Raw genomic sequence first — 57,671 nt, 5'->3', positions numbered from 1 at the left:
GTAATCTGAGCAAAACCTTTCGCTACCGGACAGGTTTATTTCGCCGCCAGACCGTGGAGGCCGTCAAGCCCCTGAGTTTCACCCTGCGCGAACGTCAGACGCTCGCCGTCATTGGTGAAAACGGTTCAGGGAAATCTACGCTGGCAAAAATGTTGGCGGGTATGATTGAACCTACCAGCGGTGAGCTGCTGATTGACGATCATCCGTTAAAATATGGTGATTATTCATTTCGTAGTCAGCGGATCCGTATGATTTTCCAGGATCCGTCAACATCGCTTAATCCTCGGCAACGTATCTCACAGATCCTCGATTTTCCACTACGTCTGAATACCGACCTCGAGCCTGAGCAGCGTCGTAAACAGATCGTGGAGACCATGCGCATGGTCGGACTGCTGCCGGATCACGTAAGCTATTACCCGCATATGTTAGCGCCGGGGCAAAAACAGCGTCTGGGCCTTGCCCGTGCGCTCATTTTACGACCCAAAGTCATTATCGCCGACGAAGCCCTGGCTTCTCTGGACATGTCGATGCGTTCGCAGCTCATCAATCTGATGCTGGAATTACAGGAAAAACAGGGGATTTCATATATCTATGTGACTCAGCATATTGGCATGATGAAGCACATCAGCGACCAGGTATTAGTCATGCATCAGGGCGAAGTTGTTGAGCGCGGCAGTACAGCGGACGTTCTGGCCTCCCCGTTGCATGAACTTACCCGTCGCCTGATTGCAGGTCATTTCGGCGAAGCGCTTACCGCCGACGCCTGGCGGAAAGATCGCTAACAAACGACTGCCCCCTCAACCGGGGGGCATTCTGCCATCAGTGACACAACGTAGGTAAGAGCAGCGTATCAACTTCGGTAAACGTGACTGACGGGTAAAGGGCACCCTGCATTGCCCAGACACCTGCAGCACTGGCCTCGTCGACAAGTTGTACTGTTTCGACTCCCTTCACTACAACACGGTCGCAATATTCCCTGATATTTTTGATCAGCACCGGGAACATCGGTTTTTCTACCTGTTCCAGGAAGAAACCGCGATCCAGTTTAACAACGTCAAAATGACCGCAAACCAGCGGGCTGGCCCCTACGCTGCCGGTGCCAAGATCGCCTAACCACAATGCGTTTGGGCCGTCGCGAAGTGAATTAATCAACAGACTATTCAGGCACACGGTATTCGTCAGAAAACGTTCTGAAAGTTCCAGCGCAATAAATGGTAGTGCCTGTAAGGCCGACTTGATGGCTGGATCACCAATCGCCAACAGCGCCATTTCGTCAATGAGTTTCAGGGTACAAATAAGGCTGTTGCGCTCAAACCAGTCACGCTTTTCGGCAATTAATCGAATTTGCTCGAGCATGAAATTACGCTTTTGTTCGCTATCCCACGCTGAAATGATGAAATCTGGATGCAACGGTTGAACCGTATCTGAAGTAAACCGGGCGTTGATCTCTACGCCCAGTAATTTATCTGTTGTGTCTCTCATCGTTTCCGCGATGAAATGATAGTGCATAAGACCACTCCAATTGATCATAACGTCATGATAATGCACTTCTAATCACAATCAATCAATAATATCGATCAATGTGTCGATATTGATCGATAAAAACAATATATCATAACAAGCTGAATATTGTCATATTTTTTGTTTTAAGAAAGTTCCTACCTTGCTATGTTTATTAACATCAGCTAGCAATGAAATAATACCATTTCAATGCCTTTGAAACCTTGCATTTTCTCTGATTCACCGACGTTAAATGCCTGAACGAAGCATAACCGGAGGGGAATGATATACTCCCCACATGCAATGAAGTGACAGGTCACGTGAGGTTGATAACCATTCCTCAGGGAAAAGGCGTGGGATATAATTTCAGACCAATTTCGAGTGAGCTTAACGCGTCAATCATAATTCATTGATTGGTAAAAGATAAGTGTTAACAAAAAGGATTAAAGCCATGGGTTTTTTATCAGGTAAGCGTATTCTGGTGACAGGCCTTGCCAGTAAATTGTCTATCGCATGGGGAATCGCTCAGGCGATGCATCGCGAAGGTGCTGAACTGGCGTTCACCTACCAGAACGACAAGCTGAAAGGTCGTGTGGAAGAATTTGCAGCGCAATTAGGCTCCAACATTGTTTTGCAGTGTGATGTGGCTGAAGATGCCAGCATTGACGCCATGTTTGCTGAACTGAGCAAAACCTGGCCGAAATTCGACGGTTTCGTACACTCAATCGGCTTCGCACCTGCTGACCAGCTGGATGGCGATTATGTGAACGCAGTTACCCGCGAAGGATTTAAAATTGCGCATGACATTAGCGCTTACAGCTTTGTTGCGATGGCAAAAGCATGTCGTTCCATGCTAAACCCTGGCTCTGCGCTACTGACGTTGTCCTATCTGGGCGCAGAGCGTGCAATCCCTAACTATAACGTCATGGGCCTGGCGAAAGCCTCCCTGGAAGCGAACGTCCGTTATATGGCTAATGCGATGGGACCTGAAGGCGTGCGTGTGAATGCCATTTCCGCAGGTCCAATCCGTACACTCGCCGCTTCTGGCATTAAAGATTTCCGTAAAATGTTGGCGCACTGTGAAGCGGTTACACCGATTCGCCGCACCGTTACCATTGAAGATGTGGGTAACTCCGCAGCATTTCTGTGCTCCGATCTCTCTGCCGGTATCTCTGGTGAAGTCGTACACGTTGACGGTGGCTTCAGCATCGCCGCAATGAACGAGCTGGAACTTAAATAATCCTAAGACCTCGATGGGCGGTCTTGCGCCGCCCATGACACTCCTCTCAGCTACCACATATGCCTTTCTGATATTTATTATCACGTAACAATCTTTCATCCCCTCATCTGCTTACGTCAGGATATTGCAGCGCAAACGATCCGGCGTAGTAGTATGACGACGAGTCCGGGTCGCCACTTTTAGACCAAGGAACGCCCATGGAACAACGCCGAATTGAAGGCAAAAGCCACTGGTATCATGAGACGCAATCCAGTACGTATCCACAAGATGTTCTGCCGCTGGTCCCGGAAGCCGCTCATGTCGACGACAGTTTTTTACTGGATCTGGCATTACCTGATGACGCTCTTTCGCCCTTTCAATCCTGGTTAACCCCTGCCCGTAAACTTGCCCAGATGCTCTTCCCGGCTCATGTAAACCTGAATCAGATGCATACGTTCAGTGCCTATGAACGGATGAGTACAGCCCTGACCGTCGCTCAGGTGTATGGTGTGCAGCGATTATGTAATCACTATGCCGCGCGTTTAACACCGCTTCCCGGTCCGGACTCCTCGCGGGAAAGTAACCATCGACTGGCACAAATCACCCAATATGCTCGCCAACTTGCCAGCTCTCCTGCCGTGATAGGCGAACGCGACCGTCAGCATCTGGAAGCGGTCGGACTGACCACCAGCGATAATATTCTGATGAATCAAATCATCGGCTTCATCGGTTTTCAGGCCCGAACCGTGGCCCTGTTTCAGGCCTGGTCTGGTCATCCGGTACGCCGAATACCGGGGCTGGATATTCAGCAATTTGCTCACGCTTCGTTATTTAACGCCACAAAGACAACCTGGCATGCTGCACCATTCCCGATCGAAAAATATCCCCCCCATGCTGAGAATTCTGCCAGAGGATATCCCGATGAACTGCAAGCGTTGGTGCCATTATTGATACATTCACCGGTCATTTTAGATTTACTCACGACGCTGATTTCCGCTGTCCGGCGCAGCACTGTATCAGTACAGGAATTTTCACTGGCAGCGCTGGTGACGTCACGAATTAACGGCAGCGTGGCCTGCTTTAACGAGCAGGCGCATACAGCAAATGAATTAGTCGACGTTATCGCCCTGCTTCGCCTGGATGAACGTGAATTACAACGTTGGGAACAACGACATCCGGTTGAGCACGTCACCCTACAGGCGGTACAATGGCTGACCCGGGCGCCCGACCGCTTTAGCACCGCACTGTTAACGTCTTTGTTCGATCAGGGAATCTCTTCAGAGCAGGCCATCAACCTGCTAGCCTGGAGTGGATTGTGCGGATGGTTGAATCGCTTGAAAATCGCGCTGGGCGACACTGATTAACCGATCCACTTACTGAAAGAGCGCTTGCTGCCACTGGCAGAATCGCGTAAAACTGTCAGCCGCTCTTTTAGCCACGAAAATAGACAATTATGCTTCAGGACAACCCGCTGCTAGCGCAGCTTAAACAGCAACTACATTCCCAGACGCCACGTGCTGAAGGGGTGGTAAAAGCCACGGAAAAAGGCTTTGGCTTCCTGGAAGTCGATGCACAAAAAAGCTATTTCATTCCACCGCCGCAGATGAAAAAAGTGATGCATGGCGACCGCATTGTTGCGGTTATCCATACAGAAAAAGATCGTGAGTCTGCAGAGCCGGAAGAACTGATCGAACCCTTCCTGACGCGCTTCGTGGGTAAAGTTCAGGGCAAAAATGATCGTCTGTCCATCGTACCGGATCATCCGTTACTGAAAGATGCTATTCCTTGTCGTGCCACCCGTGGCGTTGAACATGAATTTAAAGAAGGCGACTGGGCGGTTGCAGAAATGCGCCGTCACCCGCTGAAAGGCGATCGCACCTTCTACGCCGAGTTAACCCAATTTATCACTTTTGCTGATGACCACTTTGTCCCGTGGTGGGTCACACTGGCACGCCATAATCTGGAAAAAGAAGCACCGGACGGCGTAGCAACCGAAATGCTGGACGAAGGCCTGGTTCGTGAAGATTTAACCGCCCTTAATTTCGTCACCATCGACAGCGCCAGCACCGAAGATATGGACGATGCGCTGTATGCTGAAGAACAAGCTGACGGCACGCTACAATTAACCGTCGCCATTGCCGACCCAACAGCCTGGATTGCAGAAGGCAGTAAGCTGGATAAAACGGCAAAAATTCGCGCGTTCACCAATTATTTACCGGGGTTCAATATCCCGATGTTGCCACGTGAATTGTCTGACGATCTCTGCTCTCTGCGCGCGAACGAAGTGCGCCCGGTTTTAGCTTGTCGTATGAGCATTACCGCCGATGGCGCGATTGAAGACAACATCACCTTTTTCGCTGCGACAATTGAGTCAAAAGCGAAGCTGGCCTATGACAATGTTTCCGACTGGCTGGAAGGTACAGGCGAGTGGCAACCAGAAAACGACGCGATTGCGGAACAGATCCGTCTGCTGCATCGTATTTGTCTGAGCCGAGGAGAGTGGCGCCATAACCACGCGCTGGTCTTTAAAGATCGCCCGGACTACCGTTTCGTTCTCGGTGAAAAAGGTGAAGTACTGGACATCGTCGCTGAACCACGTCGCATCGCAAACCGTATCGTGGAAGAATCCATGATTGCGGCAAATATTTGCGCCGCCCGTGTGCTTCGCGACAAGCTGGGCTTCGGTATTTATAACGTCCATATGGGATTCGACCCGGCCAACGCCGACGCTCTGGCCGCGCTGCTGAAAACCCACGGTATGCACGTCGATGCCGAAGAAGTCCTGACTCTGGAAGGTTTCTGCAAACTGCGCCGAGAACTGGATGCTCAGCCATCAGGCTTCCTCGACAGCCGAATTCGCCGCTTCCAGTCTTACGCTGAAATAAGTATTGAGCCAGGTCCACACTTTGGGCTGGGTCTGGAGGCATATGCCACCTGGACTTCCCCAATCCGTAAGTATGGCGATATGATCAACCACCGTCTGCTTAAGGCTGTCATCAAAGGCGAAACCATCGCCCGACCTCAGGATGATACCACCGTGCAAATGGCAGAACGTCGTCGCCTGAACCGGATGGCTGAGCGTGACGTGGGTGACTGGCTTTACGCCCGTTTCCTGAGTGATAAAGCCGGTACCGACACCCGCTTTGCGGCCGAGATCATTGACGTCAGCCGCGGTGGCATGCGCGTGCGCTTAGTTGATAATGGCGCTGTTGCATTTATTCCAGCACCGTTCCTGCACGCCGTTCGTGATGAACTGGTATGCAGCCAGGAAAGCGGCACCGTGCAAATTAAAGGTGAAGTTGTTTACAAAGTCACGGATGTGATTGACGTAACTATCGCTGAAGTACGGATGGAAACCCGCAGCGTTATCGCGCGTCCAGCCGCGTAACACGCATAAATCACGCGACCTTTCTCATTTTTGAAAGGTCGTTTTCTTTTTACCTCCCAAATTTCAACCGCGCACTACACTTCTTTCATCCAGTCAAAAAATTTATTTACTATTTTTCAGCTCCGTTGGCTTTGCTTTTTACGGATTCTGGATTACACATAAATATATAAAAAAAACAATACGTTCAGCCATAATCACCCTGAATGAATCATGGCTACCCATACTTTTGAGGCTCTATGCGCTTTAAACGGGATAGTACACATCATGAAAGACGTCCGGGAGCTGATTACGTTGTATAGCTATGTTGGCACTAATAACCCTTACTGGCGTTTGTCAGAGGATTGCAACATCCTGCATTTCTCTGTCGAAGAAACGTCAGAGGCCGATCAGACCATCGAATTATCCCCGGAACAAGCCGAACGCATTCGCGAGATGACGGTAATTACGTCAAGTTTATTAATGACGTTACCGATTGAAGATGACAACATTCCCGTGCATCTGGTCGGCCGAAAAATCAATAAGCGTGAATGGGCTGGTAGCGCATCCGCCTGGGATGACACCCCTTCCGTCGCCCGTGACCTGGCTCATGGCCTCTCTTTTGCCGAACAGGTGGTTTCTGAAGCCAATTCAGTCATTGTCATTCTTGATCGCATGGGCAACATTCAGCGGTTTAATCGACTGTGCGAAGAGTATACCGGACTCAAAGAACGTGAAGTCATTGGCCAAAGTGTATTCACATTATTTATGAGTCGACGTGAAGCTGCCGCGTCACGACGCAATATCGAGGTCTTTTTTCGCGAAGGTAACTCATATGAAGTTGAACGCTGGGTGAAGACCTGCAAAGGACAGCGTCTGTTTTTATTTCGTAATAAATTTGTGCATAACGGTAGCGGCAAGAACGAAATATTTCTGATCTGTTCCGGGACCGATATCACTGAAGAACGCCGCGCCCAGGAGCGTTTGCGGGTGTTGGCGAATACTGACTCGATCACTGGATTACCCAATCGCAACGCTATTCATAATCTGATCAGCAATGCGATTGAGAACGCGGGCGATACGCAGGTCGGGATTGTGTACCTCGATCTGGATAACTTCAAAAAGGTAAACGATGCCTACGGGCATATGTTTGGCGATCAGCTATTGCAAAGCGTATCGCTGGCAATACTCAGTTGCCTTAGCGAAAACCAGTTACTGGCACGGTTTGGCGGCGATGAGTTTATTGTCCTTGCCACCGAAACATCCCAGGGTTCACTGGAAGCCACCGCGTCGCGTATTCTGACACGCCTGCGTCAACCTTTTCGCATCGGCCTGATTGAAATCTATACCGGATGCTCTATTGGTATTTCCCTCGCTCCACAACATGGTCAGGACTGCGAGAGCGTCATTCGTAACGCCGATACGGCCATGTACACCGCAAAAGAAGGTGGCCGTGGACAGTTTTGTGTTTTCTCTCCGGAAATGAATCAGCGGGTATTTGAATATCTGTGGCTGGATACTAATCTGCGCAAGGCGCTGGAAAACGATCAACTGGTTATCCATTATCAGCCAAAGATAACCTGGCGAGGCGAAGTGCGCAGCCTGGAGGCGCTGGTTCGCTGGCAGTCTCCGGAACGTGGCCTCATTCCACCACTGGAATTTATCTCCTACGCCGAAGAATCAGGGCTTATCGTTCCTCTGGGTCGCTGGGTTATTCTGGACGTTGTGCGTCAGATAGCAAAATGGCGCGCAAAGGGAATCAATCTGCGCGTGGCGGTAAACGTTTCTGCCCGGCAGCTCGCCGATCAGACGCTATTTACCGATCTCAAGCAGGTGCTTCATGAACTCGACTTTGAATATTGCCCCATCGATGTCGAGTTAACGGAAAGCAGTTTAATTGAAAATGAGCAGTTGGCACTGTCCGTCATTCAGCAGTTTAGCCAGATGGGGGCGCAAATCCATTTGGATGATTTTGGTACCGGTTATTCGTCACTGTCTCAACTGGCTCGGTTCCCGCTTGATGCAATTAAACTGGATCAAACCTTTGTCAGGGATGTACACAAACAACCTGTTTCGCAGTCGCTGGTACGTGCCATTGTTGCGGTCGCACAGGCACTCAACCTGCAGGTCATCGCCGAAGGTGTTGAAAGCGCGAAAGAGGATGCGTTTTTAACCAAAAATGGCGTCAACGAGCGTCAGGGTTTTTTGTTTGCCAAACCAATGCCAGCCGCCGCGTTTGAGCGTTGGTATCGACGGCACCTCAATAAAAAAACACGCTAATGCAGTGGGATCAAACGTTGAAAATAGCCATAAATGGACATTACGTAACGATCCTATCTTCATGTAATCACAGAATATATAATATTCTTCTATCGTTGATAGTTAATACTATTTTTCCCTTCTCTTTTGCCATGAAATTCTGCATCATGAAATTCAAACTCTATTGCCATTAGGATGATAACCATGTCTGATATCGACGCTCAGCGTCTGGCCGAACGCATTGATACCGTGCTGGATATCCTCGTTGCAGGTGATTACCACTCAGCTATCCATAATCTCGAAATTCTGAAGGCTGAGCTGCTAAACATGACCAAAGAAGATGCCGAATCCTTGCCCAAAAAGCACAAGGCTCCCTGGGAGATCTGATGACATTAACCCTTTAATGTCGCTGCTATAAGCAAACTGCACGTGAGGCAGTTTCCGTTTAATTTCCGATACGATATCGCAATAAAATTAATATTATGAATTCCCGACAACAATCTATTTTGCAGATGGTGACTGATAAAGGTCAGATGAGCGTTGCCGAACTGGCAAAAATCACCGGTGTCTCAGAAGTGACGATTCGACAGGATCTGAACACACTGGAAAAACAGAGTTATTTACGCCGTGCGCACGGTTTTGCTGTTTCATTGAACAGCGATGATGTGGAAACGCGCATGATGACTAATTTTACGCTGAAGCGTGAGCTGGCTGAATTCGCCGCATCGCTGGTAAGCCCAGGTGAGTCCGTATTCATTGAAAACGGCAGCAGCAATGCGCTCTTAGCCAGAACGCTCGCGGAGCAAAAAGATGTCACCATCATTACCGTCAGCAGCTATATAGCCCATCTGCTGAAAGAAACCCCCTGCGAAGTGATTCTCCTTGGCGGCATCTATCAGAAAAAAAGCGAAAGTATGGTTGGGCCCTTAACTCGCCAGTTTATCCAGCAGGTACACTTCAGCAAGGCCTTTATCGGCATTGATGGCTGGCAGGCTGACACCGGCTTCACCGGACGCGACATGATGCGTTCTGATGTGGTTAACGCGGTGCTGGAAAAAGGTGCAGAAGTTATTGTGCTTACTGACAGCTCAAAATTCGAAGCCATTCACCCGTACACGCTGGGTCCATTAGAGCGATTCAGCCGCGTAGTCACGGACTCCAGGCTTAGCGCCAGCGTACAAATGCAGCTTGAGCATTCCGGATTAACCGTCAATATCATTGATACCCGCGCGTAACATCTTCAGCAGATGATTTGTCAGTTGGCAAATCATCTCCTCTCTGAGAGTTATCTGACAGTCCAATTAAGACTTTTTACCTGTCGTTAACAGGATTAAGTCGTAAAATTAATGTTAGCGATATAACAGGAACGAACCTCCAACTTCAGGATAGTGTTTGTAATGCCTTCGCTAAACGGTTTCACGGAAATATCTTCGTTAGCCTAAATTTAGCGCTATTCTTAAAGAACACTGGATTCCGTGAATCAATAATTCAGGAGAAAGTATTATGTTAGTAACGAGCAAAAAAATGACCGCTGCCATTCTGGCGATTACTCTGGCAATGTCGCTGAGCGCCTGCTCTAACTGGTCCAAACGCGATCGTAACACTGCAATCGGTGCTGGTGCAGGTGCAATAGGTGGTGCAGTCCTGACTGACGGCAGCACGCTGGGTACGCTGGGTGGTGCTGCAGTAGGTGGTATCATTGGCCACCAGGTGGGTAAATAATCTACGGTTGAACGGCTCGATATAATAATACGTTTACTTTTTCAGGTCTGTATTATTAAAAAGCCACGGAAATATTCCGTGGCTTTTTTTATTAACCGCCAGCCAGTTTAACTTTCATTCCTTTGGCTTCCAGCAGCGATTTAATCAAGTCGCGTTTATCACCCTGTATCTCAATCACGCCATCCTTCACTGCCCCGCCACAACCACATTTTTTCTTCAGTTCCGCAGCTAATTTGGTCAGTTCGGCATCGTCTTGATCAATACCGGTAATCAAACACACGCCCTTACCTTTGCGGCCACTGGTCTGGCGCTGGATACGAACAATGCCATCGCCTTGTGGGCGCACAGGAGCAGCTTTTGGTTCATCAATGCGCCCGGAGTCGGTTGAGTAGACCAGGCGAGAGTTTGAGTCGTTCATTTACGCACCTCGTTTCAGTGAGGCATTAATCATCTTCAGCGTCTGAGCCGGATCTGCCGACTGCGTGACCGGACGACCAATAACCATATAATCCACACCAGCTGACTGTGCTTGTTCCGGCGTCATAATGCGACGCTGGTCGCCCGCCTCGCTGCCTTCAGGACGAATACCCGGCGTAACCAATTTAAATGCCTGGCCAAACGCCTGCTTGAATCGCACCGCTTCCTGCGCGGAGCATACAACGCCATCCAAACCACAATGTTGGGTTAAGCGCGCCAGCCTTTCAGCATGCTCTGCAGGTGACAACGTCACGCCGAGATCGGCGAGGTCGCTGGCTTCCATACTGGTCAGAACCGTTACCGCAATCAGCAGCGGTGCGTCCTTGCCAAAAGGTAATAAGGCTTCACGTGCGGCGGTCATCATACGCGCCCCACCAGAAGCATGAACGTTAACCATCCACACGCCAAGCTCAGCCGCTGCCGCAACGGCATGCGCGGTAGTGTTGGGAATATCATGAAATTTCAAATCAAGAAAAACGTCAAAACCACGCTGTTGTAAATCGCGAACCAACTGAGGTCCAAAAAGCGTGAACATCTCTTTGCCCACTTTCAAACGGCAATCACGAGGATCAATTCTGTCGACAAAAGCTAATGCTTTATCACGATTGGAATAATCGAGAGCGACAACGACAGGAGAATCAGTAACAGCACGAGAAGAAGATGAAGCAGTAAACGTCATGACCAGACCTTCTTGAGGATGGGCGCCGACAGTAGCGCGAAATGGGTAAACGGCGTGCATTCTACCTGCGGTAATAGAAAATTAACAGGCGCGATTCCATTTCTGCCAGGCGAATTTGGCAACGGTGGCTGAGGATGGCTTTGTTACTCATCATTAGTATGTTGTAACTAAAGTAAGATTTTTTTAAAAATTACAACCCATCAAGCCCGCGAATAGGCTTAATGGTTGACCATGAGCGACAAGATGGGCAGTGCCAGTACAGTGTATATGCGGTAAATCCGCACTTCTGGCAACGATAGCGCGGCTTGCTGCGCACCTGCTCCCCGACCATATCGCGCAGAACCATCAGGCTCTCTTTCGCGCGCCCTTCTTCTGCTTCGTTAAGATGGTAATCCATTAATTTGTGGAAAACGCGCATCGTAGGATGGCGTTGTAGTTGGCGGGTAATATAAACCTGAGCGGTATCAGTCCCCTCACGCGCTTCAAGAATATCGGCCAGCATCAGCTCGGCGGCGGCGCCAGTATTCTCTTCAACGGCCCGACGTAAAAACTCTGCCCACTCATCGGTTTTACCCAGATGCTGGTAGCAGCTTTGCAGCATTTCCAGCGTTTCGCTGACCAGTTCTTTATCCTGAGAAATCACGCGTTGCAGACTTTCAACGGCCTTCGCGTACTCGCCTTTCACCATGTACACACGGCCCATCATGATGGAAACCCGGGCACTGTTTTTGTCTGCCGCAGCCCCTTTTTTCAACAGCGCCATGGCGCGATCCATATCGTCGCTGCCCATCTGCTGTAAGGCCAGTTCGCAGTAGAAGTGGGCTATCTCAATACGCTGTTTATCTTTGCCTAGTTTCACCAGACGTTCTGCGACATCAATGGCTTTCTGCCAATCGCTGGTCGCCTGATAAATTTGCAGCAGTTGCTGTAATGCACCGACGCGAAAATCTGTTTCATCGGTAAGCTGATTGAACATGTCTTCCGCGCGGTCGTACAGACCTGCGGCCATGTAATCGCGCCCCAACTGTTGTACGGCCAACAAACGCTGCTCGTAGGTCAGCGAAGCACTTTCCATTAACGTTTGATGGATGCGGATTGCGCGATCGACTTCACCGCGCGAGCGAAACAGGTTTCCGAGAGTGAGATGAGCCTCAACGGTGCCCGTATCCTCTTTTAGCATATCAAGGAACAGATCCACCGCTTTGTCTTGTTGGTTGCTCAGGAGGAAGTTAACCCCGGCGACATAGTCACGGGAAAGACGGTTAGCTTCATCCTGCTTGGTTTGTTGCGCACTTCTGCGACCCATATACCACCCATAGGCAGCGGCTACAGGTAAAAGCAGAAACAACAACTCCAACATAAATAATTATTCCTTCACAACCGACGAATCGGCAGAAACCGCAACGTCGGTCGCAGGCGTAAGCTGGTTTTCCAGTCGTTTGATTTTACGTTCGGCGCGCGCAAGAGACACTCGAACCTTCAGCCAGAAAAGGCCGCAAATTAACCAACCAATCGCAAAACCTGCGGCAAACAATACAGCAAGCAGCGTAGAGATACGATACTCACCCTGAGCCAGCAGGTAATTAAACGTAACCTGTTGATCGTTTTGCGCACCTAATGTCACCGAAATAACAAAAATCGCCAACACCAGTAAGAAAATGAGTAAATATTTCACATTACTTCCCGTTATGTGGTTTAAGCGAATAAATCGTGTACAACTTACCGCGTTGAGCCCTTTAAATTACCATTTTCACAACGAGTGCGAAATGGAAAAGCGCTTTCCGCTTTCTGATTTAAGGGCAAAATTTGAAAAATCAATCATAGCTAGCTTTCTTGCTCGCGTTGCGCGATTTCTTTTGCCTCCTGCACAGGCGGCGTAAGTGGCCCGCACACTCGCTGCGCGAGCCAGGTCGCCAGCGTTACCAGCAGCCATGAAATCAGCGTTGCAACGACCAAATCACGAGGCCAGTGCATGCCCAACAGCAAGCGGCTACCCATAACACCTGTCGCCCAGATAAGCAAAAACATAATCGTCAGCGTACGTCGGCGTGGCCATAACAGCCCTACTGCCAGTAAAGCCCAACTGGCAGCAAACATTGTATGTCCTGACGGAAAGGCAAAACCCGTTTCTTTTTGCCAGTGCTTACGTAGAAACGTCGGAATATCCTGTTGTTCGGCCAATTGATCTTTAACTAAGTTGCCACGATCTTTACGTTTTAAAGTGTAGAACTCATCAACCGGGATATGGTGCGTTTTTTCCAACCATACGACAAAGGGCCGAGGTTCCTGCACCCTGTCTTTAACCCAGGACTTCACACCCTGACCGACTAAAATTGCCACGGCCAGGATCGCAAACAGCATTACCGCAGCTTTCAGACGAAAACGCAGACACCACAGAAACCATGCGCAGAGCACAACGTGAGTGATAATCCCCCACGGCTGCGTCACCGTTTCCGTTACCCAGTACAGAGATTTTAGCCACCAAACGTTGTGTCCCGGCTGCCAGCTCCAGCCCGATACCCATACAGCAACCGGCATAATAAGTAGCAGCCCGGCCCCGACCGCAGTGCGCTTTGCAATTGACAGCATTGCCTCTCCTTTCGTCGATAAGTCTCACAATCATAACTGAAAAAAGTGCATGCCGGGAAAATTGACATTTTTGTGCCATTCCAAAGGCGAATCCGTTGTCGCGATTAGGTGAACATCGTTGCCTTATGGCAAAATAGTGCAATACAGAACAAGAAGCCAACAGGCGACGGCACGACAGTGCCAGCATAATCTGGAGAATTACATGCAGCTTAAACGTGTGGCAGAAGCCAAACTGCCAACCCCCTGGGGTGATTTCCTGATGGTGGGATTTGAAGAACTGGCAACCGGACACGATCACGTCGCACTGGTTTTTGGCGATATCACAGGTCAAACGCCTGTTCTGGCGCGTGTCCACTCCGAATGTCTGACTGGCGATGCATTGTTTAGCCTGCGTTGCGATTGCGGCTTCCAGCTCGAAGCGGCTCTCACCCACATTGCTGAAGAAGGGCGCGGTATCCTGCTTTATCATCGTCAGGAAGGACGCAATATCGGCCTGCTCAATAAAATCCGCGCCTACGCGTTGCAGGACCAGGGTTATGATACCGTTGAGGCTAACCATCAGTTGGGCTTTGCGGCAGATGAGCGTGATTTCACGCTGTGTGCGGATATGTTCAAGCTGCTGGGCGTGGACGAAGTTCGTTTGCTGACCAATAACCCGAAAAAAGTGGAAATTCTGACTGAAGCGGGAATCAATATTGTTGAACGCGTGCCGCTGATTGTGGGTCGTAACCCGAACAATGAACATTACCTGGACACCAAAGCCGCCAAGATGGGGCATTTGCTGGGCAAGTAATGGTTGTTACCGCCGATAATAAAGCCTGCTCTCGCAGGCTTTATGCATTTTAATTCAACATATTACGAATCACGTAGTGCAGAATACCATCGTTTTGGTAGTAAGTTAGCTCCGTCGCAGTATCGATACGGCAGCGGCATAAAATCACCTCTTTACGTCCATCTGAGCGAACCATATTCACCGACACTGTTGCGCCCGGCTTGATGTTTTGCAGGTCCGTAATATCGATCGCTTCCTCACCGGTTAGTCCCAGCGTTTTGCGCGTGACTCCCTGTGGAAATTCCAGCGGCAAAATCCCCATACCAATCAGGTTAGAACGGTGAATTCGCTCAAAGGACTCAGCGATAACCACGCGAATCCCCAGCAAGCGCGGGCCTTTTGCCGCCCAGTCGCGACTGGAGCCAGAGCCATACTCTTTCCCGGCAATAACCGCCAGGGGGATATTCTCCTGTTGATATTGCATAGCCGCATCATAGATAGCCACTACCTCAGTTCCCGGCAAATGACGCGTCATCCCACCTTCCACTCCGGGTACCATCTCATTACGAATACGAATATTGGCAAAGGTACCGCGCATCATCACTTCATGATTCCCGCGGCGTGAACCATAGGAGTTGAAATCTTTACGCTCAACGCCGTGGCTTTGCAGATAACGACCTGCTGGGCTATCCGGCTTAATACTGCCGGCAGGAGAAATATGGTCGGTGGTGACGGAATCCCCAAGCATTGCGAGGATACGCGCACCATGAATGTCCTGGACCGGATCCGGCGTAGCCTGCATACCATCGAAGAACGGCGACAAGCGGATATAAGTTGAGTCAGACTGCCAACCATAGGTATCAGCCCGATCAACCTGGATAGCTTTCCATTCTGGCGTACCTTCAAAGACTTCAGCGTACTCTTTATGGAACATGGCGGTAGAAACCTGCTCCACGGCACGGACAATTTCCTGAGCCGTCGGCCAGATATCTTTCAGATAAACGGGATCGCCCTTTCTGTCATGGCCTAACGGATCTTTCGTCAGATTGATATTCATATTCCCTGCTAGCGCATAGGCCACCACCAGCGGCGGAGACGCCAACCAGTTGGTCTTCACGAGCGGATGGATACGCCCCTCAAAGTTTCGGTTGCCGGAAAGCACGGCGCCAACGGTGAGATCGCCTTTTTTGATGGCTGTCTCGATAGGATCGGGTAACGGACCCGAGTTACCAATACAGGTGGTACAGCCATAACCTACAAGGTTAAATCCCAGCTCATCAAGGTACGGCGTGAACCCAGCCTGCGCCAGATAATCAGACACCACCTTCGATCCTGGCGCCAGCGAGGCTTTCACCCACGGCTGACGTTTCAGACCAAGTGTCACTGCTTTTTTCGCCAGCAGTCCCGCCGCCATTAATACGCTTGGGTTGGAAGTGTTGGTACAGGAAGTGATAGCTGCTATCACCACCGCACCGTCCGGCAGCTTATACTGCTGGCCGCTCATGGTGTAGTCCACGGGCTGACGGTCTTTCAGCGAGCTATTTACTTCGAGTTCATTACTTGCCGAAAACGCTTTCGGAACGTCAGCCAGTGCCACCCGATCCTGCGGGCGTTTCGGTCCGGCAAGGCTAGCTTCCACACTGCCCATATCCAGCTCCAGTGAACTGGTAAATACGGGTTCATCCCCTGGATTACGCCACATTCCCTGCGCTTTGGCATAGGCGCTGACCAACTCAACCTGCTCCTCACTGCGTCCACTCAGACGCATATATTCAAGAGTGATGCCATCGATCGGGAAGAAACCGCAGGTTGCGCCGTATTCCGGTGACATGTTCGCAATGGTTGCCCGATCGGCCAGCGGTAAGGTGTCGAGGCCATCACCATAGAATTCAACAAATTTACCGACCACGCCGTGCTTACGCAGCATCTGGGTAACGGTTAAAACCAGGTCGGTAGCGGTGATACCTTCCCGCAGTTTGCCCACTAGTTTAAAGCCCACAACATCCGGGATAAGCATAGAGACCGGTTGACCCAGCATTGCTGCTTCAGCCTCAATGCCTCCAACGCCCCATCCCAGCACACCGAGACCATTAATCATTGTCGTATGGGAATCGGTACCGACCAGCGTATCGGGATAAGCCACCCACTCACCGTCCTGTAACTCGCTCCAGACGGCTTTGCCAAGGTATTCAAGGTTTACCTGGTGGCAAATCCCCGTTCCCGGCGGTACAACGCTGAAGCGACTAAATGCCTGCTGTCCCCATTTCAGGAACACATAACGTTCATGGTTACGTTCCATTTCCAGGCGAACGTTTTCTTCAAAAGCATCATCATCACCAAAACGGTCCACCGTTACCGAGTGGTCAATGACAAGGTCCACTGGCGAAAGCGGATTCACTTTTGCCGTATCTCCCCCCAGACGTTTCACCGCTTCGCGCATGGCGGCAAGATCGACCACCGCCGGCACGCCGGTAAAATCCTGCATCAGAACACGAGCGGGTCGATAGGCAATTTCACGATCGGCATGGGCGGTCTTCAGCCAATGCGCGAGAGCATGAATATCATCTTCGGTAACGGAATTACCATCCTGCCAACGAAGCAGGTTTTCCAGCAACACTTTTAGCGATTTGGGTAGTCGGGTGATATCACCCAGTGATTTAGCAGCCAGAGGTAAACTGTAGTAGCGGTAGGTTTTATCTTTAACCTGCAATGTGTCCTTACTGGCTTCTCGTAGGGTCGACGACATAGCTCCTCCTTAAATGACAGGGTTGGATCCCCTGACTTTCCTCAGGGTTAGTATTAAAGATAACACAAACAAAATGTAACGCTTTGATAACAACTCAAAATGATAAAAGTAGCGGGCGATATAAAAGCGCGAACTGAGGTCGATGGTAAGGAGGAAGGTCTAGCCGTGTAGATTAATAGGATGGATATTCAGCAGGCAATAGAGCAATGGATAATACGTTGATTAGGTTGTTGATGACGATTACATGGATAAATGATTCGATATTCAAGGGCACAAGGTAATCGTTATTATTATAAAATACGTACGAATTATTGTTTCTGTTCATCATCATCAGTTAACAGATCAATAAACGCCCGTTGTTCAGGAGAAAGGTTCCAGGATTCGGGTACCTTCTGCCCCTTCTCTGCGACGGTTTTGCTCTCTTGTTCATGGTCATGAGGCGATAGCCTTTCGGTAGAGTGCTGCTCTGGTGCGGACATACTTACCCCCACACATTCCAGGCCACGAGTGCGACAATAATCCAGAATATCGCAGAACCAAGAAATACGGCGAACCAGGCTTTACGTTTCATCACCGGATCCCTGCGTGCTGGCTGGTTTCCTGAAGGCATCGCTAACCTCATACTATCGAAATCACTTATCATTTAGGCACCAAACAATCGGTACAATTAATCATCAGATAGGAGGAATCCTAATAAAAAAGGCGAAAAAAAGCCAGTTAATTTTCAGACTCGTCCTGATAAATAAATCGATTGTTTGATCGGTTATAAATATTTGAAAGGAATTTTTGGCAAGCTGACTAATTTGAAACTACTTTAGAGAATTTTTTCCACAAGCTATATATGGTTAATTTATCCACGGTAAATTATCAATTAATTCAGTGTTTCCCGTCGGTATCGCTTTATGCTTATGGATACCGACGAGGTTACAGTCGTTATTATTTCTCAGGCAATTTAATATCTTTAAACATGGCTTCAATATCATCGTTGGAACGCAGCGCCACCGCCGTGTCCACCACATCACGCGTCAGATGCGGCGCGAAACGTTGAATGAAATCATACATGTAACTACGTAAGAAGGTGCTGCGACGAAAACCAATTTTGGTGGTGCTATGGCTGAAGATATCGTGAGCATCCACGCGTACCAGGTCAGGATCGGATACAGGATCAACCGCCATACTGGCAATCACACCCACGCCAAGGCCCAGACGGACATAGGTTTTAATGACATCAGCATCGGTTGCGGTAAAGACAATACGTGGCTCCAGACCCGCGCGGTTAAACGCGGTGTCCAGCTCCGAGCGTCCGGTAAAACCAAACGTGTAGGTCACCAGCGGATACTGTGCCAGTTCCTCAATAGAAACCGAAGGTTTTCCCGCCAACGGATGATCCGGCGTGACGACGATCGAGCGGTTCCAGTGGTAGCAAGGTAACATCACCAGGTCGTCATACAGGTGCAAAGCTTCCGTCGCGATAGCAAAATCTGCATTTCCTTTCGAAACGGCTTCGGCGATTTGTGTCGGCGATCCCTGGTGCATATGCAATGAGACGCGAGGATAGCGCTCAATAAAACCTTTAATCACGTTCGGTAAAGCGTAACGCGCCTGAGTGTGCGTAGTGGCGATATATAACGAGCCTTTGTCCGGCCAGGTATGTTCGCCAGCAACGGACTTAATGGCATCCACCTTCGACAGAACTTCTCGCGCAATACGAATAACTTCCTGCCCCGCTGGCGTAACTTGCGTCAGGTGCTTACCGCTACGGGCAAAAATCTGGATGCCAAGTTCATCTTCCAGCATACGAACTTGCTTACTGATACCGGGCTGCGAGGTATAAAGCCCTTCCGCTGTTGAGGAGACATTAAGGTTGTGGTTCACCACCTCAACAATGTAGCGAAGCTGCTGTAATTTCATGTTATGCCATCCCGATTCGCGCCATCAAATCATCGTTTCAGTGCAGGCTCGCGGGCGCTGCTAATACGATTTAATAATAAAAACTCTGTTAACTATAACCACTATATCATTTATATGTACGCTGTATAGGTATGACAAAAAATAATATGCGAGAAACAAAAAGGGCCGCTTACGCGACCCTTTGAGGAGAAATTCAGCCGAAACGCTGTTATTTCTTCCCTTCTACCCATTTGCCGTCAACAAAGAACGCGGACCAGCCAGTCGCCTTACCGTCTTTCTCAGCGGCAACGTATTGCTGCTTGGTTTTACGGCTGAAACGAACCATGGACTTGTTACCATCCGGATCAGTTTGCGGCGCATCTGCCAGATAACGCAGTTTTTCCGGCAGGCGATCGCGGAAGCGGTACAACTCTTCCACCAACGGCGCACGAGTCTCACGTGATTTCGGGAACGTATTGGCCGCCAGGAAGATACCTGCAGCACCATCACGTAACACGAAATACGCGTCAGATTTTTCACACGGCAGTTCCGGCAACGGAACTGGGTCTTCTTTCGGCGGAGCGACTTCACCGTTACGCAGGATCTTACGGGTGTTTTTGCACTCGTCGTTAGTACACGCCATGTACTTGCCGAAACGTCCCATTTTCAGGTGCATTTCAGAACCACATTTTTCGCACTCGACGATAGGACCGTCATAACCCTTGATACGGAACTCGCCCTCTTCGATCTCGTAGCCGTCGCAGGTTGGGTTATTACCACACACATGCAATTTACGCTTAGGATCGATAAGATAACTGTCCATTGCCGTACCGCACTTCTGGCAGCGGCGTTTGGCGCGCAATGCGTTCGTTTCCGCGTCGTCGCCTTCCAACACGTTCAATACTTCGTTTTCCGGCACCAGGTTAATGGTGGTTTTGCAACGCTCTTTCGGGGAAAGTGCATAGCCGGAGCAACCAAGGAAAACGCCGGTACTGGCGGTACGAATACCCATCTTGCGTCCGCAGGTCGGGCAATCAATGCTGGTCAGCACCATCTGGTTCGGACGCATACCGCCTTCTTCAGGATCTTTCTCGGCTTTATCCAGTTGCTGAGTAAAATCAGTGAAGAAGTTGTCGAGTACGCCCTTCCATTCGGCTTCTTTATTCGCCACCTGGTCGAGGCTATCTTCCATCTGCGCGGTAAAATCGTAGTTCATCAGTTCGCGGAAGTTTTCTTCCAGACGATCGGTGACGATTTCACCCATTTTTTCAGCGTAAAAGCGACGGTTTTCAACGCGAACATAACCACGATCCTGAATCGTAGAAATGATCGACGCATAGGTAGATGGACGACCAATGCCACGCTTTTCAAGCTCTTTAACCAGCGAAGCTTCACTGAAGCGCGCAGGCGGTTTAGTAAAGTGCTGTGCTGGCGTCAGTTCGATAAGCGTCAGCGTATCGCCTTTGTTCACCGCCGGTAAGATGCGATCTTCATCGCCTTTACGCAACGCTGGCATCACTTTCGTCCAGCCATCGAAGCGCAGAATACGACCGCGCGCCTTCAGGCGGAAATCACCCGCACCCACGGTGAGCGTCGTGGAATCATATTTAGCTGGGGTCATCTGACAGGCAACAAACTGGCGCCAGATCAGCTGATACAGTTTTTGCGCATCAGCTTCCATATCTTTCAGCGATTCCGCCTGTACGGCGACATCGGAAGGACGGATAGCTTCGTGCGCTTCCTGCGAGTTCTCTTTGCTGGCGTACTGATTCGCGTTTTCCGGCAAATATTTTTTACCAAAATTATCGCTGATGTAATCGCGAACCATGGTCACTGCATCCTGGCTCAGGTTGGTTGAGTCAGTACGCATGTAAGTGATGTAACCCGCTTCATACAAGCGCTGCGCCATCATCATGGTTTTCTTCACACCGAAGCCGAGACGCGTGCTCGCAGCCTGCTGTAGCGTGGAGGTAATGAACGGTGCGCCCGGCTTGCTGCTGGTCGGTTTATCTTCACGTTCCAATACGCTATAGCGCGCTTTTTCCAACAGGCTAACAGCGGCAAGCGTTTGTTCCCGATTTACGGGACGGAACGGCTTATCATTTTGATGCGTCACCTCAAGCGGCAACGCGTCGCCGCCCGGCGTGGTCGTGTTAGCATCAATTTCCCAGAACTCTTCTGGAACAAATGCTTTGATTTCGCGTTCACGCTCAACCACCAGACGCACAGCCACAGACTGTACGCGACCGGCAGACAGACCGCGTGCAATTTTTTTCCACAGCAGTGGCGACACCATATAGCCCACAACACGGTCCATAAAGCGGCGCGCCTGTTGCGCATTAACACGATCGATGTTCAACTCGCCCGGTTTTTCAAACGCCTGGCGAATAGCATTTTTGGTAATTTCATTAAACACCACGCGGCTGTAGCGGGTGTCGTCGCCACCGATGACTTCCCGCAGGTGCCATGCAATGGCTTCCCCTTCGCGGTCAAGGTCAGTTGCGAGATAGATGTGGTCGGCTTTTTCAGCCAGTTGCTTCAGTTCAGAAACAACTTTCTCTTTACCAGGCAGCACTTCATAGCGCGCATCCCAGTTGTGCCACGGGTCAACACCCATACGGTTGACGAGAGCGCCACGTTCATCCTTTTTGGGCTTTTTAGCCGTTTTGGTGGAGGTTGAGTCGGCGCTCTTTTTAGTTGCTGAGCCACTGGTCGGCAAATCACGGATATGACCGACGCTGGATTTCACCACGTAGTCATTACCCAGATACTTGTTGATCGTTTTGGCTTTTGCCGGGGACTCAACGATGACAAGAGCTTTACCCATATTCACCTTTACCTAATTTGATTCTTCCAGAATGCGTCGCACGTTGATTCACCTTCCACTGGCGACGAGACATTGATATGGTCTCTGCGTCGGCGGATATCAACCCTTTAAACTGATTCGCGCTTGTAATGTAACTCTCATGTAACTGAGTTAACAGGCTTTTTTTCTCACAAACGCTCTAGCACGACGAAGTATTGGTCGAATGTCAAGCAAATCTGTTGCCAGATTGACGAAAGCGTCACACTGTACCTGATAAAATGCGTTACGCAACTTTATTAGCATGCAAAAACAAATCTCGCCAGTTGTAACACTGTCGTAAAACCTTCATTTATGTCAGGGAATATTTGCCCATAAGGCGGGCTCAGCGTAGACTAATGTCCTTGTTTAAGGAGTAAATCATGCATAAAGACACTCAACCCATCGATCGCGAAACACTGCTGATTGAAGCCAACAAAACCATTCGTGAGCATGAGGACACGCTGGCGGGGATTGTCGCCACCGGCGTTACGCAGCGAAACGGCGTGCTGGTTTTCAGCGGAGATTACTTTTTAGACGAGCAAGGGCTACCAACGCCCAAAAGTACGGCGGTGTTTAATATGTTTAAACACCTGGCGCACGTACTTTCCGAAAAGTATCACTTGATCGATTAACACGAGTAATAATTTGCCGGATGGCGGCATCGCCTTATCCAGCCTATATTGATGCATATTTGTAGGCCGGATAGGAGATATATGAGCATCGCTATCCGGCAATGACAATTTTACATCAGTGGCTTCTGCCCCCGCTGCCACCAGCGCATCAGCAAACGATCGGCGCTCTCCGCCGCACTACCGGTAAAACGATCCATCAGCTTTTTACGCTGCAGATAGCGAACGTTCAATACTTCACGACCTTCCATCAGCCCGAGGATCACCTCATCGCTGGTATTGATCTCATCCACCAGCCCATTTGCCAGCGCCTGTTGACCAAACCAGTGTTCACCGGTGGCAACCTGCTCAATGTCCAGAGTCGGACGCATGCGCTGCACAAAATCTTTAAACAGATGATGCGTTTCGTTCAGATCTTCGCGGAATTTCTGCCGCCCTTCTTCCGTGTTTTCACCGAGTAAGGTCAACGTACGCTTATACTGTCCGGCGGTGTGCAGTTCGATATCAATATCTTTCCCTTTCAGGAAGCGGTTAAAGTTCGGGATCTGCGCCACCACGCCAATTGAGCCGACGATAGCAAACGGCGCCGAGACAATTTTATCCGCCACGCAGGCCATCATATATCCGCCGCTCGCAGCGACTTTATCTACCGTAACGGTCAGCGGGATCTGCTTATCGCGCAGACGTTGTAACTGGGACGCAGCCAGGCCATAACCATGTACCACACCACCCGGACTTTCCAGACGAACCACCACTTGATCCTGAGGTTTAACAACCGCCAGCACAGCCGTCACCTCTTCGCGTAATGCGCTGACCTCATGGGCATCCATACTGCCTTTAAAATCAAGCACCCATACACGAGGTTTATCTGATGACGTACTGTCACCCAGTTTCGCTTTTGCCTTAGCCGCTTTCGCCTCCAGCTTTTGTTTCTTTTTCTGCGCCTTATGCCAGAATTTTTGCTGATGCCCATCCAATAAGGCTAGCGACAGGTCTTCCTTCATCTCTTTATATTGATCGCTGAGGTTAATAACCCGCAATTCCCCACGCTGACGTTTGCGTTGTGTCGCGTTTACGATCAGCATCACCACCACTGCAATAGCCACCACGACAGTGACAATTTTTGCCAAAAACAACCCATATTCAGACAACAATTCCACGAGACCCACCTTGGTTAAACAACGCGACTTCCGCTCAGTGTACAACAGGCGTGTCACCTCGTCTTGCTTCATACATCCAGTGCTGAATCAGTAAAAAGCATGACAAAGCGTTCATTTTGCGGTGTTATTGCCTTTGGCTGATTGAAAAAGTACAGGGTTTAAGGCATAAAGCCCAAAAGTTATCGCGAACGAGATATCCAGGACGTCGCCGAGGAGTAGCCGTGCATTACCAACCTAAACAAGACCTTCTACAGGGCCGCATTATTCTTATCACCGGTGCCAGCGATGGTATCGGACGCGAAGCCGCGCAGACCTATGCACGCTATGGCGCGACCGTTATCCTGCTTGGGCGTAACGAAGAAAAACTGCGTCAGGTTGCCCGCACTATCGCCGATGAAAACGGAACACAACCACAGTGGTTTACACTGGATCTACTGACCTGTACCTCTGAAGAATGTCACCAGCTTGCGCAGCGCATTGCAGCACATTTCCCGCGTCTGGATGGCGTACTGCATAACGCCGGATTACTCGGCGATATTTGTCCAATGAGTGAACAAAACCCGCAGGTCTGGCAGGATGTGATGCAGGTAAATGTAAATGCCACTTTTATGCTGACTCAGGCATTGCTGCCGTTGTTACTCAAATCCGATGCCGGATCGCTGGTCTTTACCTCTTCCAGTGTCGGTCGCCAGGGACGCGCCAATTGGGGAGCATATGCCACCTCAAAATTTGCGACCGAAGGGATGATGCAGGTTCTGGCTGATGAGTATCAAAACCGTCATCTGCGCGTAAACTGTATCAATCCTGGTGGGACGCGAACTGGCATGCGAGCCAGCGCATTCCCAACGGAAGATCCGCAAAAATTGAAAACTCCCGCCGATATTATGCCGCTCTACCTGTGGCTGATGGGCGATGACAGCCGCCGTAAAACCGGTATGACTTTTGATGCCCAGCCGGGCCGTAAACCAGGAATTGCCCAATGAGTGAAGAACGCTATCAGCAACGTCAACAGCGCGTAAAAGATCGGGTTGACGCACGCGTTGCCGCAGCGAAAGATGAGCGCGGAATTATCATCGTGTTCACCGGAAATGGTAAGGGTAAAACCACCGCCGCATTCGGTACCGCCACGCGCGCTGTGGGCCATGGTAAAAAAGTCGGCGTCGTACAATTTATTAAAGGTACGTGGCCAAACGGAGAACGTAACTTACTTGAACCCCACGGCGTAGAGTTTCAGGTTATGGCGACAGGATTTACCTGGGAAACGCAGAACCGCGAGTCTGACACCGCAGCCTGTATGGCCGTGTGGGAACACGGCAAGCGGATGCTGGCCGACGATGAACTGGATATGGTGATACTGGATGAGCTAACCTACATGGTGGCATACGACTATCTGCCGCTTGAAGAGGTCATCAATGCCCTGAAAGCGCGCCCAACCCATCAAACGGTCATTATCACCGGCCGTGGATGTCATCGCGATATTCTGGAGTTAGCTGACACGGTTAGCGAGCTGCGCCCGGTCAAGCATGCGTTTGAAGCGGGCGTGAAAGCCCAAGCAGGGATCGATTATTGAGTGTAGGCCGGATAAGGCGTTTGCGCCGCATCCGGCTCCACGCTAACGCCTGATGGCGCTTTGCTTATCAGGCCTGGTCATGATTAACCGTTGTTGCTGCGACCACCCGGACGACGGCTGCCGCCGACCTGAGAGTGGCGCTTCACCGCACGACGGATCTGATTCGCCTTCATGCGACGACGATCTTTCTCGACGGCCACTTTAGAGGTCGTTTCCGGCTTCAGGTCCACCAGTTCACGCAGATAGTTGGTCTGAGCAAGATCAAGCTCTGTCCAGCCACCACGCGGCAAGCCTTTCGGCAGCGGGATATCACCATAACGGACACGAATCAGACGGCTTACCTGTACACCTACAGCTTCCCACAGGCGGCGGACTTCACGGTTACGTCCTTCGGTCAGCGTGACGTTATACCACTGGTTGATCCCTTCACCACCGCTGAACTTGATCGTTTTAAATGCCGCCGGACCATCTTCCAGCTGCACGCCACGACTCAGATCGCGCAGTTTTGCATCATCAACCTGACCAAACACACGTACCGCATATTCACGCTCAACTTCGCGGCTTGGGTGCATCAGACGGTTAGCCAGTTCACCATCGGTTGTAAACAGCAGTAAACCACAGGTATTCACGTCCAGACGCCCTACGGCAATCCAGCGCGCATCACGCAGTTTTGGTAAACGATCAAACACGGTCGGACGACCTTCCGGGTCGTTACGGGTACACAGTTCGCCTTCTGGCTTGTAATAGGCCAGAACACGGCAGATTTGCTCCGCAGACTCTTTAACCGAAATCAGATGACCGTCGATACGGATTTTCAGACCCGGAGTGACTTCAACGCGATCGCCGAGCGTGGCAATTTTGCCATCAACGCTCACGCGACCCGCGGCAATAATAGATTCGATTTCACGGCGAGAACCGTGGCCAGCGCGCGCCAGCACTTTTTGTAACTTTTCGCTCATAGAGCTTCCTTTAGGTGTCGCCTTCACAGGCGTCGAACAGGAGAATCAACGGCGCCAGTCAGCGCCATTTTAAGGCCGCGTAGTATAGCGGTTCGCGCCCTTATAAGAAAGGTTTAACGTCACCGACGCCTTCACGCAACACCACCGGAGAATCATCGGTTAAATCAATGACCGTGGTCGGCTGCTGGCCGAGATATCCGCCGTGGATAATTAAATCCACCTGTTTCTCCAGGCGGTCTTTAATTTCTTCCGGATCTGACTCGGTAAATTCGCTACCCGGCAGCATCAGTGACGTGGAGAGCATCGGCTCGCCCAGCGCTTCAAGCAGCGCCAGTGCTATCGGGTTTGAGGGTACACGCAGGCCGATGGTCTTACGTTTTTCTTGCAACAAGCGGCGCGGAACCTCTTTCGTCCCCTTCAGGATGAAGGTGTAGTTGCCCGGCGTGTTGTTTTTAATTAAACGGAAGGCCACGTTGTCGACAAACGAATAGGTCGACAGTTCAGACAGGTCACGGCACATCAGCGTAAAGTTGTGCCCGTCCGGCAGGTGACGGATGCGGCAAATGCGCTCCATTGCGCCTTTATCTTCAATTTTGCAGCCCAACGCATAGCCGGAATCGGTTGGATAGACGATCACCCCACCTTTACGCACGATTTCAACGGCCTGATTGATCAGGCGCTGCTGCGGGTTTTCGGGATGAATATAAAAAAACTGGCTCATACTTTCCTCTCTGTGATCTCGGGCTGCTCCCAAAGTTGCCAGACGCCTTCCACGCCTGCGGGCAACCAAAGTTTACGACCCAACTCAATCCATGGGCAGGGTAGATGAAAATCAGACCCTTGCGATGCCCATAATTGATGCTGACGCGCAAGCGTCGCCAGATGGGTGCGTTCATTGGGAGACTGCTGACACTGCGCTACTTCCATCGCGTCGCCGCGATGTTCAGCAAAATGTGCAACCAGTCTTTTCAGCCACTTAGCGCTAAGATCGTACCGCCCAGGATGAGCCAGAACAGCCTTACCGCCAGAATGATGAATGACATCAATAGCTTGTTCTATTGTACACCACTGTGGCGGAACGTAACCGGTTTTCCCACGGGCAAGATATTTTTTAAAGACATCCGCCATGGTTGTGGCTTTGCCACATTCCACCAGGAAACGCGCAAAATGGCCTCGCGTAACCGCCCCGCCATCAGCCAGGCGCAACGCCCCTTCCCACGCGCCGGGGATATGCGCTTTGTCGAGTCGTTCGGCAATCAGGCGCGCACGCTGCTGACGACGTTCCGTTTGTTGCGCCAGAAACTCGCACATCATGGGATGGGCGATATCAATGTTCAGACCCACTATATGGATCTCATGGTTTTCCCAGACAGTTGATATCTCGACACCAGGGATCAAATTTAACGCTAAACCCGAACGTGAAATTTCTTCTCTTGCCGCCGCAATGCCCGCCGTGGTGTCATGATCGGTGATCGCCAGTGTACCGACTCGCATCTCTACCGCACGGTGTACTAAGGCTTCTGGGGTTAATCGCCCATCGGAGGCTGTAGTATGACTATGCAGGTCATAAATCACTGCGTAATTCGTGTCGCTCAAGGCGGCTCCCGTTTTAATAAATGTCGTAACACGCCCATCATAGCGGTTTCGGCAAATATACTGAAATCAGGTGTTGACTTTACCCCACCGAACTAGTTAACTAGTACGCAAGTTCACATGAAGAAGGTATCTGCAATGAAAGCAACATTTTTTCTGCACGGTTGGTGGCGCACTTCCTGATTTCGGGCAGTGTCTTACGTCTGCAATTTGCAACCAGATACCCGGCCCGCCTAATGAGCGGGCTTTTTTTTGAACAAAATTAATGAGAATAACGATGCAAACACAAAAACCGATACTCGAACTGCTTGCCTGCGATGCCGCCTACCGTGAGAATCCGACATCGCTGTTTCATCAGGTGTGTGGCGCACGTCCGGCAACGCTGCTGCTGGAATCTGCAGATATCGACAGCAAAGACGATCTGAAGAGCTTGCTGCTAGTCGACAGCGCATTGCGCATTACCGCTCTCGGTGACACTGTCACTATTCAGGCGTTATCCGCAAACGGCGCATCGCTGCTGCCCTTGCTGGATGCTGCCCTGCCCGCTGGCGTTGAGAATGAAAAACAGACGAATGGTCGTCATCTGCGATTCCCTGCCGTCAGCCCGCTGTTGGATGAAGACGCCCGTTTATGTTCTCTTTCCGTATTTGATGCTTTTCGCTTACTGCAGGGGCTGGTGAATGTTCCTGTGCAAGAACGTGAAGCGATGTTCTTCGGCGGTCTGTTTTCCTACGACCTGGTTGCCGGTTTTGAAGATTTACCTCAGCTTGAAGCGGGCAACCGTTGTCCTGACTACTGCTTCTATCTGGCAGAAACGCTGATGGTTATCGACCACCAGAAAAAAAGCACCCGAATTCAGGCCAGTGTTTTTACCCCCAATGATGCGGAGAAACAGCGTCTTAACGCCCGTCTGGCGCAGCTGAGCCAACAGCTTACCGAGCCTGCGCCGCCGCTGCCCGTTACTGAAGTCCCGCAGATGCGCTGCGAATGCAATCAGAGCGATGAAGAGTTTGGCGCCGTGGTGCGTAGGATGCAAAAAGCGATTCGCGCGGGCGAAATTTTCCAGGTGGTTCCGTCCCGCCGTTTCTCGCTGCCCTGCCCGTCACCTCTGGCAGCCTACTATGTGCTGAAGAAAAGTAACCCCAGCCCATACATGTTTTTCATGCAGGACAACGATTTTACGCTGTTTGGCGCCTCCCCGGAAAGCTCGCTGAAATACGATGCCACCAGCCGCCAGATTGAGATCTACCCGATTGCCGGCACTCGTCCGCGCGGTCGTCGTGCGGACGGTTCGCTTGACCGCGACCTTGACAGCCGTATCGAGCTGGAAATGCGTACCGACCATAAAGAGCTTTCTGAGCACCTGATGCTGGTTGACCTTGCGCGTAACGACCTGGCGCGCATCTGTACGCCTGGCAGCCGCTATGTTGCTGACCTCACCAAAGTCGATCGTTACTCCTTCGTTATGCACCTGGTTTCGCGCGTGGTCGGCGAGCTGCGTAGCGATCTGGATGTGCTGCACGCTTACCGCGCCTGTATGAATATGGGCACGTTAAGCGGAGCGCCAAAAGTTCGCGCTATGCAGCTTATCGCCGAGGCAGAAGGTCGTCGCCGTGGCAGCTACGGCGGCGCGGTAGGTTACTTCACGGCTCATGGCGATCTGGATACCTGTATTGTCATTCGTTCCGCCCTCGTGGAAGACGGTATTGCCACCGTACAAGCCGGTGCCGGAATTGTTCTGGATTCTGTACCGCAGTCTGAAGCCGATGAAACCCGTAATAAAGCGCGCGCGGTTCTGCGTGCTATCGCCACCGCGCACCACGCACAGGAGACCTTCTAATGGCTGACATTCTGCTGCTCGATAATATCGACTCTTTTACCTATAACCTGGCGGATCAGCTGCGTACTAATGGTCACAACGTGGTGATTTACCGCAACCATATTCCGGCCCAGACGTTGATTGACCGCTTAGCAACGATGAAAAATCCTGTGCTGATGCTCTCTCCAGGCCCAGGTGCGCCAAGCGAAGCAGGTTGCATGCCGGAGCTGTTAACCCGTCTGCGCGGCAAGCTGCCAATCATCGGCATTTGTCTGGGACATCAGGCCATTGTTGAGGCCTATGGTGGATATGTGGGCCAGGCTGGAGAAATCCTGCACGGCAAAGCGTCCAGCATTGAACACGACGGTCAGGCAATGTTTGCTGGTCTGGCTAATCCGCTGCCGGTGGCACGCTATCATTCGCTGGTTGGCAGCAACGTTCCGGCAGGATTAACCATTAACGCCCACTTTAACGGCATGGTGATGGCGGTGCGTCACGATACCGATCGCGTCTGCGGCTTCCAGTTCCATCCGGAATCCATTCTGACCACCCAGGGCGCGCGTCTGCTGGAACAAACGCTGGCCTGGGCGCAACAGAAGCTTGAACAAACCAATACGCTGCAACCAATTCTGGAGAAACTGTATCAGGCCCAGACGCTGTCCCAGCAGGAAAGCCACCAGTTGTTCTCTGCCGTGGTCCGCGGTGAACTGAAGCCGGAACAACTGGCTGCGGCGCTGGTGAGCATGAAAATTCGTGGCGAACACCCGAATGAAATTGCCGGTGCGGCAACCGCGCTGCTGGAAAACGCAGCCCCATTCCCGCGCCCTGATTATCTGTTCGCCGATATTGTCGGTACCGGCGGCGACGGCAGCAACAGCATCAATATTTCTACCGCCAGCGCCTTTGTTGCTGCGGCTTGCGGACTGAAAGTTGCCAAACACGGCAACCGCAGCGTCTCCAGCAAGTCAGGTTCTTCGGATCTGTTAGCGGCATTTGGCATCAATCTGGATATGAACGCCGACAAATCCCGTCAGGCGCTTGACGATCTCGGCGTGTGTTTTCTGTTTGCGCCGAAATACCACACCGGTTTTCGCCATGCCATGCCGGTACGCCAGCAGTTGAAAACCCGCACGCTGTTTAACGTGCTCGGCCCGTTGATTAACCCGGCACATCCGCCGCTGGCGCTGATAGGCGTTTACAGCCCGGAGCTGGTGCTGCCGATTGCCGAAACGCTGCGCGTGCTCGGATATCAGCGGGCAGCCGTAGTGCACAGCGGTGGCATGGACGAAGTTTCGCTGCATGCACCGACCATTGTGGCAGAGCTGCACGATGGGGAAATCAAGAGTTATCAACTGACGGCAGAAGACTTTGGCCTGACGCCTTACCACCAGGAACAGCTGGCTGGCGGCACACCGGAAGAAAACCGTGACATTCTTAGTCGCTTGTTACAAGGTAAAGGTGAAGCCGCTCATGAAGCCGCTGTTGCCGCGAATGTCGCCATGTTAATGCGCTTGCACGGTGAAGAAGATTTAAAAGCCAATGCGCAAACCGTGATTAATGTACTGCGCAGCGGTGCGGCCTATGACCGTGTCACTGCACTGGCAGCAAGAGGGTAAATGATGCAAACCGTTTTAGCGAAAATTGTCGCAGACAAGGCGATTTGGGTAGAAGCCCGCAAACAGCAACAACCGCTGGCCAGCTTTCAAAATGATGTTCAACCCAGCTCTCGTGATTTCTACGATGCGCTGCAAGGTGCGCGCACCGCCTTTATTCTGGAATGTAAAAAAGCATCGCCGTCAAAAGGCGTGATCCGTGATGACTTCGACCCGGCACAGATTGCGGGCGTTTATAAACATTATGCTTCCGCGATTTCCGTACTGACCGATGAGAAATATTTCCAGGGCAGTTTTGATTTCCTGCCTATCGTCAGCCGCATCGCGCCGCAACCTGTTCTGTGTAAGGACTTTATTATCGATCCTTACCAGATTTACCTGGCGCGTTTCTACCAGGCGGACGCCTGTTTGTTGATGCTGTCGGTCCTCGATGATGAACAATATCGTCAACTCGCCGCCGTCGCCCACAGCCTGAAAATGGGCGTACTGACCGAAGTCAGCAACGAAGAAGAGCTGGAGCGTGCTATCGCACTGGGCGCCAAAGTCGTTGGTATCAACAACCGCGATTTACGCGACTTGTCGATTGATTTGAATCGCACCCGCCAGCTTGCGCCGCGCCTGGGCCACGGTGTGACCGTCATCAGCGAGTCCGGGATCAACACCTATGGTCAGGTGCGCGAGCTCAGCCACTTCGCCAACGGTTTTCTGATTGGTTCCGCGCTGATGTCGCATGGTGATCTGCACGCCGCCGTTCGTCGCGTACTGCTCGGCGAGAATAAAGTCTGCGGTTTAACCCGGGCTCAGGATGCCAACGCGGCGTATAAATCCGGCGCGATTTATGGCGGACTGATATTTGTACCCACATCGCCACGCGCGGTTAGCGTTGAGCAAGCGCGAGAGGTCATGACCGGCGCGCCGCTGCAATACGTCGGGGTGTTTCGCAACACAGATATTATCGACGTACGTGAAACAGCGGCTGCTCTGGGACTCACTGCCGTGCAACTGCATGGTAGCGAAGATCAGGCCTACGTAGACGCGCTACGCAATGCGCTACCCGCACAGGTACAAATCTGGAAGGCGCTCAGCGTCAGCGATAAGTTGCCAGCCCGTGATTATCAGCATGTCGATAAATACGTCTTCGACAACGGTCAGGGCGGCAGCGGGCAACGCTTCGACTGGTCACTTTTAGGCGGACAATCGCTGGATAACGTATTACTGGCTGGCGGACTTGGCGCAGATAACTGCGTTGACGCGGCAAAAACCGGCTGTGCCGGTCTCGATTTCAATTCTGGCGTAGAGTCACAGCCGGGCATCAAAGATGCACGTCTTCTGGCTTCGGTCTTTCAGACGCTGCGCGCATATTAAGGAAAAGGACATGACAACATTACTCAATCCGTATTTTGGTGAATTTGGCGGTATGTATGTGCCACAGATTCTGATGCCTGCCCTGCGCCAGCTGGAAGAAGCTTTTGTCAGCGCGCAAAAAGATCCTGAATTTCAGGCGCAGTTTACAGACCTGCTGAAAAACTATGCGGGTCGCCCAACCGCACTGACCAAGTGCCAGAACATTACTCAAGGCACCAACACGACGCTGTATCTCAAGCGTGAAGATTTACTGCACGGCGGCGCGCACAAAACCAACCAAGTGCTGGGCCAGGCGTTGCTGGCGAAGCGCATGGGTAAAACGGAAATTATCGCCGAAACAGGCGCGGGGCAGCACGGTGTTGCATCTGCTCTCGCCAGCGCACTGCTGGGGTTGAAATGCCGTATTTACATGGGCGCGAAAGATGTTGAACGTCAGTCGCCGAACGTTTTCCGTATGCGTTTGATGGGTGCAGAAGTTATCCCCGTTCACAGCGGTTCCGCAACGCTGAAAGATGCCTGTAACGAAGCGCTGCGCGACTGGTCTGGCAGTTACGATACTGCGCACTATATGCTCGGTACAGCGGCAGGTCCGCACCCCTTCCCGACTATTGTGCGTGAGTTCCAGCGGATGATCGGTGAAGAAACCAAGGCGCAGATTCTGGAAAAAGAAGGTCGTCTACCGGACGCCGTTATCGCCTGCGTGGGTGGCGGTTCTAACGCCATCGGTATGTTCGCCGATTTTATTAATGAAACCAGCGTCGGTCTGATTGGCGTAGAGCCAGGCGGTCACGGGATTGAGTCTGGAGAACACGGCGCGCCGTTGAAACATGGTCGTGTCGGGATTTACTTCGGCATGAAGTCCCCGATGATGCAGACCGAAGAAGGACAGATTGAAGAGTCTTACTCTGTTTCCGCCGGGCTCGACTTTCCATCGGTCGGGCCACAGCATGCGTACCTGAACAGCATTGGTCGCGCCGATTATGTTTCAATAACCGATGATGAAGCATTGGAAGCCTTCAAAACGCTGTGTCTGCACGAGGGGATTATTCCGGCACTGGAGTCCTCCCATGCCCTGGCGCACGCGTTGAAAATGATGCGTGAAAATCCGGAAAAAGAGCAGTTACTGGTGGTTAATCTCTCCGGTCGCGGCGACAAAGACATTTTCACCGTACACGATATTCTGAAAGCGCGAGGGGAAATCTGATGGAACGTTACGAAAACCTGTTTGCCCAGCTGAAGGACCGCAAAGAAGGTGCTTTTGTCCCCTTCGTAACCCTGGGCGATCCGTCTGTTGAGCAGTCACTGAAAATCATTGATACGCTGATTGAAGCTGGTGCCGACGCGCTTGAACTCGGCATTCCGTTCTCCGATCCGCTGGCCGATGGCCCAACCATTCAGGAAGCCACTCTGCGTGCGTTTGCCGCCGGCGTCACACCATCGCAATGCTTTGAAATGCTGGCGCTGATTCGCCAGAAGCATCCGACGATTCCCATTGGGTTGCTGATGTATGCCAACCTGGTCTTCAGCAAGGGCATTGACGAGTTTTACGCCCAGTGCGAAAAAGTGGGTGTGGATTCTGTGTTGGTAGCCGATGTCCCTGTTGAGGAGTCTGCGCCATTCAGAACTGCTGCACTGCGTCACAACATCGCACCGATTTTCATCTGCCCGCCGAACGCTGATGAAGAACTGCTACGCCAGATTGCCTCTTACGGTCGCGGCTACACTTATCTGCTTTCACGTGCAGGTGTGACCGGTGCCGAAAATCGTGCGGCATTACCGCTGCATCATTTGGTTGAAAAGCTGAAACAATATGATGCTCCGCCTTCTTTACAGGGCTTCGGTATCTCAGCGCCTGAACAGGTAGCCGGAGCTATTGAAGCGGGCGCTGCCGGCGCTATTTCCGGCTCGGCGATTGTGAAAATTATTGAGAAGAATGTTGCGGCGCCAGAACAGATGCTGGCTGAGCTGAAAGCGTTTGTCAGCACGATGAAAGCCGCCACCCACCAGTAAGTTAAATCAACCGCCAGAGACGTCTGGCGGTTTCACCCTTCTTTCGTGTGCTTCATTCTATACATAGCGCTATCCGCATTCTGAATGGCCACATCCAGTTCACCGTTCACTTCTGCAATTCCCCACGATACTGACAATGGCACGGTATGCCCATCCACCACAAACACATGACTGGTCACCTGCCCGCTAATACGTTGCGCGATTGCTATGGCGTCAGTTGCCTGCGATCGAAACAGCAGGATCATAAATTCATCCCCGCCGGTACGAATTACAATATCGTGGCTGGTGCGAGTGTTTGACAGCATCCTGTTGGCGATAATTTGCAACGCGCGATCGCCTGCCGCGTGGCCCCAGGTATCATTGACGGCCTTAAATTTATTGCAGTCCAGTAGCACCACCGAACAGTGTGATAAATCCCGACGCTTGATAATGTCGAGTATTCGGCGGTTAAAACAGCCGGTCAGAGTATCGATATAAACCTTGAGGTCGCTTTCGTTTAGCCATGACTTTAACGAGAAGCTAATGATGATGAAAAAGAACGGCGCCAGCAGGATAACAATCCCGGCATGTGTATCGCGCGCCATAAAACGGCCTAATGAAAGCGAATAGTGCAGCGCATATTTCTCCGAAAAATTGCGCACCAAATAGCTGGATTGCCCCGCACATTTGCCGGATAAGCAGAGGCTCTCTTTGTTGGTCAGATTCACCAACTCCACGTTCAATCCGGGAAGGATTTGATTATCAAACGCCTCGGCTAACGCTTCCTGCAGCTCAGGCTTCGAATGATCATAGACCAGATAGGCAACGATTTGGTCTGATATCTCTTTACCCGACAGATCGTAGATATAGCTCACTACGCTGTAGGCTTTTTCACCGGTAATTTTATCGGTATAGAAGTTTGTTGAACTGAGAGCTTTATTTTTTACGTTTTTTTGCAACAACCGGGTATAGAAATCGGTGGGCGGATAGAAAAAATGCGTAATATCCATCGCCATTTCGGAGTCAGAAAAACTGAAATTGCGCGAGTCGGAAGCCATAAACCAATAAAAATAATCTGAATTGCTGGCGATAATGTAACGGTGCGCATCGAAGCTGCCTGGATTTAGCTCATTAACCATTCCGCGAATGAACTCCGCCGCAGTATACATACACAGCGCGTTATGGCTGGGTTGCTGAGCAATAATCGTTCCCGTTGCAGAATGAACCCGCTTTGGGTCGGCGTTAATTCCCCATTCATCTTTGTTTCGCGGAACAAACTGCGCCTTAACACCACACTGTTCCCCGGTTTTGATGTGGTAATAACGCTCGCCAATCGCATCGGCAATCAGTTCATTATCGTTAAAAATGTCCAACATGTGAGCTTGCAGGCGGCTAACGCCTTCACTGGCGGCCGCCATACGCTGTTCATAAATGATAAACAGAAACAACGAGGTAAAAATCAACGTAATGAGCCCGGATACCAGCAGAGCCTGCCTGTTTCTGAGCTTATCCTGCACAATCTTCACGAGTCCACCCTGATAGTTAACAGTATTGCCAAATCGGTTACCCGTTTATGTTGTTGCATAACAGCGTTGTACGTTGATAGAGAATGTTTGCCACTCCGAAGCAGGTACGTTGATGTAGCCCGCAATCGCGCGCTTAGGTTACAGATTTATACAATAAAAGCACATAGTTGTTAACATAAGCGCAAACTAATCATCACCTTCGATAGGATACCCTGCTCGCCGGATGGCCTCGCGGCAGTCGTTTACGCCTGCGGCATAGCCCGCCTCAATCTCACAAACCGGACTTGCGCTGCAATAAGGTAGTGTAACCGGAGTCGCAATAAGTTTCTCCAGCGCCTCAGTTTTATCCATGTAAAGCAATAACTCACGTGCAACACTCACGGCAAACGCTGCCGTTTGATCCTCGTAGAACGGTTCCAGAAGTGTGATTTTTTGCTGTAGCAGATGGCGGGTCAACATCATCAGCAATACCCTCAAAGTTGGCTTGTTTAAAGAGTAGCACTACATCAAAGGGGAGAAAGGCAGGATGTTTTCCCCAGAATTTTTTAAATGAAGAACGAGGGGAATTTTTCCTGGTTGCTAACCACGGGCAGGTATGCCCGGAATCTATACAGTTCGGTCGTCTTGGTTGTGCAACCATTAATGAAGTTGACTTCAAAAAGTCCCTTGCGAGACACTGAAGTAAAACATGCCAAATATGGGTGAACTTGTTGAAACATCTGTTGATTAAATTAGTTATGTTAAGCGTTGGATTTTTAAGCGCTGGGGACATACTGGCAAATACTCCGGAACAGGTAATCACCGCTTTCCAGAGGGATTATAAATATTGGAATGATCAGTCATTTCAGAGAAATCAGAACTACGGAAAGCAAGAAGTTATGCTCCTGGCCCAGAAGGGTTGGAATGAGCTTTTGAATAAATATACAAAACCTGGTTTTCAGGGCGAGCCTATAGCTTTTGGTTCTGAGTCTAGTCATGATCCTGAGCAAGAGAACATCATATCGGTTCATATTTCTGAAAAAGTAGCGACCGTGACGACCAGATTATCGAGGCAGTATTATTCACCTATTTATGAATATCAATTGTCCAAAGAGAATGATACCTGGTACCTATCTCAGATATTTTTAGTTGATGATGATGGAAAATATCCGAGTTTGTAATAAATAGTGCACTCATTACAACTTTATGAGTTAAAAAAATCTGCCATAATGACAGATTTCTTTAATCTATCATTAGAGATTTGCAACGTTATGATATACTTTTTGAACATCATCGTCATCTTCAAGAGCATCAACAAGCCCTGCAAAGACTTCTAAATCTTCTGGTGAAAGTTCAATTTCTGATTGAGCAATCATTTCTAATTCTGTGGTTGAGAACTCAGTAATTCCTGCTGCTTTTAGAGCTGCAATGCCTTTATGAAGATCTGTAGATTCAGTATAAATAACGATGTTTCCTTCTTCCTCGGTTACATCACGAACATCTACTTCAGCATTAAGCAGAATTTCAAAAATATGGTCAGGGTCTGTCCCTTCAAATACAATTACTCCGGTATTGTCAAACATATAGCTGACAGAACCCGCCGCTCCGATATTCCCGCCTTTTTTATTAAAAATTGAGCGGACATTAGCAATCGTACGGTTAACGTTTGAAGTCAATGTTTCAGCGATAATCAGTGAGCCACTGGGACCAAAGCCTTCATAACGCCCTTGCACGAACGTTTCATCGCTGCCGCCTTTGGCTTTATCAATGGCTTTATCAATAACGTGTTTTGGAACCTGCGCTTGTTTCGCACGTTCAATAACGAATTTTAAAGATGTATTTAATTCTGGGTCTGGTTCGCCTTGTTTAGCAGCAGCATAAATTTCTACACCGAATTTTGCATATACATTAGACGTTGCACCGTCTTTAGCTGTTTTTTTAGCAACAATATTTGCCCACTTACGTCCCACTGGAATGATCTCCTCGAAAATTCATTTACATTATTGAATGGTAAATAATCTGCCATCACATTATATCATGATGTATAAACCTTAGTCCATGAAAAATAAAATATCCAAATTTTACGATATGTTACTTTAATTTTATCAATAGTTAACATTTTGGATAAGTTATCCCCTGATTATCTGCAGGTTCTTTTTTGTACGTAATAAATGAGCCGCAGTAATAATGCATAAGAGAATAGAAACAAAAGCGATATTCCAGATAAACACACAGGCTATTATAGTTACCGCGGTACTGCTTAAAGAGAGCGCTACAAGTCATCTTGCACTGCGCCTTATTTGATAGTGTGTTCGTTTAGTACCGGGACAAGATACTTAGCCTATATTTACTCCACCACTCCAACAAAGGGAAATGCTAAATGGGTGGAGCGGTACAACCAGCATCTCTGACTGATGTGTTCAGAAGCACACGTGACTCAGTTGACTACGGCTGGTCAAAACAACGATACGCGTGGAAAAGAATGGAAAAACTGGTCATTTGATGACCAGTTTTGCAGAGGAGTTTTGCAGAAGAACTTAAAAACGATAACCCGCAGAGAACATAAACACCCACGGATCGAGGCGTACACTGTCGCGCTGCTGGACGCCACCCATTTTATAGCTTGCGGTGGTGTCGATATCCATGTACCAGACCGACATGTTAATCAGCCAGTCGCGGTTAATCAGATAGTCCATACCGACTTGCCCTGCTGCACCCCAGGAATCTTTCAGACTCAGGTCCGATAATCCTGTTTCTTTACCGTTATCGTTAAAGCCTTCATCGAAGAAGGTCGTGTAGTTCACACCAACACCTACGTACGGACGCAGTTTACTGCTGGAGTCACCGAAGTACCACTGTGCCATTAACGTCGGCGGCAAATGATGTACGGTGGCAATATCACCCGTTGCTGCAGTACCAATTTTATGGCGGAACGGTGTAGCCGCCAGTAATTCAACACCGATATTGTCGGTTGCCATGTAGGTAAATGTCAGACCCAACTGCGTGTTATTGCTGACATCAAAGCCACCCAAGCTGCCCAGCGTACCACCTGCACCTTCCGTCGGTCTGACGGTGGCAGAACCTGCACGAATAAAGAACTCTCCAGCTTCATGCGCAAATGCGTTACCAGAGAGAAGAGTTGTTAAAGCCAATGCTGCAACTGTTAATTTTTTCATGTCCGCTCCATCGTTATGGTTATAAAAGCGGAATGAATATACCTACTTTGGAGTAATAAATGATCTAACATGGATCACATTGACTTTGATAATTTAACATTTATTGATCCAGATTAAGTTAGAACTTGCATTCAAAATCCTGGTTAAATTAATTCAGATCAATTTTGATATATTTTCAATGTGCAAGTACCTCCAGCTCATTGCTGATGGGTGATGGTTATCCGCACGCGATGCGCAGATAACAAACAGCGTTCATGCACGACGCTGAAGTCATAGCCAAAAATTACCGCAGCTTTACAAAGATATGCTTTTCCATACATCGCGCGATGCTGCCACTGTAGAGTTATCCAGGGTACAATTGCCCGCAAATGAACACCTGCAAAACTCAAGGAGAGTGCATGTCTATCACGGCGAAATCCGTTTACCGTGACACGGGAAACTTTTTCCGTAATCAATTCATTACCATCTTGCTGGTATCGTTGTTGTGCGCGTTTATCACAGTGGTGTTAGGGCATGCCTTTTCCCCCACTGACGCACAAATTGCGCAACTCAGTGAAGGCGATCAGTTAACCAGCAGCGTGGGGTTGTTCGATCTGGTGCAAAACATGACCCCGGAGCAACAGCAAATTTTGCTACGCGCTTCCGCGGCGTCTACGTTTTCTGGTCTGATTGGTAATGCCATCCTTGCCGGTGGGGTCATCCTGATGATTCAGCTGATTTCAGCAGGTCATCGGGTCAGCGCATTACGTGCCATCGGCGCCAGTGCGCCAGTGTTGCCAAAGCTGTTTATTCTGATTTTTTTGACTACTCTGCTGGTGCAAATCGGTATTATGCTGGTTGTTGTTCCCGGTATTCTGCTGGCCATCCTGCTGGCACTCGCACCTGTGATGTTGGTACAGGACAAAATGGGTGTCTTTGCCGCGATGCGCAACAGTATGCGTCTGGCGTGGTCGAATATGCGACTGGTTGCGCCGGCAGTAATCGGTTGGTTGCTGGCAAAAACGCTGCTGTTGCTTTTTGCGCCAAGTTTTGCAGTACTTACGCCGAATGTAGGCGCGGTATTGGCGAATACGCTGAGCAATATGATCTCCGCGGTGTTGCTGATCTATTTGTTCCGCCTGTACATGCTGATTCGCCAATAAACCCTGAACGCATTCCGGGCTTGTACCCGGTGCTTTTGATGACGGAATCGAAGAATGAAGCAGTTTCTTGATTTTTTACCGCTGGTTGTCTTTTTTGCTTTTTATAAGCTTTACGACATCTATGCGGCGACCTCGGCGCTGATTGTCGCAACGGCTGTAGTGTTGATTTACAGCTGGGTTCGCTATCGCAAGGTCGAGAAGATGGCGTTAATCACCTTTGTCCTGGTGGCCGTATTTGGTGGCCTGACTATTTTTTTCCACAACGATGAATTCATTAAGTGGAAAGTAACGGTGATTTACGGGCTGTTTGCTGGAGCATTGCTGGTAAGCCAGTGGGTGATGAAAAAACCGCTGATCCAGCGCATGTTAGGTAAAGAACTGACCCTGCCGCAGCCAGTGTGGTCGAAACTAAATTTAGCCTGGGCAGTCTTTTTCATCCTGTGTGGTCTGGCGAATATCTATATTGCATTTTGGCTACCGCAGAACATTTGGGTCAACTTCAAAGTGTTCGGCCTGACCGCCCTGACTTTATTCTTTACGCTGCTGAGTGGGGTCTATATTTACCGTCATCTGCCACAAGAAGATAAATCGTAATACATGCTCGCCAGATCTGCGGATCTGGCGAATTTTTATCCCCTCGCGTTCCATAGAGCTGACAACCTGACTTACATCTGCTCTGCATGCCGCATCCCCTCTGTTCTCGACGCACAAATTCTAGTAGCATCGCGCCTGTAATCTTTCTCTATAGTCGGTTCTACAATGACAACAACGAATAACACTCCCCAGGGTGAACTGGTTTTACGCACTCTGGCCATGCCTGCCGATACCAACGCGAACGGTGATATTTTTGGCGGCTGGCTGATGTCACAAATGGATATAGGTGGCGCGATTCAAGCCAAAGAGATCGCACATGGTCGTGTGGTAACTGTGCGGGTTGAAGGAATGAGCTTTTTGCGCCCGGTCGCCGTAGGTGATGTAGTGTGTTGCTATGCTCGCTGTGTGAAACGCGGGACAACCTCAATCAGCATCAATATTGAAGTTTGGGTGAAGAAAGTCGCTTCAGAACCTATTGGCCAGCGTTATAAGGCCACCGAAGCTCTGTTTATCTACGTTGCCGTTGATAAAGACGGGAAACCGCGTCCAATCCCCACGTTGGCCTGATAGCACACGCCAGTAATGCTATCCGGCAATCATCACTCTTGATCATTGCCGGACGGCCTGATGCTTACTCGATCTGCGTTGTGCCGTTTAATTTGAAAACAATATTCACCACGAGTCCGGAACCGGGTTTACCTGCTTCATAACGCCATCTACGCATCGCGTTTTTCACTTCACGCTCAAACATATTGGCAGGCTGTGCAGACAGGATCTCCACATTTTCAACCCGACCATCCGGCATTACATTAAATTTGACCTTTACCCGCCCTTCAATGCGCAGCGCCTGCGCTCGCGCCGGATACTGAGGCTGATTACGGCTTAAAGCGCGTGGGCCCGATGGCGCACTGACCACCGGTTTGCTGGTAGTTGCCGGCGCGGTATTGGTCATTGTGCGCGTAGGTGCCGCATTTTCCAGCGGGGAGGCCGGCCGCGGTTCTGCTGGTTTAACATCGCGTTTCGGCTGCTCTTCCACCTTTTTCACCGGTTTTGGCTTCGGTTTAGGCTTGGGCTTCGGTTTTTCAATCACCACCGGCGCCTCTTTTGGTGGCTCTGGAATCGGCTCTGGTTCCGGTTCAGGCTCGACAACGGGTTCCGGCGGCGGCTGAACGGCCTGAGGTGGTTCGAGATCGGCAGGCGCGACCATCGTGACAGAGATCGGCTGCGCTGGCGCAGGCAGTTCAATAACCTGATGTACCGAGGTATACAGCAAACCAGCCACTACGGCACCATGAATGCCGACAGACAGTAACGTTGGCCAGGGAAAGCGACGAGGTAAATCAAGGGTCATTGAAGTCATAATCGTTTCAGTAAAAAAACCAGGCCCTGATTTTAAATGCAAATAGCAATCATATTCAATAAGCCCATGGCGGTAACTGACATTTAGAACGCGATTTTATGATAAAAAACCACTTTCAGAGTATGGCCTTAACATATCAGTTATCTTTCCGTTGCAGTTGTTAGGCCTTTCCAATAACGTTATTAACGACTTTTACCGTTCAAGGAGTTCTACCCGTGCTGTATGTTATTTACGCCCAAGATATCGCAGACTCTCTCGAAAAACGTCTTTCCGTGCGCCCTGCTCATCTGGCTCGCCTGCAACTCCTTCATGACGAAGGTCGTTTGCTCACGGCGGGCCCCATGCCAGCGGTCGATAGTAACGATCCCGGTGCAGCGGGTTTTACCGGCTCAACGGTGATTGCCGAATTTGAATCTTTGGAGGCGGCACAGGCGTGGGCGGAAGCCGATCCGTATGTTGCAGCGGGCGTTTATGCTCAGATTTCAGTAAAACCTTACAAAAAAGTATTTTAAAAACAGAACAAAAACAGACATTGGGCACCGCCAGCGGTGCCCTTTTGGGATCAGATGCTGTGGATCGCAAACAGCAACGAGTTGCGTTGATGGTTGAGAATGCACTTTCTGATAGTGTGGATACGCATATTACGACGCGATTGTCCTTCAAGCCAACGTGCTTTACGGCGGCTAGCCTGACGCAGCATCCGCCAGCGTCCCACTTCCGTTCTACTACGCTTCATGTTTACTACTCTTTCAGTCACTGAGTGGCCATTATAACGCCACACCGAATGCAGACCAGCGGTTTTCCCGTGTTTTTATTTGCCAGATTAATCCTGATGCGTAAACTCTTAACAATACGCTTTCAAAAGGATTTTTAAATTTATGACAACCTTCTACACCGTGGTGAGTTGGCTGGTCATTCTGGGTTACTGGGTACTCATTGCTGGCGTAACATTACGCATTCTAATGAAACGACGCGCAGTGCCCTCCGCAATGGCCTGGCTTTTGATCATCTATATTCTGCCATTGGTAGGGATCATTGCTTATCTGTCCTTCGGTGAGCTCCACCTGGGTAAACGCCGCGCCGAACGCGCCCGGGCAATGTGGCCGTCAACGGCCAAGTGGCTGAACGATCTTAAAGCCTGTAAGCATATTTTTGCGCAGGAAAACAGCAGCGTCGCCTCCTCCTTATTTAAACTGTGCGAGCGTCGTCAAGGAATCGCCGGCGTTAAGGGAAATCAGCTGCAGCTGCTCACCAGTTCAGATGACGTGATGCAGGCATTAATCCGTGATATTCAGCTGGCGCGCCACAACATAGAGATGGTGTTCTACATCTGGCAGCCGGGTGGTATGGCCGATCAGGTAGCCGAGTCGTTAATGGCTGCCGCGAGGCGTGGCATTCACTGTCGCCTGATGCTGGACTCCGCCGGCAGCGTGGCATTCTTCCGCAGCCCTTGGGCGGCGATGATGCGTAACGCAGGCATCGAGGTTGTAGAGGCGCTGAAGGTGAACCTGATGCGTGTATTTTTACGCCGTATGGACCTGCGTCAGCACCGCAAAATGATCATGATCGACAACTACATTGCGTATACCGGCAGCATGAACATGGTCGATCCGCGCTTCTTCAAACAAGATGCAGGCGTTGGGCAATGGGTTGATTTAATGGCAAGAATGGAAGGCCCGGTAGCCACCGCTATGGGCATCGTCTATTCTTGCGACTGGGAAATTGAGACCGGAAAGCGCATTTTGCCCCCGCCACCGGACGTCAATATCATGCCGTTTGAGCAGGCCAGCGGGCACACCATTCACACAATTGCCTCGGGTCCTGGTTTCCCAGAAGACTTGATTCATCAGGCGCTGTTAACCGCAGCTTATTCAGCGCGCGAATATTTAATTATGACCACGCCTTACTTTGTTCCCAGCGACGATTTGCTGCATGCAATTTGTACGGCAGCACAGCGTGGGGTCGACGTCAGTATCATTCTTCCGCGTAAGAATGATTCCCTGCTGGTTGGCTGGGCAAGCCGGGCCTTTTTCACTGAGTTGCTGGCAGCTGGCGTTAAAATTTATCAGTTCGAAGGCGGCCTGCTGCATACCAAGAGCGTACTGGTCGATGGCGAGCTGAGCCTGGTCGGTACCGTTAACCTGGATATGCGCAGTCTGTGGCTCAATTTTGAAATCACGCTGGTCATTGACGATGCTGGATTCGGCGGCGATCTCGCCGCCGTGCAGGATGATTATATTTCGCGTTCCCGCCTGCTTGATGCCCGTTTGTGGGTAAAACGACCACTCTGGCAGCGGATAGCAGAGCGACTGTTTTACTTCTTTAGTCCGTTGCTGTAAAACGTGCCCATCAGACAGTAAACAGGTAGTCATTATGGATATGGATTTGAACAATCGCCTGACCGAAGACGAAACGCTTGAGCAGGCTTACGACATTTTTCTCGAACTGGCTGCGGATAACCTCGATCCGGCAGATATCATTCTGTTCAATTTGCAGTTTGAAGAACGCGGCGGTGCCGAGTTATTCGATCCGGCAGAAGACTGGCAGGAGCATGTTGATTTTGACCTGAACCCTGATTTCTTTGCCGAAGTGGTGATTGGTCTGGCAGATACAGAAGACGGCGAGATTAACGATATTTTTGCGCGCGTTTTATTATGTCGCGAAAAAGATCATAAGCTCTGCCATATTCTCTGGCGCGAATAATCAAACAAAAAAGCTGCTCTCGCAGCTTTTTTCATTTTTAGCCCGGTAGTTTGCTTCCGCAACGGTTACAAAACTGCGCGCTATGTTCGTGCTGCGCCTGCTGACACTGGGGACATTTTCGTTGGTGCCCGCGATGCTGGAACGCACTGCTCATGTGCGTGGTAATCAATCCCGTCGGTATCGCAATCACCGAGTAACCAATCAGGATAAGCACGGACGCCACCATGCGCCCCAACGGGGTGTGCGGTGTGATATCGCCATAGCCGACGGTGGTTACAGTAACAATCGCCCAATACACTGACGCATTCAGCGTAGTAAATCCATATTTTGGCCCTTCAATCAGATACATCATCGCACCAAAAACCACCATCAGAATGGCGATAAATGAATAGAACAACATCAGCTGATGTCGGGCACTTTTTAACGCATTCCAGAACACCCGTAGAGAAGGCATAAAGCGCAACAGCTTGAGAATACGCAGGACGCGCAGGACACGCATCGCCCGCCAGGCGAAAACATAACTCAGACTGATTTCCGGCCATAGCCACATCACATACAGCGGCAGAATGGTGGCAAGGTCAACTATCCCCCAGAAACTAAACACATATTTGGCGGGATTGGCCCAACAGCATAAGCGCAGAAGATATTCGAGAGTAAAGACCAGAGTAATAAAGATCTCCAGCCAGACAAAAACGCGCCATTCCTCAAAGGTTAAATGGTATTGCGTCCCTACTCCGGACTCAATGAAGATAACAATAACGCTGAGCAAGGCGAATAGCGCGCACATACCTTCAAAGCGACGCCCTGAACGGGTGTTTAAATCGAATAATTTGCGAAAGAGCGCGCGGCGGACAGAAGAGACTAAACCTGGCACAGATACCTCACCAAAAAAAGGGCTGACTTTTGTCAGCCCTCGGAATTATAGCGGGTCTACTTTCAGGCAGGAAACTGCGTGTCGGAAACTTCCTTCGAGAACCGGGCGCGTTTTTGCGCATTCCGGCCCTGCAATCGGGCAGCGCGTACGGAACACGCAACCGGAAGGAGGGTTAATCGGGGACGGTAACTCGCCTTCCAGCAACTGGATAACCTTGTTCCTTTCCTGATCCGGATCGGGGATCGGCACCGCAGACATCAGCGCTTTGGTATAAGGATGCAGCGGGTTATGGTACACCTCGTCATAGGTCCCTAATTCCACCGCATGTCCAAGATACATAACCAGCACACGGTCGGAGATATGTTTAACCACCGCGAGGTCGTGGGCAATGAAGATTAACGATAATCCCATTTCTCGCTGAAGTTGTTGCAGCAGGTTAACCACCTGGGCCTGGATTGACACGTCCAGCGCCGAAACAGGTTCATCGCAGATAATCAACTTCGGTTCGAGGATCAGCGCGCGGGCAATACCAATACGCTGACACTGGCCACCTGAAAACTCATGTGGGTAGCGGTTAATCAGGTTGGGCAGTAATCCTACCTTCATCATCATCGCTTTCACACGATCGCGGACTTCCTGACCAGGAAGATTCGGATGATAAGTACGCAGCGGTTCGGCAATGATTTCACCAATGGTCATGCGCGGGTTTAACGATGCCAGCGGATCCTGGAAAATCATCTGGATATCGCTGCGTACTTCCCGCCACTCATCGGGTTTCATACCCAGTAAATCTTTACCCAGCCAGGCAACCTTTCCATCGGTGGCCTTCACCAGGCCGATAATCGCACGGGCAAAGGTCGATTTCCCGCAGCCTGATTCACCGACCACGCCCAGGGTTTCGCCCTCATACAGTCGCAGGGTTACGCCATCAACTGCCTTAAGGGTTTTAGATGGTTGCCAGAACCACTGTTTGCCATCTTTAATATCGAAATGGACTTTAAGGTCAGCAATCTCAAGGAGCACTTTACGTTGTTCGGTTACCGCATTCATACCAGTTCCTCCACCGGCTTAAAGCAGGCGCGCAAACGGCCTGGACTAAATTCCTCCAGTGGCGGAGCACTGCTACAGATTTCCATCGCATGCGGGCAACGCGGCTGGAATGGACAGCCTTTTGGCAGACGCAGCAGGTTCGGTGGGTTGCCCGGGATCGTGAGCATCTCTTCCCCTTCAGCATCCAGACGAGGTACGGCATTCAGCAAACCAATCGAATACGGATGAACGGGCTTATAAAAGACATCCCGCGCACTGCCGTATTCCATAGTACGACCGGCGTACATCACCAGAACTTTATCGCAAATACCGGCAACAACCCCCAGATCGTGGGTGATCATGATAATCGCGGTGTTGAATTCGCTTTTCAGTTCATTCAGCAGCGTCATGATTTGCGCCTGTACCGTCACATCGAGCGCAGTGGTCGGTTCATCGGCTATCAGTAATTTGGGCCTGCACAGCAACGCCATAGCGATCATTACGCGCTGACGCATACCACCGGAGAATTCATGCGGATACATTTTCATGCGCTTACGCGCTTCCGGCATTTTCACCGCATCCAGCATTCTGACTGACTCTTCAAAAGCTTCCGCTTTGCTCATGCCTTTATGCAGCATCAGAACTTCCATCAACTGCTCCCCGACCCGCATGTACGGATTGAGAGACGTCATCGGGTCCTGGAAAATCATCGAGATCTGCTCGGCGCGCAGTTTGTTTAGTTCACGTTCCGGTAAGTTCAGAATTTCACGTCCGTTGAACGTAGCGGAGCCCCCGATACGACCATTAGCCGCCAGCAGGCCCATCAGGGCAAAGGCCGTTTGCGATTTACCTGAGCCGGATTCTCCGACAATACCCAGCGTTTCTCCAGCTCGCAGAGAAAAGTTTAAATCGTTGACCGCAGTTACATCGCCGTCGGGGGTAGCGAACGTCACACGCAAATCTTTTACGTTCAGCAGTGCGTTAGCCTGTTGTTGCGCGAGCGGCGCGGTTGAGGTTTCAATTACGCTCATGGCTGCACTCCTTAACGGTCTTTCGGGTCGAGGGCATCACGCAAGCCATCGCCAATAAAGTTAAAACAGAACAAAGTGACCACCAGGAAACCTGCCGGAAACAGCAGCAGCCATGGTGAGACTTCCATTGAGTTGGCGCCATCACTGAGCAGAGCGCCCCAGCTACTTAACGGCTCCTGCGTACCTAATCCCAAAAAGCTCAGGAAGGATTCAAACAGGATCATGCTCGGCACCAGCAATGAAGCGTATACCACCACCACACCCAGCACGTTCGGCACAATATGGCGGATAACGATACGCGCGGTAGACACCCCACCCACTTGCGCCGCTTCAATAAACTCTTTGCGCTTGAGGCTCAGCGTTTGTCCACGCACGATACGCGCCATATCCAGCCAGGAGACCATCCCGATAGCGACAAAAATCAGCAGGATATTTTGCCCAAAGAAGGTGACCAGCAGGATCACGAAGAACATGAACGGGAAGGAGTTGAGAATTTCCAGCAGACGCATCATCACCGAGTCGATTTTTCCGCCGAGGTAGCCCGACAGAGAACCGTACAGCGTACCTACAACCACCGCGACCAACGCCGCCGCAATGCCGACCATTAGTGAGATGCGCCCGCCAATCGCCACGCGCACCAACAGGTCGCGTCCCGACGAGTCAGTACCGAAATAGTGGCCTGATTCCGTATCCGGCGCGCTGGACATCATGCCCCAGTCAGTATCGAAGTAGGTAAACTGCGACAGCATCGGCGCGAGCGTCACGAACAGCGCAATAATTACCAGCACCACCAGGCTTGCTACCGCAGCTCGGTTATGCATAAAGCGTCGACGCGCGTCCTGCCACAGGCTGCGGCCTTCGACCTCCAGCTTTTCACTGAAATTCTCCAGCGCTTCGCTGTTTTTCTTACTTAACATCATAGCGAGCTCCAGTATCAGTAACGAATTTTCGGGTCGATAACGGCATAAAGCACATCGACAATCGCGTTAAACACGATGGTCAGCGTACCCACCAGTATGGTCAGACTCAGAACCAGCGAATAGTCGCGGTTTAACGCGCCATTGACGAACAACTGACCAATGCCAGGTAAACCATAGATGGTTTCAATAACCATCGAACCAGTGATAATGCCGACAAATGCCGGTCCCATATAGGACAGCACTGGCAACAGCGCAGGTTTTAACGCATGGCGGAAAATAATCCGCCGCATCGGCAGCCCTTTGGCGCGCGCGGTACGAATAAAGTTAGAGTGCAGCACTTCAATCATCGAACCGCGAGTAATACGAGCGATACTGGCGATGTAGGCCAGTGACAAGGCCACCATTGGCAGGATCATAAATTTCAACGCCCCACCGTTCCAGCCCCCGCCGGGCAGCCATTTCAAAGTTATGGCAAATATCATGACCAATAAGGGAGCGACCACGAAACTGGGGATAACTACCCCAGTCATTGCCACCCCCATCACCGTGTAATCCCAACGTGTATTTTGCTTCAGCGCGGCTATCACCCCGGCGCTAACGCCGACGAGTACCGCCAGAATAAAGGCTGCCGCACCCAGCTTCGCAGAAACCGGAAAACTCGAAGCAACGAGGTCGTTAACCGTGTAGTCTTTATATTTAAAGGATGGTCCAAAATCGCCATGCGCCAGCTGTTTCAGATAGCTGAAATACTGCGTCGAGATAGGATCGTTAAGATGATATTTCGCTTCAATATTCGCCAGCACCTCTGGCGGTAACGCGCGTTCCCCGGTGAATGGGCTTCCGGGCGCAAGGCGCATCATAAAGAATGAAATCGTAATAAGAATAAACAGCGTCGGAATCGCTTCCAGACAGCGACGTAATATGAATTTTAACATTGCCCGTACCTTCTGGCGTGTGCCTTTATACCTCTTTAACCCCGACGTTCAGGTAAAGCGGTATTAATAGTTCGAAGAAAAAAGACACTGTGGGGCAAAAATGATTGCCCCACGTCTTGCCATTAATGCTTGATAATATACAAGTCTTTAACGTGGATATTATCCATCGGGTCTTTACCGGAGTATCCGCCAACCCATGGTTTCACCAGGCGGGCATTGACATAGTAATAAACCGGTACAATCGCAGAATCTTTATCCAGCTGCTGTTCCGCTTTCGAATACAGTTCGCTGCGCTGCGCTTCATCAGTCACTTTCAGCGTATCCGCAATCAGCTTATCAAATGCCGGGCTCTTATAGTGGACGGTATTATTGGAGCTGTCGGACAGCACCATATTCAGGAAGGACGTCGGTTCGTTATAGTCCGCACACCAGCCCGCACGTGAAACATCATAGTTGCCCTGATGGCGCGTATCGAGGAACGTTTTCCATTCCTGGTTTTCCAGCTTCACATTAGCACCCAGATTTTTCTTCCAGATAGATGCCGCGGCAATAGCCAGCTTCTTATGCAGATCTGAAGTGTTATACAGCAGGTCAAAGGTCAGCGGTTTCTCAGCGGTATATCCGGCCTCAGCCAGCAGTTTCTTCGCTTCTTCATTACGCTTTTCCTGAGACCACTTGAACCACTCTGGCTCAACCAGTTTCGCGCCATCGGTGTATGGAGGAGTAAAGCTATACGCCGGCAGGTCACCCTGGTTTTTCACTTTATTGACGATAATGTCACGATCCAACGCCAGCTTCAGGGCGGTACGAACACGAACATCGTTGAACGGTGCTTTCTGGTTGTTGATTTCGTAATAATAGGTGCACAGATACGGGTCAACGTGGACTTCGTTCGGGATCTCTTTTTTCAGTTTCTGGAATAACTCAATCGGCATGTTGTTATAGGTCATGTCGATTTCACCGCTGCGATAGCGGTTAACGTCAGTCACTTCAGAAGAAATAGGCAGGTAGGTTACCTGGTTAATAACCGTTTTGGCGTTGTCCCAATAGTTGGTATTACGCTCAAGCACAATGCGCTCGTTCACAACCCAGTCTTTCAGTTTATACGCACCGTTAGTAACGATGTTAGCGGGCTGGGTCCACTTCTCGCCGAATTTTTCAACAGCAGCTCTAGGAACCGGTGAAACGGAAGAGTGCACAAGCAGTTTGTAGAAATAAGGAACAGGTTCGCTGAGGGTGACTTCAAAAGTATGATCGTCGAGAGCTTTTACACCGAGATCGGTGATCGGTTTTTTACCGGCGATAATATCATCAATATTGACGATATGACCGTACTGCAAATAACTGGCGTACGGTGATGCAGTATTTGGATTAGCCAAACGTTGCCAGCTATACACGAAATCTTGCGCGGTAACAGGCGTGCCGTCAGACCACTTAGCATCTTTACGCAGATGGAATGTCCAGACTTTAAAATCTTTATTTTCCCATTTTTCAGCCACGCCAGGCGATGGTTTGCCATCGACATCACTGATTAATAAACCTTCAAACAGGTCACGGTTAATGTTGGATTCAGGTACACCTTCGATTTTGTGGGGATCGAGTGACTGCACTTCCGAACCGTTATTACGCACCAGAGTCTGCTTTTCAGCAAGCTGCACACCCGCTGGCACTACTGCCGCCGTGGCAACATTTCCAGCGACTAGCGCAGTTAAGATCCCCGCAGCTACTAAACTTTTTTTAGTGATGTTAGTCATTGTGTTGTACTCCCTCATTATTATGGCTGGTTTTTTAACCAGACTGTTAATCCTGTCAGGATCACTGTACGGCACCGGAGATTTTCTGCCGTCAGGTCGTTTTTTGTTTTACTGCTTGCTATCACCGACTTTATTTATTCTGGCGGTTCGTATGACTGCCTTACGTCGATTATCTACGTGCCTCCCCTGCCGGAAACACGCTATTACCCTGTTGAGAGAAACTAACTGCAAATGATTCTCATCAACGTGAATTCTTCTGCATAATACCTGGCCGGAAAGTACCAAATGCGTTTCTTAACCGCCAATACATTTTACAAATTTGTTAACCAATTCTCTTTTATTGGAAACAAATCCCACAAAGAAAGTCTTACGAATGAAGATTTTCTATAACAAACCCATAAAAAACAATAAATTACATCAAGCCAGATGTTAACTACCCTGTCAGGTGTCAACACCACGTCAAAATGCACATAAATTTAACAATTGGTTATTAATTAGCACATTCAACTGAAAAAAACGCTGAAATAACTAATAACATTTCGATAATCCTTCAGCAAGCCCCAGAGTATGATGTTAATTAAATAACAGCGATATCAGGCTCTCTCTGGCAGATGGATGAGTGTTACATTCATAAAATCAATGAATAAACAAATGAATAACCATCAGCATTTTTTATTATCACTATGCTGATTTTCAACTTTAGTGAGAAGTTTTACTGATAATGAAAGGAAACGGAGCCGGGACCGACTCCGTTTGTACAGAAGAGAGATATCAGGCCAGCAAACCTGGGAAAATGGATTTGATACCTGTAACAATGAATTCGATACCCAAGGCCATTAACAGTAGCCCCATAATACGGGTAATGACGTTGATGCCAGTTTGTCCCAACAGTCGTACCAGCCATGGCGCCATGCGAAACAGCCCCCAGCAGCACAGGGCAAACAGCGCAATCGCGACAAAAAAGCCAAACAGGTTAATCGCACTGTGATATCGCGTACCCCAAACAATAGTTGAGCTTATCGCCCCCGGTCCCGCCATCAACGGCAATGCCAACGGTACAACGCCGATACTCTCACGGATTGCGGTTTCTGATTTTTCCTGTTTGTTTTGTTTATCTTCCCCTAGTTTTCCGCTAATCATTGACATCGCGATAGTCACAACCAGAATGCCGCCGGCAATCCTGAACGAATCTATTGAGATACCGAAAAGTTGCAGAATACCATCACCAAGAAACAGCGAAGTCCACAGAATGATAGCGACTGACAGGTTTGCCGTAAGGTTGGTTTTGTTTCGCGCTGCAGCAGTTTGATAACTGGTCATACTGATAAAGACAGGGATGATCCCTACCGGGTTGACCAACGCAAATAACCCAATGAAAAATTTAAAATAGACAGGAAAATCAAATAGCGTTTGGATCACGGTTAGCTCCGAAGCGTTAGCCGGATAAAATGAGTCATAAAAATTGATAAAATCCGCGCTGAAGATACGCCTTTTGTCAGCATACTTCACCTTCTATCTTCGTATATCTACGTAAATACGCTACCAATACTCAGTGTTATTAATATGTATTAATTATGCTAACGTTATTAGCATTCATTACGTCAATTTATTAACACTTGACGAGAAACGCTAAAAGGGCCTGCTGAAAGGTGTCAGCTTTGCGAATTTTTGATCCAGATCACGCAATTACTACTCAGAAGTGAGTAATCTTGCTTACGCCACCTGGAGGTAACGCGTTAGAGTTAACTGGCACTAGCGTATAAGCTCTTTTAGTAAATCAAAGTAAAGTGGACGTTAATTAACCGTTTGATTTTCAAACCGTTACACAAATTTTCGTCGGTCTGTCTATACTCTCGTATCGAGCAGATGATTTACTAAAAAAGTTTAACATTATCAGGAGAGCATCATGGCTGTTACTAATGTCGCTGAACTTAACGCACTTGTAGAGCGCGTAAAAAAAGCCCAGCGTGAATATGCCAGTTTCACTCAAGAACAGGTTGACAAAATCTTCCGTGCCGCCGCTCTGGCTGCCGCAGACGCTCGAATCCCTCTCGCGAAAATGGCCGTTGCCGAATCCGGCATGGGTATTGTCGAAGATAAAGTGATCAAAAACCACTTTGCTTCTGAATACATTTACAACGCTTACAAAGATGAAAAAACCTGTGGTGTGCTGTCTGAAGACGACACTTTCGGTACCATTACCATTGCGGAACCAATTGGTATCATCTGTGGTATCGTTCCAACCACTAACCCAACTTCTACTGCGATCTTCAAATCACTGATCAGCCTGAAGACCCGTAACGCCATCATCTTCTCTCCGCATCCGCGTGCAAAAGATGCAACTAACAAAGCAGCTGATATCGTTCTGCAAGCAGCAATCGCTGCTGGCGCACCGAAAGATCTGATCGGCTGGATCGATCAACCTTCCGTTGAACTGTCTAATGCGCTGATGCACCACCCGGACATCAACCTGATCCTTGCGACCGGTGGTCCAGGCATGGTTAAAGCGGCATACAGCTCCGGTAAACCGGCTATCGGCGTAGGCGCAGGTAACACCCCTGTTGTTATCGACGAAACCGCTGATATCAAACGTGCTGTTGCATCTGTTCTGATGTCTAAAACCTTCGATAACGGCGTAATCTGTGCTTCTGAGCAGTCTGTCGTCGTGGTTGACTCTGTATATGATGCAGTACGTGAGCGTTTTGCGACTCACGGCGGCTACATGCTGCAGGGCAAAGAGTTGAAAGCAGTCCAGGACGTTATCCTGAAAAATGGCGCGCTGAACGCAGCTATCGTTGGTCAGCCAGCATACAAGATTGCTGAACTGGCAGGCTTCTCCGTACCAGAAACCACTAAGATTCTGATCGGTGAAGTGACGGTTGTCGATGAAAGCGAACCGTTTGCTCATGAAAAACTGTCTCCGACACTGGCAATGTACCGTGCGAAGGACTTCGAAGACGCAGTCATTAAAGCTGAAAAACTGGTTGCGATGGGCGGTATCGGTCATACCTCTTGCCTGTACACTGACCAGGACAACCAGCCAGAACGTGTTGCTTACTTCGGCCAGATGATGAAAACCGCACGTATCCTGATCAACACCCCAGCTTCTCAGGGTGGTATCGGTGACTTGTACAACTTCAAACTCGCACCTTCCCTGACTCTGGGTTGTGGTTCCTGGGGTGGTAACTCCATCTCTGAAAACGTTGGTCCTAAACACCTGATCAACAAGAAAACCGTTGCTAAGCGAGCTGAAAACATGTTGTGGCACAAACTTCCGAAATCTATCTACTTCCGTCGTGGCTCTCTGCCAATCGCACTGGATGAAGTGATTACCGATGGTCACAAACGTGCGCTGATCGTGACCGACCGCTTCCTGTTCAACAACGGTTATGCAGACCAGATCACCTCCGTTCTGAAAGCTGCTGGCGTTGAAACCGAAGTGTTCTTTGAAGTTGAAGCTGACCCGACTCTGACCGTTGTTCGCAAAGGTGCTGAGCTGGCTAACTCCTTCAAACCAGACGTAATCATCGCGCTGGGCGGCGGTTCCCCGATGGACGCCGCGAAAATCATGTGGGTTATGTACGAGCACCCGGAAACTCACTTCGAAGAACTGGCGCTGCGCTTTATGGACATCCGTAAACGTATCTACAAGTTCCCGAAAATGGGTGTGAAAGCGAAGATGGTCGCCGTCACCACCACTTCCGGTACCGGCTCTGAAGTGACTCCGTTTGCGGTTGTTACTGACGATGCAACTGGGCAGAAATACCCGCTGGCAGACTATGCGCTGACTCCGGATATGGCGATTGTTGACGCCAACCTGGTGATGGATATGCCGAAGTCCCTGTGTGCGTTCGGTGGTCTCGATGCCGTCACTCACGCTCTGGAAGCTTACGTTTCCGTACTGGCTTCTGAGTTCTCCGACGGTCAGGCTCTGCAAGCGCTGAAACTGCTGAAAGAAAACCTGCCGGCGTCCTACCATGAAGGTTCTAAGAACCCGGTAGCACGTGAGCGTGTACACAGTGCAGCAACCATCGCCGGTATCGCGTTTGCTAACGCCTTCCTGGGTGTATGTCACTCAATGGCGCACAAACTGGGTTCTCAGTTCCACATTCCTCACGGTCTGGCGAACGCCCTGCTGATCAGCAACGTTATTCGTTATAACGCGAACGACAACCCGACTAAACAGACTGCATTCAGCCAGTACGACCGTCCGCAGGCACGCCGTCGCTACGCTGAAATCGCAGACCATCTGGGTCTGAGCGCACCGGGCGACCGTACTGCCGCGAAAATCCAGAAACTGCTGGGCTGGCTGGAAGAAATCAAAGCTGAGCTGGGTATTCCTAAGTCTATCCGTGAAGCTGGCGTTCAGGAAGCTGACTTCCTGGCACACGTGGACAAACTGTCTGAAGATGCGTTTGATGACCAGTGTACTGGTGCAAACCCACGTTACCCGCTGATTGCTGAACTGAAACAGATCCTGCTGGATACATACTACGGTCGTGAGTACAGCGAAGGCCAGACTACCGCTAAGACTGAAGCAGTAGCTGCACCGAAAGCAGAAAAGAAAGCGAAGAAATCCGCTTAATTTTCTCAGATAAGTTTTAGTTTCACCATAAACGGTCCCAGTTGGGACCGTTTTTTTTCGTCTTGTGTTATGAAAATTGAGTGATCCCCAATTTAACCATGTGAATAGAATGGCACGGTAAGAGATGTATTCAGGAAGATGTGAGAATAGCCGTCAGAAGAGAGTTGACAGGGTAGAGAACATTGACGAATGTCCCGGCCTACCCTGTATTTATAAGCGCTCAGAAGCCTGCAGGGTTAATCGTGGCTGTGTCGTTCTTGTATCGCCGTCAGAGAGCCCTCAGACTGCGCCTGTTTGTAGTGTTTACGGCATACCGACACATAGCGTTCATTCCCGCCAATAACCACCTGCTCGCCCTCGTTATAGGGCCTTCCAGACTGATCAAGACGTAAAACCATGCTGGCCTTACGCCCACAGAAACAAATGGTTTTTAATTCAACGAGCTTATCAGACCACGCAAGCAGGTATTCGCTGCCGCCAAATAATTCACCACGGAAATCAGTGCGTAAGCCATAGCACAACACAGGAATATCCAGCCGATCGACAACTTCAGATAATTCATAAACCTGTTGTCGAGTCAGAAACTGTGACTCATCAACCAGTATACAGTGAATTCTTTGCTGCTCATTTTCAGCACGAATCTCTTCGTACAATGATGAATTTTGGTTAAACAATTTTGCAGGCGACGACAGACCTATACGTGAACTTACTTTTCCAGCACCAAAACGGTCATCAATTTCCGCTGTATATACAACAGCACGCATCCCACGTTCCTGATAATTGTACGAAGATTGCAGCAATGCAGTCGACTTACCGGCATTCATTGCAGAATAGTAAAAATATAGCTGTGCCATTGACCGAAGGCCCTCACATGGGGAAATAAATATGCGCGGGATTGTATCATATTTCACGATAGTGTCGGTGTAGCGCTGCGCCCAAAGGCGTATAAATGCGCGGACAAGCCCGCTCAGTGCCGCCCGAATTTAAGTAACAGGTAGTGAGAGAGCATACAACCATCGACCATACAGCCCGAGCTCGGACGCGTATATACACACTCTTTCACAAATAGTGCTCATGAAATTTATCAATGTCACTTATCATCATACGGCAATAAAGAAACCCTGCCCATATTGTTATTGAATCTACCCACTGTCGCCATGTATTAGCGAATTCACGTAAGCAAAACTAATACAAAAGGTTGAAATCACTGCAAAGAGATACTATTTGTACACCATAAAATGTGACCTGAATCTTGAATTTTTACTCTCAACCGCTGAGAAGCCCCCTCGCCAATAAGCCTTTTT

55 protein-coding genes, 1 pseudogene and 1 other annotated feature (1 of these 57 only partly in view) are annotated in these 57,671 nt (G+C 50.0%); of the genes and pseudogenes, 27 read left to right on the top strand and 29 right to left on the bottom strand.

Annotated features, from left to right (window positions below):
• Positions 1-782, top strand: the 3' portion of a protein-coding gene (gene sapF, locus OGV98_RS08525) for a peptide ABC transporter ATP-binding protein SapF (RefSeq protein ID WP_003020558.1). Its footprint begins 25 nt before the window's first position; the window shows 782 of its 807 coding nt (coding positions 26-807); the start codon falls outside the window, past its left edge; the stop codon is at positions 780-782.
• Positions 783-819: 37 nt separating this feature from the next.
• Here sapF and OGV98_RS08520 read toward each other — a convergent pair whose 3' ends face one another.
• A complete protein-coding gene (locus OGV98_RS08520; RefSeq protein ID WP_200011230.1) occupies positions 820-1,509 on the bottom strand; it encodes an EAL domain-containing protein in 690 nt (229 codons plus the stop codon).
• Positions 1,510-1,951: 442 nt separating this feature from the next.
• On the opposite strand from OGV98_RS08520, the gene fabI reads away from it, so the two are divergent.
• The 7 genes from fabI (at position 1,952) to osmB (ending at position 10,064) form a co-directional block, all read left to right on the top strand.
• On the top strand, positions 1,952-2,740 hold the full coding sequence (fabI, locus tag OGV98_RS08515; protein WP_003020565.1) for an enoyl-ACP reductase FabI: 789 nt from the start codon (positions 1,952-1,954) through the stop codon (positions 2,738-2,740).
• Positions 2,741-2,937: 197 nt separating this feature from the next.
• Complete coding sequence (locus OGV98_RS08510; protein WP_202581284.1) at positions 2,938-4,083, top strand: carboxymuconolactone decarboxylase family protein; 1,146 nt, start codon at positions 2,938-2,940, stop codon at positions 4,081-4,083.
• A gap of 89 nt (positions 4,084-4,172) precedes the next feature.
• Positions 4,173-6,107, top strand: coding sequence for an exoribonuclease II (locus OGV98_RS08505; RefSeq protein WP_003840726.1), 1,935 nt, complete (start codon positions 4,173-4,175; stop codon positions 6,105-6,107).
• A 264-nt stretch (positions 6,108-6,371) separates the two neighbouring features.
• Positions 6,372-8,363: a cyclic di-GMP phosphodiesterase gene (pdeR, locus tag OGV98_RS08500; protein ID WP_003840724.1), complete on the top strand. Its 1,992-nt coding sequence runs from the start codon at positions 6,372-6,374 to the stop codon at positions 8,361-8,363.
• A gap of 183 nt (positions 8,364-8,546) precedes the next feature.
• Positions 8,547-8,729 (top strand): YciZ family protein, encoded by a 183-nt coding sequence (locus tag OGV98_RS08495; protein ID WP_003020577.1) that lies wholly within the window; start codon positions 8,547-8,549, stop codon positions 8,727-8,729.
• 95 nt (positions 8,730-8,824) lie between these two features.
• Positions 8,825-9,577, top strand: a complete 753-nt coding sequence (gene yciT / locus OGV98_RS08490) for a DNA-binding transcriptional regulator YciT (RefSeq protein ID WP_048232126.1) — start codon at positions 8,825-8,827, stop codon at positions 9,575-9,577.
• Positions 9,578-9,845: 268 nt separating this feature from the next.
• Positions 9,846-10,064: an osmotically-inducible lipoprotein OsmB gene (osmB, locus tag OGV98_RS08485; RefSeq protein WP_003020583.1), complete on the top strand. Its 219-nt coding sequence runs from the start codon at positions 9,846-9,848 to the stop codon at positions 10,062-10,064.
• Positions 10,065-10,155: 91 nt separating this feature from the next.
• On the opposite strand, the gene yciH is transcribed toward osmB, so the two are convergent.
• The 5 genes from yciH to pgpB form a co-directional block, all read right to left on the bottom strand.
• Positions 10,156-10,482, bottom strand: a complete 327-nt coding sequence (gene yciH, locus OGV98_RS08480) for a stress response translation initiation inhibitor YciH (protein ID WP_003843984.1) — start codon at positions 10,480-10,482, stop codon at positions 10,156-10,158.
• Complete coding sequence (pyrF, locus tag OGV98_RS08475; RefSeq protein WP_003840720.1) at positions 10,483-11,220, bottom strand: orotidine-5'-phosphate decarboxylase; 738 nt, start codon at positions 11,218-11,220, stop codon at positions 10,483-10,485.
• 190 nt (positions 11,221-11,410) lie between these two features.
• Positions 11,411-12,580, bottom strand: a complete 1,170-nt coding sequence (lapB, locus tag OGV98_RS08470) for a lipopolysaccharide assembly protein LapB (protein ID WP_003020592.1) — start codon at positions 12,578-12,580, stop codon at positions 11,411-11,413.
• A gap of 6 nt (positions 12,581-12,586) precedes the next feature.
• Entirely contained in the window at positions 12,587-12,895 is a 309-nt protein-coding gene (locus OGV98_RS08465) for a LapA family protein (RefSeq protein WP_003020595.1), read from the bottom strand.
• A 149-nt stretch (positions 12,896-13,044) separates the two neighbouring features.
• Positions 13,045-13,809, bottom strand: a complete 765-nt coding sequence (gene pgpB, locus OGV98_RS08460) for a phosphatidylglycerophosphatase B (protein WP_057101429.1) — start codon at positions 13,807-13,809, stop codon at positions 13,045-13,047.
• A 202-nt stretch (positions 13,810-14,011) separates the two neighbouring features.
• On the opposite strand from pgpB, the gene ribA reads away from it, so the two are divergent.
• Complete coding sequence (gene ribA / locus OGV98_RS08455; RefSeq protein ID WP_003020601.1) at positions 14,012-14,602, top strand: GTP cyclohydrolase II; 591 nt, start codon at positions 14,012-14,014, stop codon at positions 14,600-14,602.
• Between the two features lie 49 nt (positions 14,603-14,651).
• Here the strand turns inward: ribA and acnA are convergent, their stop codons facing one another.
• The 5 genes from acnA to topA all read right to left on the bottom strand — a co-directional run bounded on the left by acnA (position 14,652) and on the right by topA (position 22,044).
• On the bottom strand, positions 14,652-17,327 hold the full coding sequence (gene acnA, locus OGV98_RS08450; protein ID WP_202581282.1) for an aconitate hydratase AcnA: 2,676 nt from the start codon (positions 17,325-17,327) through the stop codon (positions 14,652-14,654).
• A 308-nt stretch (positions 17,328-17,635) separates the two neighbouring features.
• Complete coding sequence (locus tag OGV98_RS08445; RefSeq protein WP_169328871.1) at positions 17,636-17,806, bottom strand: YciX family protein; 171 nt, start codon at positions 17,804-17,806, stop codon at positions 17,636-17,638.
• 2 nt (positions 17,807-17,808) lie between these two features.
• Positions 17,809-17,949, bottom strand: a complete 141-nt coding sequence (locus OGV98_RS08440) for a YmiA family putative membrane protein (protein WP_213083937.1) — start codon at positions 17,947-17,949, stop codon at positions 17,809-17,811.
• A gap of 314 nt (positions 17,950-18,263) precedes the next feature.
• Complete coding sequence (gene cysB / locus OGV98_RS08435) at positions 18,264-19,238, bottom strand: HTH-type transcriptional regulator CysB (RefSeq protein ID WP_032935573.1); 975 nt, start codon at positions 19,236-19,238, stop codon at positions 18,264-18,266.
• Between the two features lie 208 nt (positions 19,239-19,446).
• Positions 19,447-22,044 carry a type I DNA topoisomerase gene (gene topA, locus OGV98_RS08430; RefSeq protein ID WP_121540120.1) on the bottom strand — a complete coding sequence of 866 codons (2,598 nt, stop codon included), beginning with the start codon at positions 22,042-22,044 and terminating at the stop codon, positions 19,447-19,449.
• 398 nt (positions 22,045-22,442) lie between these two features.
• On the opposite strand from topA, the gene OGV98_RS08425 reads away from it, so the two are divergent.
• Positions 22,443-22,694, top strand: coding sequence for a YciN family protein (locus tag OGV98_RS08425; protein ID WP_286551236.1), 252 nt, complete (start codon positions 22,443-22,445; stop codon positions 22,692-22,694).
• A gap of 110 nt (positions 22,695-22,804) precedes the next feature.
• On the opposite strand, the gene sohB is transcribed toward OGV98_RS08425, so the two are convergent.
• Positions 22,805-23,851 (bottom strand): protease SohB, encoded by a 1,047-nt coding sequence (gene sohB / locus OGV98_RS08420; RefSeq protein WP_003843986.1) that lies wholly within the window; start codon positions 23,849-23,851, stop codon positions 22,805-22,807.
• Between the two features lie 221 nt (positions 23,852-24,072).
• Between sohB and OGV98_RS08415 the strand changes: the two genes are divergently transcribed.
• Positions 24,073-24,834 (top strand): YciK family oxidoreductase, encoded by a 762-nt coding sequence (locus OGV98_RS08415; protein WP_003843987.1) that lies wholly within the window; start codon positions 24,073-24,075, stop codon positions 24,832-24,834.
• Positions 24,831-25,421, top strand: coding sequence for a cob(I)yrinic acid a,c-diamide adenosyltransferase (cobO, locus tag OGV98_RS08410; protein ID WP_202581280.1), 591 nt, complete (start codon positions 24,831-24,833; stop codon positions 25,419-25,421). The genes OGV98_RS08415 and cobO overlap by 4 nt, the downstream gene beginning before the upstream one ends.
• 83 nt (positions 25,422-25,504) lie before the next feature.
• Here the strand turns inward: cobO and rluB are convergent, their stop codons facing one another.
• From rluB to rnm, 3 genes are all read right to left on the bottom strand, one after another.
• The gene (gene rluB / locus OGV98_RS08405; protein ID WP_016150338.1) at positions 25,505-26,380 is read right to left on the bottom strand and encodes a 23S rRNA pseudouridine(2605) synthase RluB; all 876 of its coding nucleotides are present in this window, start codon (positions 26,378-26,380) and stop codon (positions 25,505-25,507) included.
• A gap of 100 nt (positions 26,381-26,480) precedes the next feature.
• A complete protein-coding gene (locus OGV98_RS08400) occupies positions 26,481-27,101 on the bottom strand; it encodes an L-threonylcarbamoyladenylate synthase (RefSeq protein ID WP_003020628.1) in 621 nt (206 codons plus the stop codon).
• On the bottom strand, positions 27,098-27,976 hold the full coding sequence (gene rnm, locus OGV98_RS08395; protein ID WP_016150339.1) for an RNase RNM: 879 nt from the start codon (positions 27,974-27,976) through the stop codon (positions 27,098-27,100). The genes OGV98_RS08400 and rnm overlap by 4 nt, the downstream gene beginning before the upstream one ends.
• A gap of 135 nt (positions 27,977-28,111) precedes the next feature.
• On the opposite strand from rnm, the gene trpL reads away from it, so the two are divergent.
• From trpL to trpA, 6 genes are all read left to right on the top strand, one after another.
• On the top strand, positions 28,112-28,156 hold the full coding sequence (gene trpL, locus OGV98_RS08390) for a trp operon leader peptide (RefSeq protein ID WP_191229385.1): 45 nt from the start codon (positions 28,112-28,114) through the stop codon (positions 28,154-28,156).
• Positions 28,133-28,227: a sequence feature (Trp leader region), on the top strand. (Overlaps the previous gene by 24 nt.)
• 23 nt (positions 28,228-28,250) lie before the next feature.
• Positions 28,251-29,813: an anthranilate synthase component 1 gene (locus tag OGV98_RS08385; RefSeq protein ID WP_279279215.1), complete on the top strand. Its 1,563-nt coding sequence runs from the start codon at positions 28,251-28,253 to the stop codon at positions 29,811-29,813.
• Positions 29,813-31,408, top strand: coding sequence for a bifunctional anthranilate synthase glutamate amidotransferase component TrpG/anthranilate phosphoribosyltransferase TrpD (gene trpD, locus OGV98_RS08380; RefSeq protein ID WP_003020639.1), 1,596 nt, complete (start codon positions 29,813-29,815; stop codon positions 31,406-31,408). Before OGV98_RS08385 ends, trpD begins: the two co-directional genes overlap by 1 nt.
• A gap of 3 nt (positions 31,409-31,411) precedes the next feature.
• The gene (gene trpCF / locus OGV98_RS08375; RefSeq protein ID WP_210943416.1) at positions 31,412-32,770 is read left to right on the top strand and encodes a bifunctional indole-3-glycerol-phosphate synthase TrpC/phosphoribosylanthranilate isomerase TrpF; all 1,359 of its coding nucleotides are present in this window, start codon (positions 31,412-31,414) and stop codon (positions 32,768-32,770) included.
• 10 nt (positions 32,771-32,780) lie between these two features.
• The gene (gene trpB / locus OGV98_RS08370) at positions 32,781-33,974 is read left to right on the top strand and encodes a tryptophan synthase subunit beta (RefSeq protein ID WP_003841283.1); all 1,194 of its coding nucleotides are present in this window, start codon (positions 32,781-32,783) and stop codon (positions 33,972-33,974) included.
• Complete coding sequence (gene trpA, locus OGV98_RS08365) at positions 33,974-34,780, top strand: tryptophan synthase subunit alpha (RefSeq protein WP_003020647.1); 807 nt, start codon at positions 33,974-33,976, stop codon at positions 34,778-34,780. The genes trpB and trpA overlap by 1 nt, the downstream gene beginning before the upstream one ends.
• 32 nt (positions 34,781-34,812) lie before the next feature.
• On the opposite strand, the gene OGV98_RS08360 is transcribed toward trpA, so the two are convergent.
• Both OGV98_RS08360 and OGV98_RS08355 read right to left on the bottom strand, forming a co-directional pair.
• Positions 34,813-36,285 (bottom strand): GGDEF domain-containing protein, encoded by a 1,473-nt coding sequence (locus OGV98_RS08360; RefSeq protein ID WP_210943398.1) that lies wholly within the window; start codon positions 36,283-36,285, stop codon positions 34,813-34,815.
• A gap of 186 nt (positions 36,286-36,471) precedes the next feature.
• The gene (locus OGV98_RS08355; protein ID WP_003020652.1) at positions 36,472-36,747 is read right to left on the bottom strand and encodes a hypothetical protein; all 276 of its coding nucleotides are present in this window, start codon (positions 36,745-36,747) and stop codon (positions 36,472-36,474) included.
• Between the two features lie 239 nt (positions 36,748-36,986).
• Between OGV98_RS08355 and OGV98_RS08350 the strand changes: the two genes are divergently transcribed.
• Positions 36,987-37,445 carry a hypothetical protein gene (locus OGV98_RS08350; RefSeq protein WP_202581277.1) on the top strand — a complete coding sequence of 153 codons (459 nt, stop codon included), beginning with the start codon at positions 36,987-36,989 and terminating at the stop codon, positions 37,443-37,445.
• A gap of 72 nt (positions 37,446-37,517) precedes the next feature.
• On the opposite strand, the gene OGV98_RS08345 is transcribed toward OGV98_RS08350, so the two are convergent.
• Positions 37,518-38,234: a YebC/PmpR family DNA-binding transcriptional regulator gene (locus OGV98_RS08345; RefSeq protein ID WP_003020658.1), complete on the bottom strand. Its 717-nt coding sequence runs from the start codon at positions 38,232-38,234 to the stop codon at positions 37,518-37,520.
• A 567-nt stretch (positions 38,235-38,801) separates the two neighbouring features.
• Positions 38,802-39,440 (bottom strand): outer membrane protein OmpW, encoded by a 639-nt coding sequence (gene ompW / locus OGV98_RS08340; protein WP_003833354.1) that lies wholly within the window; start codon positions 39,438-39,440, stop codon positions 38,802-38,804.
• Between the two features lie 283 nt (positions 39,441-39,723).
• On the opposite strand from ompW, the pseudogene OGV98_RS08335 reads away from it, so the two are divergent.
• The 4 genes and pseudogenes from OGV98_RS08335 to yciA form a co-directional block, all read left to right on the top strand.
• Positions 39,724-39,810 (top strand): annotated as a pseudogene (locus OGV98_RS08335) (YkgJ family cysteine cluster protein); the annotation flags it as partial.
• A 28-nt stretch (positions 39,811-39,838) separates the two neighbouring features.
• Positions 39,839-40,582: a YciC family protein gene (locus OGV98_RS08330; RefSeq protein WP_003020663.1), complete on the top strand. Its 744-nt coding sequence runs from the start codon at positions 39,839-39,841 to the stop codon at positions 40,580-40,582.
• A gap of 54 nt (positions 40,583-40,636) precedes the next feature.
• Positions 40,637-41,176, top strand: coding sequence for a septation protein A (locus OGV98_RS08325; RefSeq protein WP_003020667.1), 540 nt, complete (start codon positions 40,637-40,639; stop codon positions 41,174-41,176).
• Between the two features lie 165 nt (positions 41,177-41,341).
• Complete coding sequence (gene yciA / locus OGV98_RS08320; RefSeq protein ID WP_003020670.1) at positions 41,342-41,743, top strand: acyl-CoA thioester hydrolase YciA; 402 nt, start codon at positions 41,342-41,344, stop codon at positions 41,741-41,743.
• A 64-nt stretch (positions 41,744-41,807) separates the two neighbouring features.
• Here yciA and tonB read toward each other — a convergent pair whose 3' ends face one another.
• Positions 41,808-42,536, bottom strand: coding sequence for a TonB system transport protein TonB (gene tonB / locus OGV98_RS08315; RefSeq protein WP_202581276.1), 729 nt, complete (start codon positions 42,534-42,536; stop codon positions 41,808-41,810).
• A 215-nt stretch (positions 42,537-42,751) separates the two neighbouring features.
• Between tonB and OGV98_RS08310 the strand changes: the two genes are divergently transcribed.
• On the top strand, positions 42,752-43,048 hold the full coding sequence (locus OGV98_RS08310; RefSeq protein ID WP_286551222.1) for a YciI family protein: 297 nt from the start codon (positions 42,752-42,754) through the stop codon (positions 43,046-43,048).
• A 50-nt stretch (positions 43,049-43,098) separates the two neighbouring features.
• Here OGV98_RS08310 and OGV98_RS08305 read toward each other — a convergent pair whose 3' ends face one another.
• Entirely contained in the window at positions 43,099-43,272 is a 174-nt protein-coding gene (locus tag OGV98_RS08305) for a YciY family protein (protein ID WP_003020684.1), read from the bottom strand.
• A 142-nt stretch (positions 43,273-43,414) separates the two neighbouring features.
• Between OGV98_RS08305 and cls the strand changes: the two genes are divergently transcribed.
• A complete protein-coding gene (gene cls, locus OGV98_RS08300) occupies positions 43,415-44,875 on the top strand; it encodes a cardiolipin synthase (RefSeq protein WP_003020687.1) in 1,461 nt (486 codons plus the stop codon).
• 34 nt (positions 44,876-44,909) lie between these two features.
• A complete protein-coding gene (locus OGV98_RS08295; RefSeq protein ID WP_003020691.1) occupies positions 44,910-45,239 on the top strand; it encodes an HI1450 family dsDNA-mimic protein in 330 nt (109 codons plus the stop codon).
• 37 nt (positions 45,240-45,276) lie between these two features.
• Here the strand turns inward: OGV98_RS08295 and OGV98_RS08290 are convergent, their stop codons facing one another.
• The 7 genes from OGV98_RS08290 to ychE form a co-directional block, all read right to left on the bottom strand.
• Positions 45,277-46,113 carry an ion transporter gene (locus OGV98_RS08290; RefSeq protein WP_003020693.1) on the bottom strand — a complete coding sequence of 279 codons (837 nt, stop codon included), beginning with the start codon at positions 46,111-46,113 and terminating at the stop codon, positions 45,277-45,279.
• Positions 46,114-46,158: 45 nt separating this feature from the next.
• Positions 46,159-47,163: a murein tripeptide/oligopeptide ABC transporter ATP-binding protein OppF gene (gene oppF / locus OGV98_RS08285; protein WP_003020696.1), complete on the bottom strand. Its 1,005-nt coding sequence runs from the start codon at positions 47,161-47,163 to the stop codon at positions 46,159-46,161.
• A complete protein-coding gene (gene oppD, locus OGV98_RS08280) occupies positions 47,160-48,173 on the bottom strand; it encodes a murein tripeptide/oligopeptide ABC transporter ATP-binding protein OppD (RefSeq protein WP_003833364.1) in 1,014 nt (337 codons plus the stop codon). Before oppD ends, oppF begins: the two co-directional genes overlap by 4 nt.
• 11 nt (positions 48,174-48,184) lie before the next feature.
• On the bottom strand, positions 48,185-49,093 hold the full coding sequence (oppC, locus tag OGV98_RS08275) for an oligopeptide ABC transporter permease OppC (protein WP_016150343.1): 909 nt from the start codon (positions 49,091-49,093) through the stop codon (positions 48,185-48,187).
• Positions 49,094-49,107: 14 nt separating this feature from the next.
• Entirely contained in the window at positions 49,108-50,028 is a 921-nt protein-coding gene (oppB, locus tag OGV98_RS08270; RefSeq protein ID WP_003020708.1) for an oligopeptide ABC transporter permease OppB, read from the bottom strand.
• Positions 50,029-50,150: 122 nt separating this feature from the next.
• Positions 50,151-51,782, bottom strand: coding sequence for an oligopeptide ABC transporter substrate-binding protein OppA (gene oppA, locus OGV98_RS08265; protein ID WP_003020712.1), 1,632 nt, complete (start codon positions 51,780-51,782; stop codon positions 50,151-50,153).
• 771 nt (positions 51,783-52,553) lie between these two features.
• Positions 52,554-53,201 carry an NAAT family transporter YchE gene (gene ychE / locus OGV98_RS08260; RefSeq protein ID WP_003020714.1) on the bottom strand — a complete coding sequence of 216 codons (648 nt, stop codon included), beginning with the start codon at positions 53,199-53,201 and terminating at the stop codon, positions 52,554-52,556.
• A 487-nt stretch (positions 53,202-53,688) separates the two neighbouring features.
• On the opposite strand from ychE, the gene adhE reads away from it, so the two are divergent.
• On the top strand, positions 53,689-56,367 hold the full coding sequence (adhE, locus tag OGV98_RS08255) for a bifunctional acetaldehyde-CoA/alcohol dehydrogenase (protein WP_003020717.1): 2,679 nt from the start codon (positions 53,689-53,691) through the stop codon (positions 56,365-56,367).
• 236 nt (positions 56,368-56,603) lie between these two features.
• On the opposite strand, the gene tdk is transcribed toward adhE, so the two are convergent.
• Positions 56,604-57,221 carry a thymidine kinase gene (gene tdk / locus OGV98_RS08250; RefSeq protein ID WP_200003100.1) on the bottom strand — a complete coding sequence of 206 codons (618 nt, stop codon included), beginning with the start codon at positions 57,219-57,221 and terminating at the stop codon, positions 56,604-56,606.
• Positions 57,222-57,671 lie beyond the last annotated feature (450 nt).

The organism is Citrobacter sp. Cf136 (genome assembly GCF_030333815.1).
Classification (GTDB): Bacteria; Pseudomonadota; Gammaproteobacteria; order Enterobacterales; family Enterobacteriaceae; genus Citrobacter; species Citrobacter freundii.
The sequence above is the reverse complement of the archived record's forward strand: the minus strand, read 5'-3'. Positions and strand labels throughout refer to the sequence as shown.

Excerpts from the sequence above, each read along its gene's own strand:
- OGV98_RS08330 (WP_003020663.1), top strand. The coding sequence starts at position 39,839 with ATGTCTATCACGGCGAAATCCGTTTACCGTGACACGGGAAACTTTTTC.
- topA (WP_121540120.1), bottom strand. The coding sequence starts at position 22,044 with ATGGGTAAAGCTCTTGTCATCGTTGAGTCCCCGGCAAAAGCCAAAACG.
- OGV98_RS08510 (WP_202581284.1), top strand. The coding sequence starts at position 2,938 with ATGGAACAACGCCGAATTGAAGGCAAAAGCCACTGGTATCATGAGACG.
- adhE (WP_003020717.1), top strand. The coding sequence starts at position 53,689 with ATGGCTGTTACTAATGTCGCTGAACTTAACGCACTTGTAGAGCGCGTA.
- oppC (WP_016150343.1), bottom strand. The coding sequence starts at position 49,093 with ATGATGTTAAGTAAGAAAAACAGCGAAGCGCTGGAGAATTTCAGTGAA.
- OGV98_RS08425 (WP_286551236.1), top strand. The coding sequence starts at position 22,443 with ATGCATAAAGACACTCAACCCATCGATCGCGAAACACTGCTGATTGAA.
- trpD (WP_003020639.1), top strand. The coding sequence starts at position 29,813 with ATGGCTGACATTCTGCTGCTCGATAATATCGACTCTTTTACCTATAAC.
- OGV98_RS08495 (WP_003020577.1), top strand. The coding sequence starts at position 8,547 with ATGTCTGATATCGACGCTCAGCGTCTGGCCGAACGCATTGATACCGTG.
- OGV98_RS08400 (WP_003020628.1), bottom strand. The coding sequence starts at position 27,101 with ATGAGCCAGTTTTTTTATATTCATCCCGAAAACCCGCAGCAGCGCCTG.
- acnA (WP_202581282.1), bottom strand. The coding sequence starts at position 17,327 with ATGTCGTCGACCCTACGAGAAGCCAGTAAGGACACATTGCAGGTTAAA.
- trpA (WP_003020647.1), top strand. The coding sequence starts at position 33,974 with ATGGAACGTTACGAAAACCTGTTTGCCCAGCTGAAGGACCGCAAAGAA.
- trpCF (WP_210943416.1), top strand. The coding sequence starts at position 31,412 with ATGCAAACCGTTTTAGCGAAAATTGTCGCAGACAAGGCGATTTGGGTA.
- rluB (WP_016150338.1), bottom strand. The coding sequence starts at position 26,380 with ATGAGCGAAAAGTTACAAAAAGTGCTGGCGCGCGCTGGCCACGGTTCT.
- OGV98_RS08325 (WP_003020667.1), top strand. The coding sequence starts at position 40,637 with ATGAAGCAGTTTCTTGATTTTTTACCGCTGGTTGTCTTTTTTGCTTTT.
- oppB (WP_003020708.1), bottom strand. The coding sequence starts at position 50,028 with ATGTTAAAATTCATATTACGTCGCTGTCTGGAAGCGATTCCGACGCTG.
- oppF (WP_003020696.1), bottom strand. The coding sequence starts at position 47,163 with ATGAATGCGGTAACCGAACAACGTAAAGTGCTCCTTGAGATTGCTGAC.
- yciA (WP_003020670.1), top strand. The coding sequence starts at position 41,342 with ATGACAACAACGAATAACACTCCCCAGGGTGAACTGGTTTTACGCACT.
- OGV98_RS08305 (WP_003020684.1), bottom strand. The coding sequence starts at position 43,272 with ATGAAGCGTAGTAGAACGGAAGTGGGACGCTGGCGGATGCTGCGTCAG.
- ribA (WP_003020601.1), top strand. The coding sequence starts at position 14,012 with ATGCAGCTTAAACGTGTGGCAGAAGCCAAACTGCCAACCCCCTGGGGT.
- cobO (WP_202581280.1), top strand. The coding sequence starts at position 24,831 with ATGAGTGAAGAACGCTATCAGCAACGTCAACAGCGCGTAAAAGATCGG.
- OGV98_RS08440 (WP_213083937.1), bottom strand. The coding sequence starts at position 17,949 with ATGAGGTTAGCGATGCCTTCAGGAAACCAGCCAGCACGCAGGGATCCG.
- cls (WP_003020687.1), top strand. The coding sequence starts at position 43,415 with ATGACAACCTTCTACACCGTGGTGAGTTGGCTGGTCATTCTGGGTTAC.
- yciH (WP_003843984.1), bottom strand. The coding sequence starts at position 10,482 with ATGAACGACTCAAACTCTCGCCTGGTCTACTCAACCGACTCCGGGCGC.
- oppA (WP_003020712.1), bottom strand. The coding sequence starts at position 51,782 with ATGACTAACATCACTAAAAAAAGTTTAGTAGCTGCGGGGATCTTAACT.
- tonB (WP_202581276.1), bottom strand. The coding sequence starts at position 42,536 with ATGACTTCAATGACCCTTGATTTACCTCGTCGCTTTCCCTGGCCAACG.
- cysB (WP_032935573.1), bottom strand. The coding sequence starts at position 19,238 with ATGAAATTACAGCAGCTTCGCTACATTGTTGAGGTGGTGAACCACAAC.
- pdeR (WP_003840724.1), top strand. The coding sequence starts at position 6,372 with ATGAAAGACGTCCGGGAGCTGATTACGTTGTATAGCTATGTTGGCACT.
- tdk (WP_200003100.1), bottom strand. The coding sequence starts at position 57,221 with ATGGCACAGCTATATTTTTACTATTCTGCAATGAATGCCGGTAAGTCG.
- OGV98_RS08385 (WP_279279215.1), top strand. The coding sequence starts at position 28,251 with ATGCAAACACAAAAACCGATACTCGAACTGCTTGCCTGCGATGCCGCC.
- oppD (WP_003833364.1), bottom strand. The coding sequence starts at position 48,173 with ATGAGCGTAATTGAAACCTCAACCGCGCCGCTCGCGCAACAACAGGCT.
- OGV98_RS08505 (WP_003840726.1), top strand. The coding sequence starts at position 4,173 with ATGCTTCAGGACAACCCGCTGCTAGCGCAGCTTAAACAGCAACTACAT.
- trpB (WP_003841283.1), top strand. The coding sequence starts at position 32,781 with ATGACAACATTACTCAATCCGTATTTTGGTGAATTTGGCGGTATGTAT.
- ompW (WP_003833354.1), bottom strand. The coding sequence starts at position 39,440 with ATGAAAAAATTAACAGTTGCAGCATTGGCTTTAACAACTCTTCTCTCT.
- yciT (WP_048232126.1), top strand. The coding sequence starts at position 8,825 with ATGAATTCCCGACAACAATCTATTTTGCAGATGGTGACTGATAAAGGT.
- OGV98_RS08520 (WP_200011230.1), bottom strand. The coding sequence starts at position 1,509 with ATGCACTATCATTTCATCGCGGAAACGATGAGAGACACAACAGATAAA.
- OGV98_RS08355 (WP_003020652.1), bottom strand. The coding sequence starts at position 36,747 with ATGATGTTGACCCGCCATCTGCTACAGCAAAAAATCACACTTCTGGAA.
- pgpB (WP_057101429.1), bottom strand. The coding sequence starts at position 13,809 with ATGCTGTCAATTGCAAAGCGCACTGCGGTCGGGGCCGGGCTGCTACTT.
- pyrF (WP_003840720.1), bottom strand. The coding sequence starts at position 11,220 with ATGACGTTTACTGCTTCATCTTCTTCTCGTGCTGTTACTGATTCTCCT.
- lapB (WP_003020592.1), bottom strand. The coding sequence starts at position 12,580 with ATGTTGGAGTTGTTGTTTCTGCTTTTACCTGTAGCCGCTGCCTATGGG.
- fabI (WP_003020565.1), top strand. The coding sequence starts at position 1,952 with ATGGGTTTTTTATCAGGTAAGCGTATTCTGGTGACAGGCCTTGCCAGT.
- osmB (WP_003020583.1), top strand. The coding sequence starts at position 9,846 with ATGTTAGTAACGAGCAAAAAAATGACCGCTGCCATTCTGGCGATTACT.
- OGV98_RS08445 (WP_169328871.1), bottom strand. The coding sequence starts at position 17,806 with ATGTCCGCACCAGAGCAGCACTCTACCGAAAGGCTATCGCCTCATGAC.
- OGV98_RS08295 (WP_003020691.1), top strand. The coding sequence starts at position 44,910 with ATGGATATGGATTTGAACAATCGCCTGACCGAAGACGAAACGCTTGAG.